Genomic DNA, 57671 nt, shown 5'->3' with positions numbered 1-57671 from the left:
GCGGCTCGGTGCGCGCGCCGACCGTCGACAAGGCGGTGATGCTGACGATCCCCGCCGGCACCACCTCGGGCAAAACGCTGCGCCTCAAGGGCAAGGGTTTTCACCGCAAGGACGGCACCCGCGGCGACCAGCTCGTGACGCTGATGGTCGACGTGCCTGCGCATGATGCCGCGCTGCAAGCCTTTGCCGAACAGTGGGATGGTGCCGGGAACCCGAGGGCGGCGCTGGGCGTCTGAGCCGCGTGACAGACGCTGCCCCCGCCCTAACCCCCGAAGACCGGGCGAAGCATCGCCACGGCGCCCACCACCACCTCGCCAAGCTGAAGCCCGGCCCGGCCACCATCGAGGTGTTCAAGCGCGCCGCGTTCGGTGTGTTCAACGACGGCTTCATCCACGCCGGCAATCTCGCCTATCTTGCCCTGATGACGGTGTTCCCGTTCTTCATCACCGCGGCGGCGCTGCTGTCGCTGCTCGGCCAGAGCGCCGAGACCCAGCGCACGGTGGCCTCGTTCCTCCACGTGCTGCCCCCCGATGTCGCCGACATCCTGCGCAAGCCGATCGCCGACGTGCTGGTGGCGCGGACCGGCAACCTGCTGTGGCTCGGCGGGCTGGTCGGCTTGTGGACGGTGGGCGGCTTCGTCGAGACGATCCGCGACATCTTCCACCGTGCTTATGGCGTCAAATCGACCGCGCCCTTCTGGCGCTCGCGGCTGTCGTCGTCGGGGATGATCATCCTGTCGGTGATCATCGCGCTGATCGCCTTCCTGGTGCAGGGCATCCTCACCGCCGCCGAGCAGTTCATCTACCGGCTGCTGCCCTTCGCCGAGAACGCCGCCGGCTGGGTCGGCCTGTCCCGGATCATCCCCGGGCTGCTGATGTTCGGCGCGCTCTACATGCTGTTCTATTCGGTGACGCCGTCCAAATACCGCTACACCGAGTGCAAGAAATGGCCGGGCGCGTTGTTCACCACCGCCTGGTGGGTGGGGATGACCGCGCTGCTGCCGATCGTGCTCGCGCAGCTCGGCGGCTATGACCTCACCTACGGCAGCCTGGCCGGCGTCGTGGTGATGCTCCTGTTCTTCTATCTGATCGGCCTCGGGCTGGTGTTTGGCGCCCATCTCAACGCGGCACTGGCGGAACCGCCCGAACCGGCGCTACAGGGTGCAGCGACGAGCAAGACGGAGGCGGTGACGGCGTGACGGGGTTGATGGCGGGAAAGCGTGGGCTGATCATGGGCCTGGCCAACGACAAGTCGCTGGCGTGGGGGATTGCCAAGCAATTGTCGGCCGCCGGCGCCGAGCTCGCTTTCTCCTACCAGGGCGAGGCGATGGAGAAGCGCGTGCGCCCGCTCGCCGAGCAGCTCGGCGTCGCCCGGCTGTTCGACTGCGACGTCTCGGACATGGACGCGCTCGACGCGACCTTTGCCACGCTCGCCGCGGAATGGCCGACAATCGACTTCGTGGTCCATGCCATCGGCTTCTCGGACAAGTCGCAGCTGCGTGGTCGCTATTACGATACCACGCTCGACAATTTCCTGATGACGATGAACATCTCGGCCTACAGCCTGGTCGCGGTGGCCAAGCGCGCGCGGACGATGATGCCCGAGGGCGGCTCGATCCTGACCCTGTCCTATTACGGCGCCGAGAAGGTCATCCCGCATTACAATGTCATGGGCGTCGCCAAGGCGGCGCTCGAGACCAGCGTCAAATATCTCGCGGTGGATCTCGGGCCGGAGAACATCCGCATCAACGCCATCTCGGCGGGCCCGATCCAGACGCTGGCGGCGCGCGGGATCGGCGACTTCAACTATATCCTCAAGTGGAACGAGCTCAACTCGCCGCTGCGCCGCACCGTGACGATCGACGACGTCGGCGGCGCCGGATTGTACATGCTCAGCGACCTGTCGAGCGGCGTCACCGGCGAGATCCACCATGTCGACGCCGGCTACAACGTGATCGGCATGAAGGCCGAGGACGCGCCGGACATCGCGCTCGCCTGAGCCGATTACCCAACGCGACAGCTTGACCCCTCCCCTCCGTCGCGAGAGGGAGGCATCATGAGCGTCAATTCCTTCGGCCACGTCTTCCGCTTCACTACCTGGGGCGAGAGCCACGGTCCCGCGATCGGCGCGGTGGTCGACGGCTGTCCGCCGGGGCTCGCGCTCGCCGAAGCGGACATCCAGCCCTGGCTCGACAAGCGCCGTCCCGGCACCTCGCGCTTCACCACCCAGCGGCGCGAGCCCGATCAGGTGCGCATCCTTTCGGGCGTGTTCGAGGGCCGCACCACCGGCACCCCGATCAGCCTGATGATCGAGAATGTCGACCAGCGATCGAAGGATTATTCTGAGGTCGCGCTCGCCTATCGCCCCGGACATGCCGATTACGCCTATGACGCCAAATACGGCTTTCGCGACTATCGCGGCGGCGGGCGGTCATCGGCGCGCGAGACGGCAAGCCGGGTGGCGGCCGGCGCGGTCGCCAGGCTGGTGATCCCGCAGGTGCGGATCCGCGGCTGGGTGGAAGCGATCGGCGGCGATGCGATCGATTACGCCGCGTTCGACGACGCGACGATTGACGCCAATCCCTTCTTCTGCCCCGACCCTGCCGCGGCGGAGCGCTGGGAGGCGCTGGTCGACGGCGCGCGCAAGGCCGGCTCGTCGCTCGGCGCGGTGGTCGCCTGCGAGGCAGTGGGCGTGCCCGCCGGCTGGGGCGCGCCGCTCTATGCCAAGCTCGACGCCGAGCTGGCGCATGCGGTGATGGGCATCAACGCCGTCAAGGGCGTCGAGATCGGTGACGGCTTTGCCGCCGCGGCCCTCACCGGCGAGGCCAATGCCGATGCGATGCGCCCGGGTGACGAGGGCCCCACCTTCCTCGCCAACCACGCCGGCGGCATCGCCGGCGGCATCGCGACCGGCCAGCCGATCCGGCTGCGCGCCGCGTTCAAGCCGACCAGCTCGATCCTCACCGCGGTACCGACGATCGACCGCGACGGCCGGGCCGCCGAGATCGCCACCAAGGGGCGCCACGATCCGTGCGTCGGCATCCGCGGCGTGCCGGTGGTGGAAGCGATGATGGCCTTGGTGCTCGCCGATCAGGCGTTACTCCACCGGGCTCAATGTAGTTAATCGAAGGGAACACCTGCCCCTGCGAGCCGTTGATACGATAACGAAAAGCAGGAGAGAACGATGCGAAAGATCATGACACTTACCGCCGCTGCGCTGTTGTTGCCGACCGCCGCCATTGCGCAAACGACAACTGGTGGGTCGACGTCAGGCACCATGGGTGGCTCGACAGGGACCATGGGTGGTTCCACGTCGGGCACGATGGGCGGCACGACATCGGGCACCATGGGCGGCACCACCGGTGACATGTCGATGGGCCAGACCGGCACCGGCCAGTCGACGACCTCCGGCACCACCGGCGGCACGACCAGCACCACCCGCAGCAAATCGACGCGCAGCACCCATCGCGGCACCACCGGCACGCGCTCGGGCACCGGCACGACGACCATGGGGACGACGTCGACCACCGACTCGACCATGTCGCCGGATTCGATGACCAGCCCCGATGCAACCGGCACGACCACGCCGGGTACGTCCACGGGCACGGGCACGACGAGCAGCTCGGGCGGCTCGACTACCCCGCGCTAAGCTCGTCTCCGACGGGTGAAAGGAAAGGCCGGGCGAGCGATCGTCCGGCCTCTTCTTTTGCGATCGGTAACCGGCGAAGCGACGAGAGTCCCGTCGCACGGAACCGCGGATCACTATCGTGCGGCGGAGGCATCCAGGAAAAATTGGCGCATCGAGGCGGCAGCCTCGTCGGTCAGCGTCACCAGGATCCGATCGCTTTTCACGGTTCGCGTGACGCGCTTGTCATGCTCCAGCATCGACAGCCAGCGCAGGCCGGTGGGCAGGCGTGCCGCCGTCTCGGTGATCAGCTCGATATCCTCGATCTCGCGCCCTTCGCTGCGCGCGACGAACAGGATCATCAGCATGTCCCAGGCGTGTTCGTCGAATAGCGCGTGATCGAAATGGGTGTAGCGTAACCGGCGGAACGCGAGCTGGGACTTGGCCAGTCGGACGAGATCGTCTTCCATCCTTCTTCTCCCTGTTTGATCTCCATAACAGGCCAGACAGTAAAAGGATGCTTGGTTGAACCGGCGGCATGATCTTCATGCCACCGGCAAAGATGATCTAGATTAGTCCGCGAACGGATCGCGGACCAGGATGGTGTCGGCCCGTTCGGGACTGGTCGATACCAGGGTCACCGGGCAGCGGATCAATTCCTCGACACGACGGATATACTTGATTGCCTGGGCCGGCAATTCGGCCCAGCTGCGCGCGCCGGCCGTGGAATCCTGCCAGCCTTCCATCGTTTCGTAGATCGGCTCCACCGCGGCCTGATCGGCGGCGTGCGAGGGAAAATAGTCCAGCGTCTCGCCGCGCAGGCGATAGCCGGTGCAAATCGAGATCGTCTCGAAGCCGTCGAGCACGTCGAGCTTGGTCAGTGCGATGCCGGTGATCCCCGAGACGGCCGCCGACTGGCGCACCAGCACCGCATCAAACCAGCCGCAGCGGCGCTTGCGCCCGGTGACGGTACCGAACTCGTGGCCGCGGGTGCCGAGGCGCTCGCCGATCTCGTCCTCGAGTTCGGTCGGGAACGGCCCCGAGCCGACGCGGGTGGTATAAGCCTTAGCAATGCCGAGCACGAAGCCGACCGCCCCTGGCCCGAGACCCGAACCGCCCGCCGCGCTGCCGGCGATGGTGTTGGACGAGGTGACGAACGGATAGGTGCCGTGATCGACGTCGAGCAGCACGCCCTGCGCGCCTTCGAACAGGATGCGCTTGCCCGCCGCGCGCGCCTCGTTGAGGTCGCGCCACACCGGCTTGGCGAAGGACAGCACGAAATCGGCGATGTCGCGCAGCTCGGCGATCAGCGCGTCGCGATCGATCGGCGGCTGGCCGAAGCCGGCACGCAGCGCGTCATGATGCGCGGTGAGCCGATCGAGCTGGGCATCGAGCTGGTCGAGATGGGCAAGATCGCAGACGCGGATCGCGCGACGACCGACCTTGTCCTCATAGGCCGGGCCGATGCCGCGCCTGGTGGTGCCGATCTTGCCGGCGCCGCTCGCATCCTCGCGCAGGCCGTCGAGATCGCGGTGGAACGGCAGGATCAATGCGCAATTGTCGGCAATGCGCAGCGTCTCCGGGGTCGCCACCACGCCCTGTGCCGCGAGCCGCTCGATCTCGGCCTTGAGCGCCCAGGGGTCGAGCACCACGCCATTTCCGATCACCGACGGCGTGCCACGGACGATTCCTGAGGGCAGCAGCGACAATTTGTAGACGTTCTCGCCCACCACCAGCGTGTGGCCGGCGTTGTGCCCGCCCTGGAAGCGGACCACCATGTCGGCGCGCTCGGCGAGCCAGTCGACGATCTTGCCCTTGCCCTCGTCGCCCCACTGGGCGCCGATCACGGCTACATTGGCCATGGATACAATTCTCCGCCTGCCTGGCGAATCCGCGCGCCCTTCGACAGGGCTCGGCGCGCGGACGGTTCCGATTGTTCGGTGGCGCGCCTAGCCTCGGGGGCCCGGCGCGTCAACCGCTCGCGCTCGCCTGCTCCTGCGCGCGCAGCGGCGCGGCGCCCTCACGCGCCCAGCAGCCGCGCCTCGCCCGCCGCCCAGACGTGCGTGCACAATTGCGCCTCGGGCGTGTCGCCAGCCTCCAGCGCCGCCACCGTCACCCAGCCGGCGGCGCGCATCGCCGCGCCGTCTGCCGGCGCGGTGCCCACTGGCAGGAACAGCCGCCGCCGCTCGGCCGGCGCGGCGGTGGCGACGATCGCATCGGCGAAGATCGAGAAGCCGGTCGCGGCTTCCTCGGCGCCGCCATCGTGCATCACGGTATAGGTGCCGCCGCGGCCGACCTCGCGCGTCGCGCCGGCCACGAACAGCGAGAAGCCGAGCCACGATTGATATTCGAAGCCGTGGCGCTCGGTGGGATCGAGCGTCAGCCCGACCCGGCCACCCACGGCGTTCGCCAGCGCTGCCAGCCCATCCAGGCGGCTGGTGAGCGCGCCGCTGGCATCGAAGCCGCGTAGCCGCGCCAGCGCCGCCTCGAAAGGCCCGGCCGCCTCGATCAGCGGCAGATAGGCCGGCGCCAGCTCCGCCACCGCGCCGGCATCCTTGGCATCGAGCCGGTCGCGCAACGCCTCGACTCGCTCCGCCGGCACCGGGAACGGCCCGGCCGCCAGCGTGTCGACAAGATCCGGCAAGGTGAAATCGATCGAGACACCGCTCGCACCGGCGGCGGCCAGCGCCTCGACCGCGACGCCGACCACTTCCTGCGCCGCCGCGACCGAATCGAGCCCGATCAGCTCGCAGCCGATCTGGCGCCACTCGCGCGCCGGGGCGAGCTGCTCCGCACGCAGCTTGAGCACAGGGCCGGCATAGGACAGCCGCACCGGGCGCGGGTGATGCCCCATCCGCGTCGCGGCGATGCGGGCGATCTGCGCGGTGAGATCGGGGCGGATCGCCAGCGTGCGCTGCGACACCGGATCGACGAAGCGCACCGCATCGATCAGCGCGCCGTCCTTGAGCCGCGAGCCGAGGCTGTCGGCATATTCAACGAGCGGCGGATCGGCGCGCTCATAGCCATGCAGCCGCGCCGCCTCCAGCACCCGCGCCTCGATCGCGGCGGCGGTATCGGCATGGGGCGGCAGACGGTCGCGGAAACCTTCGGGGAGCAATGGGGTCATGCCGGCTCCATAGAGCGCCCCTGCCGCAATGGGGAGAGGGGTAGCGCAGGATGACGAGGGGTGCTCGTTCGCGCCGAGCCAGTCGACGCGCGGGGTGTCCCCTGCCCTTCGACAAGCTCAGGGCGAGCGGCAGGACTGTGTCGCGCTCGGACAAGCATTGAGCCGTTCGTGCTGAGCTTGTCGAAGCACAGTAAGTCTCATGCCCGTCGACAACGCTCGGGGCGAACGGCAGACTGTGTCCCTCGCACACGGCCGCGGCCGCATCCCGTCCCCGGACGAGTCCGGGGACAAGAAGGTTCAGCCAGGCCTCAGAACGACAGGCCCATCGCGGTCTTGACGCCGGGCAGCGCCTTGACCTTGGCGAGCAGCTCCGCGGTTACCGGCTCGTCGACCGAGAGCAGCAGCACCGCCTCGCCGCCGGCCGAGCGGCGGCCGAGATGGAAGGTGCCGATGTTGACCCCTGCCTCGCCGAGCGCGGTGCCGAGCCGGCCGATGAAGCCGGGGGCGTCCTCATTGACGACGTAGAGCATCGGGCCGACCAGATCGGCCTCCACCTTGATGCCGAACAGCTCGACGAGGCGCGGCGCCTGGTCGCCGAACAGGGTTCCCGCCACCGATCGCTCGCCATCGGCGGTCTTCACCGCGACGCGCAACAGCGTGTGGTAATCGCCCTCGCGCTCGGTGCGGATCTCGCGCACCTCCATGCCGCGATCGCGCGCGAGCAGCGGCGCGTTGACCATGTTGACCGTCGCAGTCTGGGTCTGGAGGAAGCCGGCCAGCACGGCGCTGGTGATCGGCTTCTGGTTGAGCTCTGCCGCCGCGCCCTCGGCATGGACCGAGATGCGCGTGATCGCGCCGGTCGCGAGCTGGCCGACCAGGCTGCCGAGCTTCTCGGCGAGCGCCATGTACGGCTTGAGCTTGGGCGCTTCCTCGGCCGACAGCGAGGGCATGTTGAGCGCGTTGGTGACACCGCCCGAGACCAGGAAGTCCGCCATCTGCTCGGCGACCTGAATCGCGACATTGACCTGCGCCTCGGTGGTCGAGGCGCCGAGATGCGGGGTGGAGATGAAGTTCGGGGTGCCGAACAGCGGCGATTCCTTGGCCGGCTCGGTCACGAACACGTCGAGCGCGGCGCCGCCGATATGGCCGGAATCGAGCCCCGCCTTGAGCGCCGCCTCGTCGATCAGCCCGCCGCGTGCGCAATTGACGATGCGTACGCCCTGCTTGGTCTTGGCGAGATTCTCCGCCGACAGGATGTTGCGGGTCTGGTCGGTCAGCGGCGTGTGCAGGGTGATGAAGTCGGCGCGGGCGAGCAGCTCGTCCAGCGTCACCTTCTCGACACCCATCTCCACCGCGCGCTCGGGGGTGAGGAAGGGATCATAGGCGACCACCTTCATCTTAAGGCCACGGGCGCGATCGGCGACGATCGAGCCGATGTTGCCGGCGCCGATCAGGCCGAGCGTCTTGGCCGTCATCTCGACGCCCATGAAGCGGTTCTTTTCCCACTTGCCGGCCTGAGTGGACTTGTCCGCCTCCGGCAGGTCGCGGGCGAGCGCGAACATCAGCGCGATGGCGTGCTCGGCGGTGGTGATCGAATTGCCGAACGGGGTGTTCATCACCACCACGCCCTTGGCCGACGCGGCGGGGATATCGACGTTGTCGACGCCGATGCCGGCGCGGCCGACCACTTTGAGGTTGGTCGCGTGCTCGAGAATCTCCTTGGTGACCTTGGTCGAGGAGCGGATCGCGAGCCCGTCATAGTCGCCGATGATCGCCATCAGCTCTGCCGGGGTCTTGCCGGTGATCTCGTCCACCTCCACCCCGCGCTCGCGGAAGATCTTGGCGGCCTGGGGATCCATCTTGTCGGAAATGAGGACTTTGGGCATGACGAAGTGTCTTTCTGCAATGCGTCATCCTGACGAAAGTCAGGATCTCGTGCGGCAGGCATACGCCCGCGGGACGAGATCCCAGCTTTCGCTGGGACGACGATAATTAGTTGGAGGCCTTGGCGGTGGTATAGGCCCAGTCGAGCCACGGCCCGAGCGCCTCGATGTCCGCGGTGTCGACGGTAGCGCCGCACCAGATCCTGAGACCCGGCGGTGCGTCGCGATAGCCGGCGACGTCATAGGCCGCGCCTTCCGCCTCGAGCAGCGACGCCATCTTCTTGATCAGCGCCTCGTCCGCGCCCTCGACGGTGAGGCACACGCTCGTCGTCGAGCGGTTCGCCTCGTCGGCGGCGAGATTGCCGAGCCACGGCCGCTCGGCGACGATGGTCTGCAGCGCCGCGGCATTGGCATCCGAACGCGCGATCAGGCCATCGAGCCCGCCAAGCGACTTGCCCCATTCCAGCGCGAAAATCGCGTCTTCCACCGCCAGCATCGACGGCGTGTTGATCGTCTCGCCCTTGAATACGCCCTCGGCGAGCTTGCCCTTGGAAACGAGGCGAAACACCTTGGGCAGCGGCCAGGCCGGGGTGTAGCTCTCCAGCCGCTCGACCGCGCGCGGGCCGAGGATGATCACGCCATGCGCGCCCTCGCCGCCCAGCACCTTCTGCCACGAGAAGGTGGCGACATCGATCTTGTCCCACGGCAGGTCATAGGCGAACACGCCCGAGGTTGCGTCGGCGAACGACAGGCCCTCGCGGGTCTCGGGGATCCAGTCGCCGTTCGGCACCCGCACACCGCTCGTGGTGCCGTTCCAGGTGAACAGCACGTCGTTCGACCAGTCTACCGCGCCGAGATCAGGCAGCTGGCCATAGTCGGCGCGCAGCACGGTGGGATCGATCTTGAGCTGCTTGACCGCGTCGGTCACCCAGCCCTCGCCGAAGCTTTCCCAGGCGAGCGTGGTGACGGGCTTGGCCCCGAGCATGGTCCACATCGCCATCTCGAACGCGCCGGTGTCTGAGCCGGGAACGATGCCGATGCGGTGGGTATCAGGCAGGCGGAGGCATTCGCGCATCAGGTCGATGGCATAAGCCAAGCGCTGCTTGCCGATCTTGGAGCGGTGCGAGCGGCCGAGGCTGGCGGTGGCGAGCTTGGCGGCGTCCCAGCCCGGCGGCTTGGCGCAGGGGCCGGAAGAAAAATAGGGCCGTGCCGGTTTGGTGGCAGGCTTCTCGAGCGCACCCGTGGCGGGTGCGAGAACAATATCCGTCAATGTAGTCTCTCCTCACAGAGAGCGCGCGCGGCGTTGGGACCGCGTGGCCCGTCGACGGCGTTAGGGACGTCGGCGCAGACTGGCAACCGCAAATCGGCCGCGGGCGGATCGGCCACGATTCGTCGCAAGCGTGATGCGGATTCATTGCCGGACGACCGCATCCCTCTCTACGACCGGCACAAAGGGGAAGTATGTTGCGTCAGCATGGTCGGCAATTGTGGGTGGCGGCGACGGCGCTGGCGCTGCTGCTCGCCGGCTGCGGCAGCCGCGAGCGCCCCGCCCAGCAGCGGCCGCCGCAGCCGCGCGGCGCGATATCCAAGCCGTCGCCGCATGACACCGCACAATGCCTGGGCGACCTGCACCGCGAGGCGGTCTCCTTCCGTGTCCTGCCCGACAAGGACCTCGGCAATGGCTGCGGCCTCGCCGGTACCGTCCAGCTGGTCGACATCGGCGTGCCGGTGACCAATCTCGGCGCGTTGCGCTGCGGCGAGGCGCGCGCCTTCACCAGCTGGGTGCGCAACGGCGTCGCCCCGGCGGCCTATCAGATCCTCGGCAGCGAGCTTGCCCGGGTGGAGAGCATGGGCAGCTATGCCTGCCGCAACGTGATCGGATCGGCCCGCGCTGCCTCGCGGCGCTCGGGCCATGCGATCGCCAATGCGGTCGACATTGGCGGCGTGACGCTCAAGGACGGGCGGCGGATCAGCATCCTCGCCGACTGGAACTCGCCCGATCCGGCGGTGCGCCAGTTCCTCCAGACGATCCATGGCTCGGCCTGCAAGCGATTCGGCACCGTGCTGTCGCCAGACTATAACGCCGCCCATCACAACCACCTCCACCTCGAGGACGATAACGCGCGTCTCTGCCGCTGACGGCCCCTTTTCGCCGCTCCTGCTTTGCTTTACCGGGCTCGGATGACTGACACACGAGTACCGAACCGCGTCTTCCCGCACGCCAAGCAGGACGCGGAAAGCGCCAAGGGCGCGATCTCCACGCCGCAGACCGAGAACCCCGCCTACCGGCTCGCCTTCCAGGACATGGACTTCCTGCTGCGCGAGGACCTGCGCCCGGTGCGTTTCCAGCTCGAGCTGCTCAAGCCCGAATTGCTGCTCGACGAGGCGCAGATCGCCTCCACCTTCGTGATGTACGGCTCGGCGCGCATCCCCGAGCCCGCCAAGGCGCAGGCGATGCTCGAGATGGCGAGCGACGACACCGCGCGTGCGATCGCCGAGCGGCTGGTCGCCAAGAGCCGCTATTATGACGTCGCGCGCGAGCTCGCCCAGATCGCCAGCCGCGTGCCGCGCGACCAGGCCGGCAAGCGCCAGTTCGTGGTCTGCTCGGGCGGCGGCCCGTCGATCATGGAGGCCGCCAACCGCGGCGCGGCGGACGTCGGCGCCGAATCGGTCGGGCTCAACATCGTGCTGCCGCACGAGCAGGCGCCCAACCCCTATGTGACGCCGTCGCTGAGCTTCCAGTTTCACTATTTCGCGCTGCGCAAGATGCACTTCCTGCTCCGCGCCCGCGCGCTCGCCGCCTTCCCCGGCGGGTTCGGCACCTTCGACGAGCTGTTCGAACTGCTCACCCTGATCCAGACCGGCAAGATCGCGCCCATCCCGGTGCTGCTGTTCGGCCGCGAATTCTGGGACAAGGTGATCAACTTCCAGGCGCTGGTCGACGAGGGCGTGGTCAGCCAGCGCGACCTTGGCATCTTCACCTTCGTCGAAACCGCCGAAGAGGCGTGGGACGTCGTCCGCCTGTTCTACGAGGAGCGCGCCAAGAAGGACGCGGGCCTCTGAGTCCGTCGGCCCTGATCCCCGTCAGCGTCGCGCGGCTACCACCGGCCGTGCGCGCCGACATAGTCGACGAACGCGCGCAGCGGCGCCGGCAGGTAGCGCCGCCCGGGATAATAGAGGTACGGTCCCGAGAACGGCTGCCACCACGGTTCAAGCACCGGCTCCAGCGCGCCGCCGTCGAGATGCGGGCGCAGCCAATCCTCGAACAGGAACACGATGCCGCTGCCGCCGATCGCCGCGGCGATCGCGAGGTCCATCGCACCCCCTGATTGGACGATCAACGGCCCCGCCGGATCGAGCTTGACGATTTCGCCGTCGCGCTCGAACTCCCACGGCCCCATCGTCCCGCTGGAGAAGCGCCCGCGCAGGCAGGCATGGTCGAGCAGGTCGCGCGGATGCTCGGGCCGGCCGCGCCGCGCCAGATAGGCGGGCGCCGCCGCCGCCGCAAAGCGCTGCGTGCGCGGGCCGATCGGTACCGCGATCATGTCCTGCTCCAGCCGCTCGTCATAGCGAATCCCGGCATCGCACCCCGCCGCGAGCACGTCGACGAAACCGTCCTCGGCGATGATCTCCAGCCGGATATCGGGATAGGCAGCAAGGAACCCCGGCACGATCCGCGGCAGCACCAGCCGCGCGGCGCTGACCGGCACGTTGATCCGTAGCGTGCCGGTGGGCGAATCGCGGAAGCCGTTGACCACGTCGAGCGCCGCTTCCACCTCCCCCAGCGCCGGCACCAGCCGGTCGAGCAGCCGCGCGCCCGCCTCGGTCGGCATCACGCTGCGGGTGGTGCGGTTGAGCAGCCGCACGCCGAGCCGCGTCTCCAGCCGCCGCACCGCCTCCGACAGACCCGAGGCGCTGCTGCCCGCGACCCGCGCCGCGTCGCGAAAGCCCCCTGCCCGCGCCACCGCGACAAAAGCTGCAAGGTCGCCGAGATCCGCTGCCATTGTGCGCCTGTCCGTACAGCCTGTGCCGATCTGCGGTTGTTATCGTCCACGGCGGCCGTGTCTACATGCGGATCACCACAGGAGACCCGTCATGACCAGCATCGCCGCCGCCGGCACGTTCGCGCTCGGCACCCGTACCGTCAACCGCCTCGGCTATGGCGCCATGCAGCTCGCCGGCCCCGGCGTGTTCGGCCCGCCCAAGGACCACGCCGCCGCGCTCGCCGTGCTGCGCGCCGCTGTGGAGGCTAACGTCGACCATATCGATACCAGCGATTTTTATGGCCCGCACGTCACCAATCAGCTGATCCGCGAAGCGCTCCACCCCTATCGCGACGATCTCACCATCGTCACCAAGATCGGCGCGCGCCGCGGCGACGATGCCTCATGGATCCCCGCGACGTCGCCGACCGAGCTCACCGCCGCGGTTCACGACAATCTCCGCAACCTCGGCCTCGACGTGCTCGACGTCGTCAACTTGCGCCTGATGGGCGGCGAGGATCATGGCCCTTCGGAGGGATCGATCGCCGACCGGCTGGAGGTAGTCGCCGAGCTGCAGCAACAGGGCCTTATCCGCCACATCGGCCTCAGCAACGCCACCGCGGCCCAGATCGCCGAAGCAAAGGGCATTGCCGAGATCGTCTGCGTGCAGAATCTGTACAATGTCGCGCACCGCGCCGACGATGCGCTGATCGACAAGCTCGCCGCCGACGGCATCGCCTATGTGCCGTTCTTCCCGCTCGGCGGCTTCACCCCGCTGCAATCGACCGCCTTGTCCGATGTCGCCACTTCACTCGGCGCGACGCCGATGCAGGTGGCGCTCGCCTGGCTGCTGCAGCGCGCGCCCAACCTGCTGCTGATCCCGGGGACCTCGTCGGTCGCGCATCTCCACGAAAACCTCGCAGCGGGGTCGCTGGTGCTGCCCGTCGAGGCCATCGCCACGCTTGACGCGATCGGCACCGCCGCCTGAGCCACGGAACCGATGGGTGATCATCTGGGGGCGATCCCTCAGATGCTCGCCCATCGGTCGGCGGTGCGCGCTGTCGGAAGCCGGTGCCGCAGCTTGCCGCAAGCGCGGGGAACCTTCGCCGCCTCGGCGTATTTTCCGGTTAGCGTGCCAGCAACCAATGCGGCGCGCACCCCGAACCGAGGACTGAATGACCCGCATGACATTGAGCCTGTTCGCCGCCTCGCGCGCGATGGGCAAGACCGGCCGGCACGCCGCCGATCTCCCGGACGCTAGCCACGTCGCCGCAGCCGACCATATCGAACGGCGCATGGGCCTCACGCCTGTCGAACTGGCCGCGCTCGACGCCTCGTCCACCCCGCGCGCGATGGCGTCGCCGGCCTGACATCGCCGCGCCGCCAGATTCTCTGGTCTAGGGTCGGCATCGCTCTGCCGTTTCAAGCATTGATCGGCCGATGACGACCACCTCCCCAGCCCCCACCCTCCTCTGGTTTCGCCAGGATCTCCGGCTTGCCGACCAAGCGGCGGTAACCGCCGCTGCCGCCGAGGGCCCGGTGCTCGCGGTCTATGTGCTCGACGATGATGCGCCCGGCGACTGGCGGATCGGCGGCGCGCAACGCTGGTGGCTGCACCATGCGCTGACCAGCCTTGCTGCATCGCTCGATGCGCTGGGCGTGCCGCTGGTGCTGCGCCGTGGCGACACGGTCGCGATCGTCACCGAGCTCGCCGACGCAATCGGTGCCGCGCGGGTCCACTGCCTGGCGCATTACGAACCGTGGTGGCGCGATATCGAGGCACGGCTTGGCGAGCGGCTCGAACTGGTCCGGCACGACGGCTATCTGCTCGCGGATCCAGACACGGTGCGTACCGGCGCCGGCACCGGCTTTCGCGTGTTCGCGCCTTTCTGGAAGACGTTGCAGCTGCGGATGCCGCCGGCGGCCCCGGTCGAGGCGCCGCAGCAGATCACCGGTGTCGCCCACCCGCCGGCCGGCGACGAGCTGGCCGCCTGGGGCCTGCTGCCGATTGCACCCAACTGGTCGGGCGGGTTCGACGAATGGCAGCCCGGCGAGGAAGGCGCCCATGCGGCGCTCGAGGCGTTCGTCGACCATGTCGGCGGCTATGCGCACGATCGCAATCTGCCCTCGGTCGACGGCAGCTCGCGGTTGTCGCCGCACCTCCACATGGGCGAGATTTCGCCCGCGACGGTATGGCATGCGGTGGCGACCAGCCGCGGCGCCGAGCCGTTCCTGCGCGAACTCGCCTGGCGTGATTTCACCTCCAACCTGATCGTGCAATTGCCGCGCTACGCCGACGACAACGGCCGCGCGCGAATGGACGACCTCGGCTGGCGCAGCGGGCCCGAGGCCGATGCGGATTTCGTCGCCTGGACCAAGGGGCAAACCGGCTATCCGATCGTCGACGCCGGCATGCGCCAGCTGTGGCAGCTCGGCTGGATGCACAATCGCGTGCGGATGCTGACCGCGAGCTTCCTGATCAAGCATCTGCTGCTTGACTGGCGGCGCGGCGAGCGCTGGTTCTGGGACTGCCTGATCGATGCCGATTACGGCAACAACAGCGTCAACTGGCAGTGGGTGGCGGGCACCGGCGTCGATTCCGCGCCGTTCAACCGGATCATGGCGCCGCTCGGCCAGTCCGAGAAGTTCGATGCCGCCGGCTATATTCGCCAGTGGGTGCCCGAGCTTGCATCGCTCAGCGACGCGGTCATCCACGATCCGCACGGCGCCGGCGTGGCGCCGGCGGCTTACCCGCCGCCGCTGATCGGCCATCGCGAGGCCCGCGAGCGCGCGCTCGCCGCGCTGCGCCAGGCGGGGCCCCAGGCGGATCCTGCGTGACGATCATCGTCCCCGTGCTCGGCGACCAGCTCAGTGCGTCGCTCGCGTCGTTACGCGACATCGACCGCGCCGAGGCGGTGGTGCTGATGGTCGAGGTGCGCGAGGAGACCGGCTACGTCCGCCACCACAAGAAGAAGATCGCGCTGATCTTCTCGGCGATGCGCCACTTCGCCGCCGAGCTGCGCGCCGACGGCTGGCGCGTCGATTACGTGCCGCTCGACGATCCCGACAACCGCCAGGGCTTTACCGGCGAGGTGCAGCGCGCGGTGGCGCGGCACGGGGCCACCGCCGTGCGCGTCGTCGAAGGCGCCGAATATCGCGTGCGGCAGATGCAGGACGGCTGGGCGGCGGCGACCGGGGTGCCGGTCGAGATCCTCGCCGACGATCGCTTCATCTGCTCGGTGCCCGAGTTCCTCCGCTGGGCGAAGGGGCGGCGCGAGCTCCGGATGGAGTATTTCTACCGCGACATGCGCCGCCGGACCGGGCTGCTGATGACCGCCGACGGCGAGCCCGAGGGCGGCCGCTGGAACTTCGACGCCGACAATCGCGAGACGCCGCCGCGCGGGCTCAACTATCCGGTGCCCGAGCGGTTCGCGCCCGATGCGATCACCGCCGAGGTGCTGGCGCTGGTCGGCCGCGAGTTCGCCGGCCATTTCGGCGATCTCGAGCCGTTCGCCCTGCCCGTCACCCGCACCCAGGCGCTCGCCGCGCTCGCCCATTTCGTCGAAACCGCGCTGCCTGATTTCGGCCGCTACGAAGACGCGATGGTGGCTGGGCAGGAGTATCTCTACCACAGCGTGCTCTCGCTGTGCATCAACCTAGGGCTGCTGACCCCGCTCGAGGTCGCCCGCGCCGCCGCCGACGCTTATGCGCGCGGCCTGGTGCCGATCAATTCGGCCGAGGGATTTGTCCGCCAGATCATCGGCTGGCGCGAATATATGCGCGGCATGTACTGGCGCGACATGCCCGCCTTCGCGACGCGCAACGCGCTTGCCGCGCACCGGCCGCTGCCTGACTTCTACTGGACCGGGGATACAGAGATGCGCTGCCTGCGCGAAAGCGTCGGTCAGACCCGGCGCGAGGCCTATGCCCACCATATCCAGCGGCTGATGGTGCTCGGCAATTTCGCGCTGATTGCAGGCGTGGATCCGAAGGCGATCTCCGACTGGTTCCTGGTGGTCTATTTCGATGCTTATGAATGGGTGGAGATGCCCAATGTCATCGGCATGAGCCAGTTCGCCGACGGCGGCGCCATCGCCAGCAAGCCCTATGCCTCGACCGGTGCGTACATCGACCGGATGAGCGATTATTGCGGGCGCTGCCGCTACAAGGTGAAGCAGCGCACCGGCCCCGACGCCTGCCCGTTCAACGCGCTCTATTGGGACTTTATCGGCCGCCACGAGGATCGGCTGCGCGGCAACACCCGGATGCGCAACATGTACGCGACCTGGAACCGCTTCTCCGACGAGGCCAAGGCCGAGATCCGCGCCAGCGCCGCGGCGTTCCTCGACGGGCTGGAGCCGGCGGCGGAGGGCTGGGCGCGGTAACGGCCGACCCGCTTGCGCGGGCCGGCTCGTGCAAGGTCAGAAGCGGAAGCGGGCGCCAGCCTGGATGGTGCGCGCCTGGACACGGACGCCGACGGGCAAGGCGTTATACGCGCCGAAATAGGAATTGGCGTTGTCGTGCAGCAGGTTGGTGGCGTCGACGCTGAAGGTGATGAACTTGAACGGCGTGAAATTCACCGACGCATCAAGCCGTGAAGTGGCCATCGTGTAGATCGAATAGCCCGGATTTACGTAGTCGATGCTCGTCTTGTAATGTGAACGATAGTTGTAGGCAATGCGTGCGCCGAACACCGGCGTGTCATAGAAGAATTGGACGTTGCCGGAATAGGTCGACGTATAGGGCGCGTCGAACAACCCCTTGGTATCGAGTGTGGTATCGGCATAGGCCAAGTGCAGGGTGGCCTTGGGGATGTAAGTGACGTTGACGTTGAGACCGAAATTTTTGGCGAACCCAGGCATGAAATCAAACAACGTGTTCACCTGCCCTTCCAGCCCGACGATTTTGCCGGGACCGGCGTTGCGGACCTTGCCGACCAGATAGGTACCGTCGGCGGTCAACGGGCTGGGCGGCAGGCTCGGCACGACGTCCTGTTGTTCCGTATAGTACATGAACCCGGTCTGATTCTTGAGGAACGCTCCCAATGAGATCACCCCGCCACGACCGTAATAATATTCAAGCGACGCGTCGTAATTGTTTTCCTGGGTGGGCTTCAAATCCGGGTTGCCGGAATAGACCCGCCCCGTCGTCGCCGCATCGATGATGTTGAGCGACGATCGCATGTCGTAGAATTGGGGCCGGCTGACATTGTGGGTGTACGATCCGCGCAGCTGCAGCTTCGGGGTGAAATGCAGCATGATCGTCGCGCTGGGCAGCAGATCGACATAGTTCACCACGCTGCCGCTCGGCGTATACGTCACCACGCCATTCGACAGTGCGGATTGCGTGCTCTGCGCCACCCCCCAGGTGTTGACAAAACGGAGGCCGATCGTGCCGTCGATCGGGAAGTGCGCGGTCAGGCCATAGTTGATCTGTCCGTAAGCGGCGAACGTCCGCTCCCTTTCGCGAAAGCTTTCTCCCGGATCGGTGGTCGCCGGTTCCGACAGGGTCCAGTCACGCCCGGCGAGATCCGCGCCGTTGGTGATCAGGTAATTCCTCACGGCGCCGAAGTTGTCGTAGAGGCTCTGACCGTCGAAATGATACCATGTGGGTGTCTGGCTGGCACCCGAGATGTCCGGCGTGGTGGTGGCAAGCCCCACCCCGGTCGCGCTGGCGACGGTTTGCAGAGTCGGCGCCGTGCCCGTGTTGAAGAAGAAGGCATCGCGATAGCCGTAATCGCGATACATGGTGTGCTTGGTGAAGCGTGCGCCGAACTGAACCGACCGGATCAGGCCCGTGGCACTCGTCTGCACCGTCAGGTCAAGGTTCGACGAAAACTGCGTGTCGTCATTCGCCCCACGCTGATCGTGAATCTGGTAAAGCTTGTAATTCGCGGGATTGGCCAGGTCGACGCCGGGGAAACTGACGAACGGCCCGCCGCCCGGTACGTTCGGCGAGTTGAAATCAACCTGTACCGGCGGGTTGCCGGCAAAGCGGAACTGGTCCTGGACAAAGTAGGAGTCTAGGTTGGACCAGTTATATTGCGCGCCGAAATTGATCTGAACTCCATCGTTGTGCCAATGGGTCTCGAAGTTGGTGGTGTAGGTATCGCTCTTCGTCTTGGTGAAGATGTTGAGCGGCCCGCCGTTGACGCCACCCGTCCCGGCATTGTTCAACGTCACCGACCTGACGGTGCCATCCGCGTTGGCGACCAGATCGCTGTAGGTGCCGGAGCCGTCATTGGTTTGCACGCGAAAGTTGTCGCGACTGTCGGTTTCGCGCACGCCGAGATAGGATCCCTCCACCACGAAATCGAGATGGTCACTGGCCTTCCACTGCCATGACGCGTTGAGCGACGGCCGCTTGATCTTGCCCGATTCCACCCCGTAGTTGACGGCATATGGAATGACTGTGTTCTGGAGCGCCGTCGGCACCGAATTGCGTGCCGTGCCCGGCAGGATCGGCATCGGCGATTCGCTGACGACGTAATTTTCGAAATAATTGTTCTGCGTGTAGGATCCATTGACCAGGAAGCCCATCTCGCCGATCGGCGTGTCGAAGCGATCGGCAACCAGCAGGCTGGCATAGGGGCTTTTGGTGTTGCCGAGGTCGGCAAAGCTTTCGCGGAAGCTGCCCGCCAGCGTCAGCCCCTTCTTGAGGTCGAGCGGGCGCCGCAGCTCGACGTTGACTGTTCCGGCGATGCCACCTTCGACCTGGTCGGCGCTGCGCGTCTTGTATACCTGCACCGATTTCAGCAGTTCGGCCGGGATGTCGGCCAGGTTGAGCGAGCGCGAACCCGCGCCGGCAGCCTCATAGCCATTGACGGTGGTCTGGACATCACTCAGCCCACGGATGGTGACACCGCTGCCTTCGCCATGAGACCGGTCGATCTGTACGCCGGTGATGCGTGCGAGCGCTTCGGGAACGTTGTTGTCGGGCAATTTGCCGGCATCTTCCGCATCGACGGAATCGACAATCTGCTTCGAAGTACGCTTGCGATCCCGCGCCTTCTTCAAGCTGGCACGCAGGCCGACGACAATGATGTCATTCCCTTCGGCACCCTTGTAGGTCGCGGTCGTCGTGCCCGCTTTGGCAGCCTGCCTGATCGCCTTGGCCCGGCGTTTGGCCGCAGAGCGCTCCGCCTTGGTGAGGGGGCGAGCGGCATCGGTGTTCGTCTGTGCAACTCCTTCGGCAGGCGCCGTCACTGCTGCGTGAGCCGAACTCGCCGCAATCATCATCGCCGCAAATCCGCATGTAAGTTTCAAGCTAACCCGTGCCGTCATCATGATTCACCCCCCTGGTGATTGCTGCGTCGCTATAAAATTACTCATACAAAATACGGTATACGTTTTGCAGGGCGGCAGGTCGGCTTGTCAAGTATCGTCATTGGCGGTTTGCACACCGGCAACAAAGCGGCGAAATTCGCTCGCAGCATGTTGGGATGGCTTGATAAAAGCAGCGAGGATGCCGCCGACAGGCATCGCCCCAACGTTTCAAAAACGCGGCACGCGTGAGCGGCGCGCACCGCCGGGATGCATCGGCGGCTCCCTCAGCTGCCGCGGAGTCGCAGCAGCACGGCGCCATGAGCGGGGACCGCGACGCCCGTCTGATCAGCAGGCAGATCAACCGACCGCCAGACGTCGCGCCGCACGCCGATACGGGCGAGCCCGGCGTCCTCTGGTCGCACCGCCACTCGCGCCGTCTGTTCGCCCCGGTTGAACACCGCGAGCGCAACGCTGCCGTCGGCGAGCGGCTTGGCCCAGATCATGGCATCGCCCGCGCTGCGCACCGCATGGCCCTGGATGCCGCGTGCATCCTGGTCGATCGCGATCACGCCGCGGTTCTCGAGCAACGCGCGCGTCGCCGCATCGGTCTGGCGCAAGTCGTGGCCCATCATCAGCGGCGCCGCCGACATCGCCCACAGCGTCATATGGGTGGTATATTCGTCGATGCTCATGCCGCCGTTGCCGAGTTCGAGCATGTCGGGATCGTTCCAGCCACCGGGCCCGGCGTGGCCGAACCGCGGGTTACGATCGAAGCCGATCTCGGCCATCGTCTTGTAGGTGTCGGTGATGTCGCCGGTGGTGCGCCACAGATGGCCGCCGACCGAACGCCCCCAGGCAGCAACGTCGAACCGGCCGTATTCGCACAAGGAATAGATGATCGGCCGCCCGGTGGCGCGCAGCGCCGCTCCCATCTCATGGTAGCTGCGCTGCACCGTGTCGGCATCGGCATAGAACCATTCGCCCGAACACAGATCGTATTTGAGATAGTCGACGCCCCAGGCGGCAAACGTCCGGGCGTCCTGCGCGACATGGCCATAGCTGCCCTGATAGCCGGCGCAGGTGCGTGGCCCCGGCGAGCTGTAGATCCCGAGCTTGAGCCCGCGGGCATGAACATAGGCAGCGAGCGCCTTCATGTCGGGGAATTTGGCGTTGGGCTGGAGCACGCCGGCGGCGTCGCGCTGGCCCTGCCAGCCGTCGTCGATGTTGACGTAGCGATAGCCGGCATCGCGCAGGCCGGTGGCGACCATGGCATCAGCCATCGCGCGCACGGTGGCGTCGTCGATGCGGTCGGCGAACTTGTTCCAGCTGCTCCAGCCCATCGGCGGCGTCGCCGCCTGGCCGTCGGGCGCGAGCGCGCCCATCGGCGGCAGCGCGACGAAACGGAAGGCGCGCGCGCGTTGCTCGGCGGCGGTGCCGCGGCGGCCGTGCTCGGCAATAACCGATTCCCAGATCTGCCCGCGCAGCACCACGCCCTTGGCACCAAGCGTCGCGCTCCAGGTGCGGGTGGGATGGTCGCGATCGTTGATGTTGCGCGCGCTGAAGCGCAGCGTGTTGCCGTCGACCCGCGCGCCGATCATCTCGACCGGGCCGTACCAGAGCGTGGTGACCCGCCCGGTGACAGCGGCGCCGTGGCTCTCCACCTCCATCATCGTCACCCCCGGATTGGGCGGTGACGAGTCGAACACCCACACGCCATCGAAGACGGTGCGGGCGGCGGCGGGGGTGGCGACGACGGCCGCCCACCAGCAGGCAAGGATCACGGTCAACAGGCGCATGACGAACTCCTGGATGGTACTTGCTATCGGCAGGCCGGCGCCGGCGCGGCGTCGGCCGGGCGGATCGTCACCGGCCGGGGCCGCGGGCCGAGTGCCTCCCATTCCTGCACCGCGACCCCGGCATGGTCGGCGCCGGCACCCGAGGCGTCGAACACCGCACGCAGGCAGCGCGTCGTCACCGGCGCGAAACTCGCCGCCTGAAAGCTGCCGATTGCGGTGCCGAAGCCCTGGGGCGCACTGACCGGTTTCCACCCGCCGTCCCAATAGTCGAGGTGCCATCGCGCCGGCGGCGCCACGCCGATCGCCGATCCCGCCGGCTGGTCCGCCCAGAACCAGATCCGCGCGCCATTGAGCGTCACCGGCCGGTCCCAGCGATACTCGATCCACTGCTGCGGCGGGTTGTGCGGGGTCCAGCTGCCCCACATGTCCGGCGGCAGCGGCGCCGCCTTGACGATGCCGTCGTTGAGCGACGTCGCCCAATATTGCACCGGCACCGGGTCGTTGGACACCGCGACGCTCGCCGCACGGGCAAGGTTGCGTGACGGCGGCGGGGCCGGCTGCGGGCGCCGGGTGGGGATCACCAGGCGGATCGCGGCGGGGGTGACGCTGTCGTCGAACGTCATCTTGTCGAGCGCGACGCTGCGACGGAAATGGCCGCCACCCACCGCATCGGCGGTGTGATAGGCGAGGTACCATTGTCCCTTGAACTCGACCGCGCCCGAGTGGGAGGTGGTAGACGACACCGGCTTCAATACCACGCCACGATAGGTCCACGGCCCCATCGGCGATGGCGCGGTGCCATAGGCGATGCAGGCGTGATAGACGGCGGGGGTGCAATCCGACCGCGGCCCCGCCTTGTTGCCGGCATAGAGCATGTAATAGCTGCCGTTGCGCTTCATGATCCACGGCGCCTCGAAGAAGCCGGTCAGCCCCTCGATCGCGACTTCCGGCCCCATGGGCGTGACCATGTCGCGCGCGAGCTCCATCCCGCGCAATTGCCCGAAGGTGCCCCAATAGATGTACGCCCGGCCATCGTCGTCGATCATCACCGTCGGATCGATGTTCTGGATCGCATTGGCGACCGGCACCCGCTGCGAGATGATCGGCCCGGCGGGATGTGCGTCGCGCCACGGGCCGGTGGGGCTGTCCGCCACCGCGACACCGATCGCAAAGCCGTCTTTGGCGTCGGTGTTCTTCTCCAGCACCGGCGCGTACATGTAGAACCGCCCATCCCGGCCGGGCACGATCTGGCCGGCATAGGCGCGGCCCGGCGCCGCCCAGGCGAAGACGGCTTCGGGCCGCGCGATCGCAGGATAATGCAGCCAGTCGCCCGATGCCGGATCGCGGGTGGCGAGCAGCTGCCACTCGTTCATGATGAAGTCGTTGACGTCCGGCCCTGCCTCGTCACGCCCGGCCAGGATCCACAGCGTGTCGCCGATCACTACCGGGGCGGGATCGGTGGAGTAGTAGCGGCCATCGGCAAGGATCGGATTGCCCGCCGCGTGGATGCGCTCGGCCGCCGGCTGCGACTGGGCGGTGGCGTGCACCGGCAGCAGCGACATGGCCACCGCCGCCAGACTGAAGCGCTTCAAATGCATCCGCTCACCCCCTTTGCGTGGCGCACGACCTATAGATCAGCAAAGATCAAATAATATACCGTATAATTTAAGGTTGACGGTGTTGCCGGCGCTGGGCAGGTTCCCGGCAGCATCGGGGGGACATGATGAGCGGGCGATTTTCACTGCGGTTCCGTCAGGCATCCGTGCTGCTGTTGCTCGGGGCCTCGCCGCTGCCGGCGCTTGCTCAGGCCGCTACACCGCCAAGCATCACCGAGCGCTATGCGCGTGCCGACCGTTACCTCCGCGACAACATGGACAAGCTGATCGCCGATCGCGATCCCGGCGCGACCTTCGTCGCCGGCGGCCGCGGCGTCTTGTTCATCCGCAAGACGCCCGCCGAACGGACCATCTTCTTTCTCGATCCCGCGACCGGCAGCCGCCGACCGATCGCCACCTACACGATGATCGCGCCGCTGCTCGCTGCGGCAACGGCAAAGCCGGTCGATCCCCAACACATCGGGCTTGATCGTCCGGACTATGATCCCGCGACGGCCGTGTTTAGCTTCGCCGCACTCGGCAAGCGCTGGACGCTCGACGCCGGCGGCACGCTTGCCGAAGCCAAGACCGGCGAAGAGGATGGTACCGGTTCGCTGTCCCCCGATGGTCGTTTTCGTATTCTCGCCCGCGCCTTCAATCTGGTCGCCGTGGAGGTGAAGACCGGCCGCGAAGTGGCGCTGACCACCGATGGCACGCGCGAGCAGCCCTATGGCCGCGGCATCGCGCCGCTGCCCGAGATCCTCAAGCAGGGCACCGAGGTGCCGGTGATGCCGGTGTCGGTGCGCTGGTCGCCCGACAGCCGGCGGATCATCACCTGGCGGCTCGACACCCGCGGCGTGCATCCGCTGACGGTGACGCAGGAAAACCCGCCGGGCGATTTCTACCCGCGCAGCTTCTCCTACATTTACCCGCTCGCCGGCGCTGCCACCCTGCCCCAGGCGACGCGGCTCGCGATCGACGTCGAGCAGGCGCTGCGCCGGCGCAAGGCGACGCTGGTGCCGCTGCAGGTGCCGAGCGAGTCGCTGCTCTATCCGGCCGACCCCGACATGGAATGGATCGCCGGCAAGCCGCGGATGAGCTGGACCGAGCGCGGCTACAAGCAGGTCGTGGTCTACGCCGCCGATCCCGACACCGGCGCCGCGCACGTCGTCGCGCGTGAGGCGGTGAAGCCGGTGGTCACGGTCACGGCGAGCGCGCTGATCCCGGCGCCGCAACTCGGCGGCGAGCTGTCGATCTCCGAGCGCAGCGGCTGGGCGCAGCTCTATCTGGTCCGCCCCGACGATCCTAATGGTGGCATACCGCTGACCCGCGGCAGCTGGGAAGTGCTCTCCGTCGACCATGTCTCCGAGGATGGCCGGACGCTGCTGATCACCGGTGTCGGCCGGGAGCGTGATCGCAATCCTTATTACAGCGCGCTCTACCGGGTGACGCTGGACGGGTCGCAGCCGGTGCTGCTGACGCCCGAGCCGCTCGAGCACGAGACCCAGGTGTCCGACGACGGCCGCTGGATCATCGATCGGATGTCGAGCCCGACGGTGCCGACCCGCACCGTGATCCGTGCCGCGAGCGATGGCCGCATCGTCACCGAGCTCGCGCACGCCGACCCATCGGCGCTGATGGCGACGGGTTTCACCCCGCCCGAACCGTTCCAGGGCGTCGCCGACGACGGCAAGACCCCGCTCTACGGCATGATCCTGCGCCCGGCGCACTTCGATCCGAGCAAGCGTTATCCCGTGATCGACAACGTCTACACCGGTCCCACCACCACCGACGTACCCACCAGCTGGGATGGCGCGGTGATGGCAGCCGGCAACAGCGTCGCCCAGATCGGCGCGATCGTGGTGATGATCGATGGCCGCGGCACCTCGCGCCGGGGCCAGGCGTTCCGCCTGCCGGCGTACCAGAACCTCGGCGAGGTCGGGCTCGACGATCACATCGCGATGATCCGGCAGATGGCGGCGCGCTACCCCTATATGGATGCGACCCGCGTCGGCGTGTTCGGCGGCTCGGCCGGCGGCTATGACGCCGCGCGCTTCATCCTGCGCCGGCCCGGCTTCTTCAAGGTCGCGGTGGCGTCGTCGGGCAATCACGACCTGCGGCTCGACAAGGCGTGGTGGCCCGAGGTGTCGATGGGCTTTGCCGACCAGGCGACCTGGGCGCGCAATTCGAACATGGCGGTCGCCGCCAATCTCCAGGGCAAGTTGCTGCTGATCCACGGCGATATCGACGACAATGTTCCCGTCACCGAAAGCTTCCGCCTCGCCCAAGCGCTGATCCAGGCCAAGCGCGACGTCGACATCGTGGTGCTGCCCAACACCACCCATGCGGTCTACCAGCCGTTCTTCTGGCGCAAGCTGCGCGATTATTTCACCCGCAACCTGCTCGACGAGGCACCGCCGGCGCTGCTGCCGCTCTCGCCCTCCCCCACCGCGCCCGCCGAACCGCCGCGCGACGCGCCGCCCGCTACCGCGGCCACCGCCGCGGTAACCGCCACTCCCGCCAAGTGAGCCCGACCATGACCCGTTTCCTCGCCCCCGCGGCGCTGCTGCTCGCCGGCACCATGCTGACCATGCCCGTGCGCGCGCAGGAGCAGCCGCCCGCGAAGAAGGTCTATCCCCCGATCCAGCAGACGCCGCTGCGTACCAGGACGTTCGACCTCGCGCTGCGTAGCGACACCCAGACGCTGTCGCGGCTGTCGCCGCTCGGCGATGCCGGCTTCGATTTCACGCCCGGCGCACGCGAGCCCGAACGGGCGGGCGACGGCTATGTCCATATCGGCGACATCAACCTGCGGCTGCGTACCGCCGGCAGCGCCTGGACCGACTTCGCCTCCGCGCACCAGCGTGCGCCGATCCGCCGGCTACCCGCGGCCGGCCCCGTGCTCGCGGCGGCGGACATCACCGCTTCGCTCGGCGCGGGCAGCCCGATCAGGATCGAGCGGCGCTGGGTCAACGACCATGGCGTGCTCGCCTTGCGCTTCACCCTCACCAACACGACCGGCCAACCGGTCGAGATCGGCGGCCTCGGCATGCCGATGGTGTTCGACAACATCATTGCCGATCGCGACCTCGAACAGGCGCATGCGCAGGCAAGCTTCGTCGATCCGTACATCGGCCGCGACGCCGGCTATCTCCAGGTCGCGCGGCTCAACGGCAAGGGACCGGCGCTGCTGGTGCTGCCCGAGAAGAACACGCCGCTCGAAGCCTATCGCCCGATCATGGAGGCGCGCGCCGGGCGCCGGGGGGCTGCGCCCGACGGCGACATCTTCACCGACAAGTCGCCGCGGGGACAGACGTCGGAAGGCTTCTACGACTGGACCGTCGCCAGCAAGGGCTTCGCCGACAAGGAATGGGCCAAGGCTGGCGAGCAATGGAACACGCCGACCAGCTTCACCCTGGCGCCAGGCGCGAGCCGCACCATCGGCGTGCGCTTCGTGACGTCGCCGTCGATCGCGCGGATCGAGGACACGCTGGTCGCCAACAAGCGCCCGGTCGCGGTCGGCATCCCCGGCTATGTGGTGCCGACCGACCAGGACGCCTCGCTGTTCCTCAAGACCCCGAGCGCGATCGCCAAGGTGGAAAGCCTTCCCGCCGGCGCGCTGACCGCGACCAAGGTCGCCGGCGCCACGGGCTGGTCGCGCTATGCGGTACGCGCGAGCGGCTGGGGCCGCGCCAGCCTCGCGATCACCTATGCCGACGGCAGCGTCCAGACGGTGAGCTATTTCATCACCAAGCCGCTCGATCAGACGATGGCCGATCTCGGCCGGTTCGCGACCACGCAGCAATGGTATGAGGACAAGAAGGACCCGTTCGGGCGCAACCCGGCGATCCTCACCTTTGATCGCGAGGCGAACAAGATCGTCACCCAGGATCCCCGCGTGTGGATCTCGGGGATGAGCGACGAGGGCGGCGGCGGCAGCTGGGTCGCGGCGATGGTCAAGCAGCTCGACAACCCCGACGCGGCCGAGCTCGCCAAGCTCCAGCGGCTGGTCGACGAGACGGTGGAGGGCCAGCTCCAGGTGCCCGACGGCGAGCATGCCGGCGCGGTGCGCAAGAGCATCTTCTATTACGATCCAGCCGCGCATCCGAATTACTATGATCCCAGCGTCAACTGGAAGAGCTGGACCTCCTGGTCGAAGAAGGACGCCGGCGACCTCGGCCGTGCCTACAATTACCCCCATGTCGCGATCGGCCACTGGGTGCTGTACCGGGTCGCACGCAACCACCCGGGGATGGTCACCGCGCACCCGTGGCGCTGGTATCTCGACCATGCCTATCAGACCACCGTGGCGATGATGCGCGACGCGCCTTATTACACGCAGTTCGGGCTGATGGAGGGCGACGTGTTCGTCGACATCCTCAAGGATCTGAAGCGCGAGGGGCTCACCGCGCAGGCGACCGAGATGGAACGGCTGATGAAGGGGCGCGCCGATCACTGGCGCACCCTCACCTATCCGTTCGGCAGCGAGATGGCCTGGGATTCGACGGGCCAGCCCGAGGTCTATGCCTGGATGCGCTATTTCGGCTACCAGCCGCAGGCCGACGAGACGAAGCAGGTGATCCTCGCCTACGATCCCGCGATCCCGAGCTGGGGCTATAACGGCAATGCGCGCCGTTATTGGGACTTCCTCTACGGCGGCAAATATCCGCGCATCGAGCGCCAGATCCACCATTACGGCTCGACGCTCAACGCGGTGCCGCTGTTCGACGCCTATCGCGCCAACCCCGCCGAGCTGCGCACGCTGCGCATCGCTTATGGCGGGATGATGGGCGGCGTCACCAACATCGACCAGCAGGGCTTCTCGTCCGCCGCCTTTCATTCGGCGCCGGACATGATGAGATGGGATCCGTACAGCGGCGACTATGGCATGGGCTTCTATGGCCATGCCGTCGCCAGCGCGACCTATCTCGTCAACGACACGACCTTCGGCTGGCTCGGCTTCGGCGGCAATGTCGCGCAAGCAGGCGGCACGATCAGCATCGCCCCCAGGGACGGCGCCCGCAGCCGGCTGTTCATCGCCCCGGCGGGCCTGTGGATCACGCTGGAGGCCGGCAAGATCGCCACCGCCAGCTACGCCCCCGCCACCGGCGCGGTGACGCTGACGCTCGATCCCGCCACTGCGACCACGCCGGCCGCGCGCCTGTTCGTGGAGGCGACGACCGGCGGCCGGCCCTATGCGCCGTCGACCGCCACCCTGGAGCGCGGCGGCTATACCGTGCCGCTCGCGACCACCGCGACGCAGGTGACGCTTACCGCGCGCTGACCGCGGCGCTGGAGCCCGGCCGTCCCTGCACGGGAACGGCCGGCGCCGCATCAATGCGCGGCGAAATAGCTGGTAAGATCGTAGATATAGTCGCGGCCGCGATACAAAGCGTCGGCAGAAATTCGCTCGTTCAGCCCGTGGGTGCCTGCGGTCGCCGGGTCGTTCCACAGCCCGGGGATGCCATAGGTCGGGATGCCGATCTTGCTGAGATAGGTGGCGTCGGTTGCCCCGGCGGACTGGGTGGGGATGACCGGCACGCCCGGGAAGTGCTTGGCGCCGATCGTCGCGATCGGCTTCATAATTGCCGGGTCGAGCGTCGGCACCGCGGTCACCGGACGTTCCTGGATGTTGCTGCGGAGGATCTTGACCTCGGGGTCGGCGATCACCTGCTCGAGCGCCGCCCTGGTCTGGTCCGCGGTCTCGCCGGGCGCGATACGGCAGTTGATCGAGGCGGTGGCGCGCTGCGGCAGCGCATTGGCGGCATGCCCGCCGGACAGCAGGGTGGCGACGCAGGTGGTGCGCAGCAGCGGGTTGAGGCCGAGATCGGCGCCCACCAGCTTGGCCGCCTCGGCATCGTCGGGCCGCTTGCCGAGCCGGACCATCGCGGCGCCGACCGCGTCATGGCGCATCGCGCCGGCCTGGACGAGATAGGCCTGCGACACCGGGTTGAGGTGCACCGGGAATTGCAGCGTGCTCACCTTGGTGAGCGCCGCGGCGAGCCGGTAGATGGCGTTGTCCGGCTGCGGCGCCGAGCTGTGGCCACCGCGGTTGGTGACTTCGAGCACGAAGTTGCGCGGGCTTTTCTGGGAGATCTGGACGCCGAGCGTCTCGGGGCCGCCGCCCGGCGCGGTGCGGCCGCCGCCGCCCTCGTTGAAGGCAAAGCCCGCCTTCATCAGCTCGGGGCGGTTGTCGACCAGCCAGCCCGCGCCGTTCAGCACCCGCTCGTTGCTCCCCTCCTCGCCGCAGGTCAGTGCCAGCTTGACGGTTCGCCTGGGCTTGAAGCCGCTCTGCTTCCAGCGGGTCAGCGTATCGGCGAAGATCGCCGCCTGCGCCTTGTCGTCGCTGGCGCCGCGGCCGTAGAAATAGCCGCCCTCCTCAACCAGCGTGAACGGATCGCGCACCCAATCCTCGCGGTTCGCCTCGACCACGTCGATATGCGCGAGCAGCAGCATGGCGGGCTCGTTCGCGTCCGATCCCGCCCAGTTCACCACCAGACCACCATCGCGCGGGCGCTCGGGCGGAGTGTAGAGCGTCAGCTCGCGATCGCTGAACCCGGCGTGGCGCAACCGATTGCCGATCTGCGTCGCCGCCTTGGTGCAGTCGCCCACCGACGAGGTCGTGTTGGTCTCGACCAGTTCCTTGTAGAGATCGTGGAAGGCGACGCGGTCCGGCCGGGATGGCGGTTGCTGCGCGGCGACTGCGAGCGGCTGGGCGAGGACGGCGGTGGTCGCCATCAGGGTGAGCATGGTTCGCGTCATGGCTGTGTGTTCCTGTTGCAAGCGATCGGGACAAGCGGGATGATCGTCAAAAGCCCTTGTGCATGTTGATGCCGACGGTGCGCGGGCGCGAGCTGACATAATAGTCCGGCGCGCCGGTGGCGGAGGCGACGCGGTTGAGGCCATATTCGTTGAACACGTTGTTCACGAACAGCGAGATGGCCAGATCGCCCGGCGCCTGCACCCCGACGCGGGCGTTGAAGATGCTGAAATTGCCGATCTCGCGATAGAAGGCGTTGGTCGGGCGCAGCTCGGTGTTCATCGGGCCGGTATAGGTCCAATCGAACCGCGCCAGCCCGGTCAGCGTAGCGGTGACCGGGGGGCTATATTCGATACCGGCGGACGCCGTCGTCCGCGGAACATAGGGGAGGATGTCGCCGGACAGGCCGGGCGCGGTGACGAAGCCGGTGGAATCAACTTGGTCGGAGGTCAGCCGCGCCTTGTTGTAGTTGAAGCTCGCGTTGAGGCTGAGGTAGCGCACCGGCCGTGCGCTGCCCTCCAGCTCGACGCCTTCGACGCGGACGCCGGCAAGATTGTAGATGAAGCTGAAATTGCCGCCGCCCTGCTGCAGCGTCGATACCGAGGTCTGCACCTGGTTCCAGTCGGTGCGGTAGATGGCGAGGTTCAGCGTCGCCTTGCGATCGAGCCACGAGGTCTTGGTGCCGAGCTCGTAATTCCACAGCGAGTCTGGCCGGTAGACCAGATATTGCGCCGGGAGGTTGGGGATGTTGTTGGCGCCGCCCGGGCGGAAGCCCTGCGCGGCATTGGCATAGACCAGGATGTTGCGGGTGGCGCGCAGGTCCGCGTTGAACTTCTTCACCCATCCCTTGGCGTTGGCGCTCGTCTCCTGATAGGCGCGCGGCTCCTGCCCGTTGGTGAAGTTATAGCCGAAATATTCGCCGCCGACCGTCTTGGTATAGTCGTAGTGGCGCAGCCCGACGGTGAGGGTGAGCGGCGAGAGCAGCCGGTAGCCGACCTCGCCGAAAAAGGCGGTCTGCTTGACGCTGGTCAGCACGTCGCGGCCTCCGAGATTGTCGACCGGATCGCGCTGGCCGCCCGTGTCGGGATCACCGGCGAAGGGCAGCGTGTCGACGCGGTCGAACCGGTTCTCATGGAACAAGCCGACCGTGTAGCGCAGCGCACCGTCGCCGTTCGAGCCAAGCCGCGCTTCCTGGATGAAGTTGCGCGCATAGCGTGGCTGATAGGCGCCGAACGGCGCCTTGGAGCGCGCGTAGGTCTGGTACACCGCGCGCTGGGCGGCGGTGCAGGTGGTGGTGGGCACGCCGAGCGCGACGCTGGTGTACAAGGGGCACCATTTGGCGCCGGAGACGACGCTGGCGAAGGCGGCGTTGTTGTCGTTGGTGCTCTCGACGTCCCAGCGATACCAGGAGGCACTGGTGGTCAGCGTCGCGAAGCCGAGATTGAAGCGGCCGACGCCGTTGTAGAGCTGCAGCTTGTCATGCCACGGCTGGAAGATCTGGAAGTCCGCCAGGAAGGGCCCCAGCACCGAGCTATATTGCGAGGTGCCGTCGATATCCTGCTTCTGGTAGATCGCGGTGGCGGTGATCGACACCGCATCGCTCGGGGTGAAGCCTAGCATCGCGCGGCCGCCCTTCTGGGTGGCGCGGTTGGCGTTCTTTCGGTCGAGCACGGTATAATCGATATAGCCGCCCTGCCGCTCGCTATAGCCAACCACGCGCAGCGCGAGCTTGTCGGCGATGATCGGCACGTTGAGCGCGCCCTTGGCGAAGAAGCCGACGGCGCCGTTCTGGGTGTCGCTCGCCTGGAATTCCACCGCGCCTTCATATTTGGTGGGGTCGGGCTGGTTGAACAACACCCGCAGCGTGCCGCCCATCGACCCCGAACCGTAGAGCGTGCCTTGCGGTCCGCGCAGCACCTCGACGCGTTCGACATCGAACAGGTTGAGGTTGGGCGTGTTGCCCGCGGGATCGGAGGTGGTGCCTGAAGGGCCGATCAGCGGCGTCTCGCCATAGTAGAGGCCCACCGTGTTCTCGCCGGCACCCTGGATGCCGCGGATCGACACGCGGGTGCGGCCGGAATCGCTTTCGGTGAGCTGCAGGCCCGGCACTTGGCGGATGATGTCCGCGATTGTCGTCGCGCCGAGCTTCTGCAACTGCTCCGCGCCGATCGCCGAGATCGCGATCGGCGTGGTCTGCACCGTCGACGACCGCCGCAGCGCGGTCACGACGATGTCGTCGGGTGACGAGGCCGGCGCCGGATTGTCGACGGTCGGCTGGGCATCGTCCGGGGCGGTCTGCGCCAGCAACGGAGACGGCATCAAGGCAAGGGCCACTGTTGCCAGCAGCCTGGATCGCACGTCAAATCGCATTGGTCCCCCGTTACCCGTTTCACCGACGCCGCCTCCGCAGAAGCGGCGCGCCAAAGAAGCGGTATATATCCTACCATCTCAATAGGAATTTGAGTTTAGTACGGCGAAGCCCAGCCATGTTGCCGAATGTTACCCAACGAGGGGCAGGCGTCCGGGCCGCAGTGCGCCGCCGCTGCGAATGTCGTTGGCGTTCACCTGCTGCTGCGCACCCCTGCGCGATCGTCGCCAGCGGTTGACCAGCGATACGCCACGCCCGGCCGCAGAACGCTGCCGGCGCGATCGTTGCCGGTGGGGCCATCGACGCGATGATGCGTTCCTCCCCTGCACAGACCGCCAGTTCGGCAGTATGATCAGCATGCCCACAGCAAGACGGAGATTGCGATGTCGCTCATGATCAATGGGACAGCGGTATCGGTGCCGCCCGATCCGCGGGTGTCGCTGCTCGATCTGCTGCGCGAAACGCTGCATCTGTCGGGCACCAAGAAGGGGTGCAACCAGGGTGCCTGCGGCGCCTGCACCGTCCTCGTCGATGGCGAGCGCATCCTCTCCTGCCTCGCGCTCGCGGTGCAATATGACGGCCGCGCGATCACCACGGTCGAGAGCCTCGCCGGCGCGGATGGGCTCCATCCGCTGCAGGCGGCGTTCATCGAGCATGACGGCTTCCAGTGCGGCTATTGCACGCCGGGGCAGATCTGCTCGGCGATCGGCATGGCTGCGGAGGCGAAGCGCGGCGTGCCGAGCCATGTCAGCGCCGATCTCACCGCCGATGTCGCGCTCACCCGCGAGGAGGTGCAGGAGCGGATGAGCGGCAATCTGTGCCGCTGCGGCGCACACAACGGGATCATCGATGCGATCAACGCGAGCGTGGCGGCGGAGATGGCGGCATGACCCCCTTCGATTACACGCGCGCCGGCAATGTCGCGGAAGCGGTGCGGCTCGGTGGCACCGACGGCGTTGCGGCGTATCTCGGCGGCGGCACCAACTTGGTCGATCTAATGCGCGAGACGGTGGCGCGGCCCGAGCGGCTGGTCGACGTCACCGGCCTGTCGGACACCATCGAGGAGACGGCTGAGGGCGGGCTGCTGATCGGCGCCGCGGTGCGCAACACCGCGCTCGCCGAGCATCGCGCGGTACGCAGCCGCTATCCCCTGCTGTCGCGCGCGATTTTGGCCGGCGCTTCGGCGCAAATCCGCAACATGGCGACCGTTGGCGGCAACCTTCTCCAGCGCACCCGCTGCACCTACTTCTACGACACAGATGGTGCCCGCTGCAACAAGCGGGCGCCGGGCTCGGGCTGCGATGCGCGCGACGGGTTCAACCGCATCCACGCGGTGCTCGGCGCGTCGCCGGCCTGCGTCGCGACCCATCCGTCCGACATGTGCGTCGCGCTGACCGCGCTCGATGCGGTGGTGCATGTGGAGGGACACGATGGCGCCCGGACGCTGCCGTTCGGCGCGCTGCACCGCCTGCCCGGCGATCAGCCGGAGCTGGACACGGTGCTGGCGCCCGGCGAGCTGATCACCGCGATCGAGCTGCCGCCGCTACCGTTTGCAACGAATTCGGCCTATCGCAAGGTTCGTGATCGCGCGAGCTACGCCTTTGCGCTGATCTCGGTCGCCGCTGCGGTGGAGATGAACGGCGATCGCATCAAGGAGGTGCGCATCGCGCTGGGCGGCGTCGCGCACAAGCCGTGGCGCGCCGCCAAGGCTGAGGCGGCGCTGCGGGGCGGCCCTGCCACCGAACAGGCGTTTCTCGACGCGGCAGCGGCCGAGTTCGCCGATGCCACGCCGCTGCGCGACAATGCCTTCAAGCCCAGGCTGGCGGCGCGCACGCTTGCTGCGGTGCTTGGTGAACTGACCAAGGGAGAGGCGGCATGAGCATCGTCGACACGGCCAAGCAGGCGGCGCAAGGACTGGTCCAGGGCGCGATGGCCAAATTGGTGCCGCTCGCGCCTGACAGCTGGATCCCCGGCGGGGTTCCCGATCCGCTGATCACCCACAAGCACGGGCTGATCGGCACGCCGGTGTCGCGGCTCGACGGACCGCTCAAGGTCAAGGGCGCGGCGCGCTTTTCGGCCGAGTTCCGGTTCGACGACATGGCCTATGCCGCGCTCGCTTATGCGACGATCCCGCGCGGGCGGATTACGGCGATCGACAGCGCGGCGGCCGAGGCGGCGCCGGGCGTCGTGCTGGTGATGACGCACCTTAACGCACCACGGATGAACAAGCCGGGCGTGTTCGGCTCGTCGCCGACCGCGGTCGGCCCGTCCGACCTGCCGATCCTGCAGGATGACCGGATCCACTGGAACGGCCAGCCGATCGCGGCGGTGCTCGCCGAGACGCAGGAGCAGGCCGATCACGCCGCCTCGCTGCTCCGTTTCACCTATGACGCGGAGCCCTCGACCACCACGCTCGCCGGCGCCAAGGCGAATGGCATCGAGCAGGGGCTGTTCATGGGCCAACCGCTGCTCAACGAGATCGGCGACGCCGAGGCCGCGCTCGCCAATGCTGCGCACAAGGTGGATCATCTCTACCGAACGCCGCGCCACAACCACAATCCGATCGAGCCGCACGCCGCCACCATCGCCTGGGTCGATGGCGAATTGATAATTCACGACGCCAGCCAGATGGTCACGGCGCAGGCGCAGACGATCGGCGAGGTGTTCGATCTCAAGCCTGGCCAGGTTCACCTCACATCGCCCTATGTCGGCGGCGGGTTCGGCAGCAAGGGACTGTGGGACCACCAGATTATCGGCGCCGCGGCGGCGAAGCTCGCCGGACGGCCGGTGCGTATCACCCTGTCGCGCGAGGGCGTCTATCGCATCGTCGGCGGTCGGACGCTTACCGAACAGCGGGTCGCGATCGGCGCCTCAGCGGACGGCCGCTTCGAGGCGCTGATCCACACCGGTCTGTCGGTAATGTCGCCGCACAACAACATGCCCGAGCCGTTCATCCTGGGCACCCGTGCCGGTTATGCATCTCCCGCCATTAAGCTGCAGGTGCAGGTGGCGACGATGAACATGCTCGCCAACACCTTCATGCGCGCGCCAGGCGAGGCGGTCGGCACCTTCGCGCTGGAGTCGGCGATCGACGAACTGGCGGCAGAACTGGGCATCGACCCGATCGAGCTGCGCCTGCTCAACGAGCCGGACAAGGACCCGACTTCCGGCCTGCCCTTCTCGTCGCGCCACATCGACGAGGCATGGCGCAGCGGCGCGGCGCGGTTCGGCTGGGCCGAGCGCAGTGCCACGCCGGGCAGCCGTCAAGAAGGCGAATGGCGGATCGGGCTCGGCTGCGCGACCGGCACTTATCCCTATTACCGCATGCCCGGTGCCCAGGCGCGGATCACCCTTGCCCAGGACGGCGCAGGCGTGCGCGCGACGGTGGAGGTCGCCGCCGCCGAGATGGGCATGGGCACGTCGACCACCACGGCGATCGTCGCGGCGGAACGGCTCGGGCTGTCGCTCGACCAGGTCGAGGTCGGGTACGGCGATTCCCTGATCCCGGGGGCGATCATGGCCGGCGGCTCGCAGCAGACCGCCGCGATCGGCGCCGCCGTGATCGCGGCGCACAATGCGCTGGTCGCCGAGCTGCTCAAGCTTGCGGGCAACGATTCACCGCTCGCCGGCCTGTCGCCAGCCGAGGTCGGCAGCGAGGATGGCGGCCTCGCCAAGCTCGACGAGCCGGCGCGGCGCGAAAGCTATGCCTCGATCCTCGGCCGCGCCCAGCGCGGCAGCGTCACCGTCACTGAGGCGGCCTCGCCGCCGCTCGAGCTGATGCACTGGTCGATGCACTCGCACAGCGCCTTGTTCTGCGAGGTGCGCGTCAATACGGTGACCGGCGAAACGCGGGTCAGCCGCTTTCTCGGCTCGTTCGATTGCGGCCGCATCCTCAATCCCAAGACGGCGCGCAGCCAGTTCCGCGGCGGCATCATCATGGGGCTCGGCATGGCGCTGATGGAGGAGACGCAGTTCGACGAGCGCAACGGGCGGATCATGAACCCAAGCCTTGCCGAATATCACGTTCCCGTGCACCTCGATGTGCCCGACATCGATGTGATGTGGACGGACATCGCCGATCCGCACACGCCGATGGGCGCGCACGGCATCGGCGAGATCGGCATCACCGGCGTCGCCGCGGCGGTGGCCAATGCGATCTACAACGCAACCGGTACGCGGGTGCGCGATCTGCCGATCACCCTCGACAAGCTGATCTGACTGGAGCCGGGGCGCCACGAGCCTCACTAACCCTGCCGTGATCGCCCGCCGGCTCGACAAGCTGGCGGCGATCGCGGAGACTGCCGCTCAGGTGGCGCGGCGGGCGTCGCCATCCGGGGGGATCATCATGAAGTCAGCCGCGCTCATCAGCCTGGTCATCGCCGCGGCGCCGGCCTTGGCGCAGACCCCGCCACCGACGCCGTCACAGATCCTCGTCTCTGCTAGCGGCACCGCGCGGACGCCGCCCGACATGGTGACGGTGGGGTTCACGCTGCGGGGCGAAGGCACGACGTCTGACGAGGCGGCGGCAAAATTGCGCGACGCCGCCAAGGCGATAACCGCCGGGGTGAACAGCCTGCTGCACGACGCGGGGGATTACCGAACCGCCAACCTCGGAATTACCCAGGTCCGCTCCAGGGACTGCGATGCCAACAACTATGGCCAGCAGCGGCTATCGACCGGTCCGTGCGCGATCATAGGCTATATTGCCTTGCTGCCGGTCTCGATCGACACCCCGCGCGTCAAGGACGCCGGCACGTTGATCAGCGTGATCGGGCGCCTGGGCGGGCAGGATGCCGCCGTGCAGCGGTTTTGGCTGAAGGACGAGACGGCGGCGCGCACTCGCGCGACCCAGGCGGCCTTGACCGATGCGCATGCTCAAGCCGCGCTGATCGCGGCAGGCGCCGGCGGTAAGCTCGGCCCACTGATGCGGGTCCAGGACGCCGACTATCGTGAGATCAGCCTGGACATGGCCGCGGCGCCACGATCGGTCGATCCGCTGGGAGCGCCCCCACCACCGCCGCCGCCTCAGGCGCCGGTCCGGATCGATCTTGCCCCCGACACGATCCGGACGACGGTGCGCCTGATGGCCGCCTATGGCATCGATCACTGACGCGCCGCCGGGGTGCGCGGCGTGCAACGCGCCGAGCCGCGATCAGCCCTGCCTCCCACCGAGCTCGACGCTTTGAGCGGCAATCACGGCGGCATCGGAGTCGATGGCATGGAGGTAGGCCGTTCGCTCTGGGCTGTGTTGCTTGAACTTGTGCAGCCCTCTTGCCTGGTCGCTGGTAAGTTGGATTGGCACATAGCCTCGCTCGACCAGGCATTTGTCGATCACGGCTTGCAGCTGATCCTTGACGTCCAGGGAAACCATGGCGGTATACTTGGCGCCAAAGGTGTTGGTTCGCCGCGCGATGTCATCGGCCGAGCGAAGCTTGGTGACCGCGTCGACGATGTTCATTGCATTGCTACTACCGATCTGGATGACAGTATCGAGTAACTGCGCGGCGCTGAGCGCGTCGAGTTGCTTGAGACGCTCGGGCCCGATGTATGCGGTCACATAACGCGAAGTTTCGCTGCATTCGGCCGCGTCGCGCGCGAAATCGGCAAGCGGTACGCCGGCCTTGCCCCACGAAAGACGGTCGGGCCGCTTCGCCGACGCCGGGGGGCACCACAGCAACGTGCCGACAAGTACACAATTGAGCATCAGCCGCATGGTGCCACCTCCACCAGGTGCCTCGATCATAGCGACCATCAAGGCCACAGCAAGCCGCAGGTCAGGTATATCAACGCGCCTCCGGCCACAGCTGTGCCATCAAGCGATACCTTCCGCAGACGGACTAACCCCGTCCCAGCTATAGGAGCCCGCTTCGCGCCGCGGCTGGCAGCGGCTACCATCGCGCCATGCTCTACCTTGTCATTAAAAGCCTGATCTCGGGTGCGCTGATCGCCATCGCATCGACGCTGGCGCGGCGCTATCCCGGGTTCGGCGCGCTGGTCGCGTCTTTGCCGCTGGTATCGGTGCTTGGCATGATGTGGCTGTGGCACGACAGGCCCGATGCCGGGAACATGGCCGCTCATGCCAGCGCCACCTTCTGGTACGTGCTGCCATCGCTGCCGATGTTCCCGGTCATGGCCGCGATGCTGCGGCACGGCTTCGGGTTCTGGGTGGCGCTGCTAGCCGGCTGTTGCCTGACTGTGGCGCTGTACGGCGCGATGACGTCGATCGGGCCACGCTTCGGCCTTCACCTTTAACCTGTCTGGCTGCCGACCATGCTATCTGCAGGATCGCTTGACGCCCACGCAAAGTCCGCAGCACGGCTGCTGTCGCCAGGTGCCAACACAAGGCGTATTAAGTAGTATAAATCTTGACAAGCGGCGCGACATATTGTCGCTGGCGGCAACGATAACGGTTGGAGAGGCCGAACAATGAGGCTGGCAACGGCGGCCGCCGCAGCGCTGCGGATGGCGTCGCTCATCGCCGCGACCACGAGCGCAGCCGTGGTCGCGGAGCAGCCGAGCACCGCTCAGGCGGTGCCGCCCGGTGCGCCGGAGACGCCCTATGTCGATCCGGACAAGGCCTATTTGTTCGCGCACATGACAAAGGCGCATTATGGCGTGCTTTATTACTCGGTCAGCCTTGATGGGCTGCATTGGCACCGGCTCAACGGCGGCCGTCCGGTGTCGGCCGATTACCACGGCCATGCCTCGATCGCGCGTGGCGCCGATGGCCGCTATTTCCTTGTCGGCAACAAGAGCGACGACGATCCGCTCATCCGCTTCTGGACCTCGACCGACCTGATCCGCTGGATGCCCTATGGCACCTACCGGCCGGACCTCACCGTCGTGCCGGGCTACCCCCACGCGCTGCCGCGGATCGGCGCGCCCAAGCTGTTCTTCGACAAGCGGTCGGGCCAGTTCATGCTCAGCTGGCACACCCCGAGCGTACCGGGGTCGGCCACGGATCCCGAAGCCTATTGGACCAGCCAGCGCACGCTCTACGCGCTGTCCAAGGATCTCAGGACGTTCACCGCGCCACCGAAACGTCTGTTCAGCTGGGACATGGCGACGATCGACACCGTGGTCCGCCCGGACGACACCGGCACCGGCTATTGCGCGATCATCAAGGACGAGCGCTATCCGTCCGCGCAATGGACCACCGGCAAGACGATCAGGATCAGCTGCGCGCCAACGCTGCTCGGTCCGTATCCCTTGCCCGGTCCGCCGCTCAGCCCCAATTTCCGTGAGGCGCCGACGCTGATCCGCGCACCCGACGACCAGAACTGGCTGCTTTACTACGAGCAATATGCCGGGACGAGCTATGGCCTCTCCAAGGCGCCGCGGCTGAGCGGCCCCTGGTACCAGGTATCCGGCAACACCGGCGTGCCCGAATGGGATCGCTATACGATGCCGCCCGACCTGCGCCACGGCTCGATGATCGAGATCAGCCGCCGGCAGTATGAGGCGCTGGTGACCGCCTTTCCCGATGGCGAGGCCACCGGCGCCGCGGAGGTGCCGCATGCGCGCTAACCGGCCACTGGCCCTGCTGCTGGGCGCCGCGATCGTGTCATGCTCTGCCGTCATGGCGGCTGGGCCGACGGCGCCGGCGGCGAGCTTCCACAATCCGTTGCTGCCGTCAGGTGCGGACCCGTGGATCGTTCGCGATGGCGACGTCTACTATCACATGCACACCACCGGCGATGGGCTCGAGATCTGGAAGACCCGCGACGTCACCGATCTTGCCCACGCCGAGCACCATGTCGTCTGGCGACCGCATCCTCCGGCGGCAAATGGCACGTCGATCTGGGCGCCCGAGCTGCATCGCATCGAGGGCCGGTGGTACATCTACTACACCGCCGCCGAGACGGGCCATGACGACGACGCCCATCGCGGCATCTTCGTCCTCGAAAATGCCGCCGCGGATCCCACCACCAGCACGTGGATCGATCGCGGCCGGCTGGCAACCGCGCACCACGGCATCGACGGCACCACCTTCGCCTATCGGGGGCAGCGCTATTTCGTCTACTCGCCCTATGTCGGCGACGAAAGCGACCTCGCGATCGTCGCGATGAGCGATCCGGTGACGCTGGTCGGGCCTGAGACGATCATCGCCCGCCCCGACCGGGAGTGGGAGAAACAGGGCGGACGGCAGATCCTGGAAGGCCCCGAGTTCCTGCTCGGCCCCAAGGGCGACTTGTTCCTGTCCTATTCGGCCAGCGCCTGCTGGTCGGACGGCTACGCCCTTGGCCTTCTGCATGCCGCGCCGGGCAGCGACCCGCTCGACGCCGCCATTTGGGTAAAACGCGCGACACCGGTGCTCGCGACATCCGAGGCGGCACAGGTGTTCGCGCCTGGCCACAATGCCTTCTTCACCACGCCGTCGGGCAAGACCTGGATCGTCTACCATGCCAATGCGCGATCGGGCATGAAATGCTCGTCGCAGCGATCCCCCCGGATCCAGCCGGTTGGGTGGAGCCGCGACGGCATGCCGCTGATCGGACCACCCATTGCCGCCACCGTCGCCTTGCCCAAGCCGCACTAGGGCAGCAGCAACGGCACGGCCAAGATAGAACATGAACGTCAGGGTTTAGGAGAGAAACAATGTCGCCCACCTCCATCGCCGCGCTGCTCGGCGCGGCCAGCATGGCCCTGACCGCGGCCAGCCCCGCGCTCGCCGCCACCGCGCAGCGGTCGAGCTTTGGCACCCTGCCTGATGGCCGTGCCGTCCCGGCCGTCACCCTCACCAACGGCCATGGCGTGTCGGCAACGGTGATCGCCTATGGGGCGTCGCTCCAGTCGTTGATGCTGCCCGACCGTAGCGGCAAGGCCGCCGACATTGTCGTCGGCTACGATCACCTCGCCGACTTCCTCGCCAAGCCGCAATATTTCGGCGCCACCGTCGGTCGCGTTGCCAACCGCATCGCCAAAGGGCGCTTCACCCTTGACGGCAAAGCCTATCAGACCCCGGTCAACGACGGCGCCAACGCGCTCCACGGCGGCACCAAGGGCTTCGACAAGGTGCTGTGGGACGTCACCGACGTGACGAACGGCGCCACCGCCTCGGTGACCCTGCGCTACGTCAGTCCTGACGGCGACATGGGCTATCCGGGCACGCTCACCACTTATGCGACCTACAGCCTAGACGAGCGCGGCGAGCTCACCATCGACTATCGCGCCATCACCGACCGCGCCACCGTCGTCAACATCTCCAATCATACCTATTGGAACCTCGCCGGTACCGGCAGCGCCAATGGCGCGATGGGTCATGTCGTCACCATCCCCGCCGACCGCTACACGCCGACCGACGCCGGCTCGATTCCGACCGGCACGCTCGCGCCGGTGGCAAGCACGGTGTTCGACTTTCGCCAGCCGCACGCCATCGCCGAGCGGGTGCGCGACGCCCACGACCAGCAGATCGCCTTTGCGCGCGGCTATGACCATAATTGGGTGATCGGCGCCAAGGTGACGGCGGATACGCATTTGATGGCCAAGGTCACCGATCCCGGTTCGGGCCGCGGCTTCGAATTGTGGTCTAACCAGCCAGGGCTGCAATTCTACTCGGGCAACTTCTTCGACGCCACCAGCCGCGGCAAGAATGCCCAGGTGCTGCGGATGGGCGACGCGATCGTCATGGAGCCGCAGCTGTTCCCCGATGCGCCCAATCAGCCGGACTTCCCCTCGGCACGGCTCGAGCCCGGCCAGACCTATCACAACGTCATCGTCTACAAATTCACTGCCAACTGACCACCGGGAGAGGCCATCATGACATCCGTTCTGGCAAGACTGCTCGCCACCGCCGCCCTCGTTGGCGGGCTCGCCATCACGCCTGCCGAGGCCCGCACCCGCTGGAGCGAGGCGCAGGCCAACGCCTGGTATGCCCGCCAGCCATGGCTGGTCGGCGCCAATTTCACCCCCGCTTCCGCGATCAACCAGATGGAGATGTGGCAGGCCGCAACCTGGGATCCCAAGCGCATCGACTATGAGCTCGGCCTCGCCCAGGGCATCGGCATGAACACCATGCGCGTGTTCCTCCACGACCAGCTGTGGCAGCAGGACCCAGAGGGCTTCAAGCACCGCATCGACGAGTTCCTGCGCATCGCCCACGCGCATGGTATCCGACCGCTGTTCGTGCTGTTCGACAGCTGCTGGGATCCCGATCCCAAGCTCGGGCCGCAGCATCCGCCGATTCCCGGCGTCCACAATTCGGGATGGGTGCAGGGCCCGGGCCTCCCCGGCCTGCGCGATCGTAGCCGCTATCCGGCGTATAAGGCCTATGTCCAGGGGGTGATCGGCGCGTTCAAGGACGACGGGCGCATCCTTGGCTGGGATGTGTGGAACGAGCCCGACAATCCCGCGGATCAATATCAGGGCCAGGAGGGCAAGGAGCCGCTGGTGCGCGCGATGCTCGCCCAGGCGTTCGACTGGGCGCGCGATGCCGATCCCTCGCAGCCGCTGACCAGCGGCGTCTGGTGGCACGACGACTGGGCAAGCGCATCCAAGCTGACCCCGATGGAGAAGCTCCAGCTCGGCCAGTCCGACATCATCTCGTTCCACGATTACAGCTGGCCCGAGACGTTCGCCCGCCGCGCACAGCAGCTCACCGTCTACGGCCGGCCGATCATCTGCACCGAATATATGGCGCGCGGCAACGGATCGACTTTCGATACAATCCTGCCGATCGGTAAGCGGCTCAACATCGCGATGATCAACTGGGGCTTCGTTGACGGCAAGACGCAGACGCGCCTGCCGTGGGACAGCTGGAAAAAGCCCTACACGATGGATGAGCCGACGGTGTGGTTCCACGAGATCTTCCGCGCCGACGGCACACCCTATCGTATCGCCGAGACGGACCTCATTCGCCGCCTCGCCGCGGCGCCAAAGGGGATCGTGCCGAGCGAGGTAACCGCGCCTCCCGCTGCGCGGGCCCGCGCGCGGCGGTAGCCATCACGAGAGGCGCCGGCTGATGCTGGCGCCTCCCGTCGGTGCTGCGGCCCCGCAACGCCAGCAGCGCGGTGAACAGAGCCGTGATGAATGCCTGCAAGGGCGCGATCGGCCATACTTGTCGCGACAGCGGGATGCTGCAACATAAGGTCACGCTCGCCGGCGATGACAGCTAGCGCTCAAGAGGATGCTTCGAATGGCGACACATGGCGGGACGGAGGGCTCGATGGTGCGCCATGAACTCGGCCGCAACTTGACCTATGGGTTGCAGGAGGTGCTGGGCCGCGCGATCATCGTCGGCGACTATCGCGAGAAGCCCTTCCCCACCGAGGCCGAGATCGTCAAGCAGCACGGTGTCAGCCGCTCGGTGACGCGCGAGGCGGTGAAGATGCTCGGGGCCAAGGGACTGCTCGGCGCGCGGCCCAAGCAGGGCACCTTCGTCCGCCCCGAGGAAGCCTGGAACCTGTTCGACACCGACGTGCTGCGCTGGCTGCTCGAGCGCCAATCGTCGATCATCCTGTTGCGCCGCTTCAACGAATTGCGCATCGGCGTGGAACCGCAGGCCGCCGCTCTCGCCGCGGCGCGCGCCACCCCCGAGCAACGCGAGGCGATCGCCGCCGGCCTGCACCGCATGCGCGAGGCCGAACGCGGCGTCGACGAGCCGCTCGATGCCGACATCGCCTTCCACGTCGCGGTGCTCCGCGCCTCGAACAACCCCTTCTTCATTCAATTCCGCGACATGGTCTCCACTGCTCTTCGCACCTCGATCCGCTTTACCAACCGCATCGCCGGCCGCACCGCCAGCGTCGGCGATCATGCCCTGGTCCACGACGCCATCGTCGCCGGCGATGGCGATGGCGCGAGCCGCGCGATGCGGGCGCTGATCGACGACGTGCTGGTCCTCATCGAACAGGTCGTCGCCGCCGAGACTGCGTAGCGACCGAGAACGGCGAAGACCGCCGCCCGCTCACTCGTAGCGCAGCGCCCGCCACGGCTCGCTGCGTGCCAACCGCCAAGCCTGCCCGAGAATGGTCGCTACGGCGATGATCGTGGTGAGAAGGATGGCGCCGATGAACAAGGCGGGCGACAGCGCAACGCGATCGGCGAAACCGGCCAGCCAGCGGCGCATCGCCAGATAGGCGAGCGGCACCGCGATGACGTTGCCGAGCAGCACGGGTTGGAGAAACTGGCCGATCAATAGCCGCAGCAGCTCGCCGGTCGACGCGCCGAGCACCTTGCGGATGCCGATCTCCTTCACCCGCCGCGCGGTGTCGAACGCGGCGAGGCCATAGAGCCCGATGCAGCCGATCACCACCGCGAGCAATGCGCCGATCATGAACAGTCGCGATCGCTGTTCATCGTCGCGGTAATAGGCCTCGTACATCTGCCGCTCGACCGGCAGCGCCGCGAACGGCACCGCGGGGGCGATGGGGCGCCATGCCCGCTCCATCGCATCGAGCAGCCGCTCGCCGTCGCCACGATGGCGCACCGCAAGCACCGGGATGGCGAGGTCGCTATCGCGTTCGTAATAGGCCTGGGGCTCCGCCGGATCACGCGGCGATTTGAAGCGCAGGTCGTCGATCACGCCGGCGACGATCACGGTGCGATCGGCACCGTCGCGCAGGGTGCGGCCGACCACGGCCTGCGGATCGGCGAAGCCGAGCAGGCGCACGGCGGTACGGTTGAGCACCACCGTCTTGGGTCGCTGGGCAGTGCGCGTGGCGTCGTCGCCGGGATGAAGCCGCGCATCGAGGAAGCGCCCGGCGAGCAGGCGCGCGCCATAGGTGGGAAAGAAGCCGGGGCCGACATCGCCGCGCACGATCATCGGATCGGGGCCGGTGGCGCCGTTGCGGTGCATCGGGCCGATCCAGAAGCTGCCCCCGGTCGGCGCGACCGCCGCGCGGGTCATCGCGACGACACCCGGCATCCGCGCCACGGCGGAGGCGAACGCCTCGCGCTGGCTGTTGTCGAGCGTGTTGTCGGCAAAGCTCTGGACGGTGACGAGCCCGGCGCGGTCGAAGCCGAGATCGGCCTCCCGAAGGTGGCGGATCTGTGCAACCAGCACCGCGGTGCCGATCATCAACGCGGTCGCGATGCCGAACTGCACCACCACCATCAGCCGGCGCAGCACCGCTCCCGCGCGCTGCCCACCGGGCGCCCGCACCGAGGCGAGCACCGCGGCCGGCTGGAACCGTGACAAGGCGAAGGCCGGGTAGAGCCCCGCGATCAAGCCGACCGCGACGATCAGCAATGCCAATGCCGGCAGGATAGATTCCTCACCGGCGTATGACACGGCGAGCGCGGTGCCGCCGGCAACATTGACCAGCGGCAGCGCCAGCTCGGCCAACACCAGGCCGATCAGGCCGGCAACCGCGGTCGTCGCCAGCGCCTCGCCGACGAACTGGCCGATCAGCGCGCTGCGGGTGGCCCCGACCACCTTGCGCAGCGCGACCTCGCGTGCGCGCAAGCTGGCGCGCGCCGTCGCGAGATTGACGTAATTGACGATCCCGACCAGCAGCGCGAGGAGGCCGACCAGCCCCAAGGTGGCGACCACCACGCGATCGTGCGGATTGGCAAGATGCAGGCTGGCGAGCGGCACCAGCGATTGGTGCAGCACATCGGGCGGCATGCTGGCGAAGCCCGGGTCAGGATGGCGGCGCGTCAGCGCCGCGAAGTTGGCGACGTGGCGCGCCGCGGCTGCGGCATCCGGGAAGCGGACGAAGGTGGTCAACATGCCCTCGACGCGCGTCGATGCGGGATCGATCGGCGGCAATCTGATGAAGATCGCATTGTTGTAGACGCTGGCAGGCGGCTCGGCGATGACGCCGCCGACGCGGAACGGCCTCGGCTTGCCGGCGATGATCAGGGTCAGCGTTCGCCCGATCGCCGCCCCTTTGCCGAAATAGGTGTCCGCCACCCGCTTGGTCACCACGACGCCGTCGGGCTTTGCCATCGCCGCCGCCGGATTGCCGGCCACTGCCTGGAACGGAAACAGCGCGAAAAAGGCGGGATCGACCTGCGCGACATGCTCGACGACGACACTGGTGCCGTCCTGCACGGGCATGTCGACCGTCAGCATCCGCGCGCCATCGGCGTCGGTCCAATCGGCCTTGATCTGTCCGAGCGCCGCCGGCGACGAGGGGATCGACACCTCGGGCGACGCGGGAAACTGCATCGTTCGCTTGACGACCCAGATCCGGTCCCATCCGGGCAGATGCCGATCGTAGCTAGTCTCAAAGCGGACGAAGAGCAGCAACACCAGGAACACCGCGATCCCGAGCGCGAGCCCGCCGATGTTGAGGATCGCGTAAAGCCGGTGGCGGGTCAGCGAGCGATACAGGGTCAGCCAGGCCGAAGACATGGCGACGCCCTATTCGTGGCGCAGCGCGCGGGCGGGCTCGGCGCGGGCAACCCGCCAGGCCTGGCCGAACACCGTTGCGGCGGCGATCAGCATCGCGACCAACGTGGCGCCGACGAAGAACAGCGGCGACAGCGCGATCCGGTCGTCAAAGCCGGCGAGCCAGCGCCGCATCGCGACATAGGCGAGCGGCCAGGCGAGCAGGTTGGCGAGCAGCACCGGCCGCATGAACTGCCCGATCAGCAGCCGCAGCACCTCCGCGGTAGAGGCGCCGATCGTCTTGCGGATGCCGATCTCCTTCACACGCCGTGCGGTGTCGAACGCCGCAAGGCCATAAAGGCCGATGCAACCGATCACCACCGCCAGCACCGCGCCGATCGTGAACAAGCGGGATCGCTGCGCATCCGCCTTGTAATAGCGTTCGAACAGATTGTCCTCGACCGAGCGCGCCTCGAAGGGAACGCCGGGGACGACCCGCTTCCAGGCAGCCTCCATCGCGGTCGCCATCGCCTTGGGATCGTGCCCGGCATAGCGCACCGCCGCATAAGGCGAGATGATGTCGATCGTGTTGTAGGTATAGGCCACCGGATCGACCGGATCGCGCGGGCTACGGAAGCGAACGTCATCGACCACGCCGATGATCGTCGACGGCAGCAGACCATCGCTGATCGTCTGCCCCAGCGCCGCTGCCGGCGAGGCGAAGCCGAGCGCGGTCACCGCGGTGCGGTTGATCACGACATTAGGGCCGGTACGCTTTCGCTGCTCGGGCGTCAGCAGCCCACGGTCGTCGGCATGCGCGGCGTCGAACAGCCGCCCGGCGATCAGTCGAGCGCCATAGACGCGGAAATAATCGCGCCCGGTGCCGACCTCCATCACCGAGGTCTTCTGGTCGGGGGTGCCGGGGCGACTGTACCCTGAGAAATTGGTGGTGCTCTGATCACCCGGCGCATTGTTGGCGATCGTTACCCCGGTGACATCCGGCAGCGCCGCCATCGCGCGCAGGATCGACGCCCGTTGCGGCGCGTCGATCCCGCCCGCCATCATCGAGCGGACGATCATCAGCCCCTCGCGACGGAAGCCCAGATCGGCGGCGCGCAGATGCGCAGTCTGGCTGAGCATCGTCGCGGTGCCGATCGCAAAGGCGATCGCGATCGCAAACTGGGTGATCACCAGCAGGCTGCGCAGCCGCGCGCCGGCGCGGCCGCCGCCCGGTGCACGTGTCGAGGCAAGCACCGCCGCCGGGCGGAAGCCCGACAGCACGAAGGCGGGATAGAGGCCGGCGACCAGCGCGATCCCCACCACCAAGCCGACCAGCGGCAGGACGATGCCGTCCGCGCCGAGATAATGGATCGCCAGCGTGGTGCCGCCGAGCGTGTTGATGAAGGGCAGCGCGATCTCCGCCAGCGCCAGCCCGATCAGCGCCGCCACCGCCACCGTCGCCAGCGCCTCGCCGAGGAACTGGCGGATCAGCGCCCGCCGTGTGCCACCGAGCACCTTGCGCATGGCAACTTCGCGCGCGCGCAGGCCGGCACGCGCGGTCGCCAGGTTCACATAGTTGACGATCGCGATCAGCAGCGTCAGCAGCCCGACGAGCCCCAGCGTGGTGACGATCGCGCGATCGCCCGGGCTGTAAAGATGCATCGCGGTCAGCGCCCGCAGCGATTGGAAATACTCGCCCTTCTTGATGTTGTCGCCGGCATAGGCGTGGCGATCGAGGAAGCTTGGCAGTTGCGCCTCGAACGCGCTCGCCGCGGCGGCGTCCGGAAAGCGAAGCAGCGTCGTCAGCGAGGTGCTGCCCCAATGATCCCACCATTCGTTGCCGAACCGCGCCTGGCTGGTCTGCGCGAACAGCTCGTCCTTGAAGGTGACGTTGTCCGGCATGTCGCGCAGCACCGCGCCGACCCGATAGGGATAGACCTTGCCGTCGATCGACAGCTGCAGCGTCTGCCCGATCGCCGACTGGCTGCCGAAATATTTGCGCGCCGCGGCCTGGGTGACGACCAGGCCGTTGGGGTCGGCGAGGGTCGCACGCGGATCGCCCTCGATCGCCGGAAAGCGCATCAGGTCGAAGAAGTTCTTGTCGACCGTGCCGAGTTCCTCGGCGGTCGCCTGCGCACCCTGCCGGACGATCGCGTTCGCGGCCATGTAGCGCGCGCCGACCAGTTGCGGGTAATCGGCGCGCAGCAGGCTCAGCTCGTTGCCCATCGTGTAGGGGTTGGTCGAGGCCGGATAGCCCGGCATCACATAGCGTTCCTGCACCACCCACAAGCGGTCTTGCCCGGGCAGGACGCGGTCGAAGCCGGTCTCGAACTGCACGAACAGGAACAGGACGAGAAAGGTCGCGATACCCAGCGCAAGCCCGCCGATGTTGAGCGCGGCGAACAGGCGGTGGTGCGACAACGATCGATACAGCGAGGTCAGCATGTCACGCGGCCCGCAGTGCGGATGAAAGGATGCGGCCGTCGAGCATGTGCACCGTGCGCTTGGCGATGTCGGCGTGCGAGGGCGAGTGCGTGACCATCACGATCGTCGCGCCCTCGGCATTGAGCTGGCCGAGGATGTCCATCACCTGCGCCCCATTTTCGGTATCGAGGTTGCCGGTCGGCTCGTCGGCGAGGATCAGCCGCGGTTCGCCGACGATCGCGCGGGCGATCGCCGCGCGCTGCTGCTGCCCGCCCGACAGCTGGTGGGGATGATGACGCTGGCGGTGCGCGATGCCGACGCGGTCCATCGCCGCGGCGACCCGCTCCTTCTTCTCGCGCGCCGGCATCGCGCGATAGGCGAGCCCCAGCGCGACATTCTCGGCGATCGTCAGCTCGTCGATCAGGTTGAAGCTCTGGAACACGAAGCCGAGCCGGTCGCGGCGCAGCCTGGCGAGATCCGACTCCGGTGCCCGCGCGATATCGGCGCCTTCGAACATGTAGCGCCCGCCGCTCGGCCGATCGATGGTGCCGATGATATTGAGCAAGGTCGATTTGCCGCAGCCCGACGGCCCCATGATCGCGACGAATTCGCCTGCCTCGACGGCGAGTTCGATACCGCCGAGCGCCGTGGTCTCGATCTCGTCGGAAGCATAGGTGCGGCTGACGTCCTGGAGCTGGATCATGGGCTTGTCCTATCGGAGGAGGAGGGTCTGGAACGGCGCGTAGGTGGTGAGCGCGGTGGTCACGATCCGCTCGCCGGGAGCGAGGCCGGAGACGATCTCGACCTGATCGGGATTGCGCCGCGCGGTGACGATCGCGCGCCGCACCGCCTTGGCATCACCGTCAAGCACGAACGCGGTGGTGCCGCCGGCGTCGAGCCAGCCGCCGGACGGCGCGACGATCGCCGGGCGGTCCGCGCCGAGCACGAGCCGGACGTCGAGCGTCTGGCCGCGGTTGAGCCCCGCCGGCGGGTTGCCGCGAAAGCCGAGCTCGACGCGGAAGCGGCCCTCGGTCACCTGCGGCAGCACCTTCAGCACCGTCATCGGATAGCTGCGCCCGTCGAGATCGGCGATCGCGGCAAGGCCGGTGCGGACCCGGCCGAGGTAGAATTGATCGACGTCGGCGGTCAGCTTCCACTGACCCTCGGAATCGATCTGGCCGACCGGATCCCCGCTCTTGAGCATCTGGCCGGGCTGCAACGTAAAGGCGGTGAGCCGGCCGCCGACCGGCGCGCGCAGCACCAGCGCCGACAGGCTGGCGCGGACCATCGCCAGGCTTTCGCGCAGCTGTTGCGCCGTGGCGGCGATGCCGGACGATTGATCGGCGAGCGTCACGCCCGCCTCACTGGTGCCGCGCACCAGCGCCGCGACACGGTCGCGCTGATACACCACATCGTCGCGTACCGGATCGATCGCGGCACGCGTGATGATGCCCTTGTCGAACAGCACCTGCTTCTGCGCCAACAGGGTCTGCGCCTTGGACAGCGCGTTGCGGGCATCGGCGAGATCGCGCGCACCGTCCTGCCGGGTGTTCTGGACGGACAACCGCTGGCCGCTGATCGCACTCAGCTGGCCGGCGATATCGGCAGAGCGGCTGGCGACCTCGAGCTCGAGCGAGGGGTTGGACAGGCGCGCGATCGGCGCGCCGGCGGCGACCATCGCGCCATCGGTGGCGGTCAGTGCGGCGACCTGGCCGCCGGAGATCGCGGTAACGAACACGGTGCGCAGCGGCGCCACCTCCGCCCGCAGCGGCACGAAGTCGCGGAACGGCGCGCGAGTCACCACCCCGGTGCGAACCGCCGCGGCCTCTACCGTCAGCGCGTTGGCCCCCGGCATCAGCCACCAGCCGAGCAGCGCGACGAGCAGGACGGTGGCGCCAACCGCCACACGCACGATCAGCCGCCGCCGCTTGGCGTGCGGGCGCTCGATGCGCCGGTCCATCGCGGCGCCGGTACCGGCAGGGGTCGTCTGCGTCATGCGGACACTGTACCCCACCAAGCCGCACCGACCTAAGTCACTGAAGCAATGAAGCTTTGTCGCTAGCAAGCGGCATTCGTCCGGCCGGACTGTACGGACTGTCCGTTTCCGAACACTATCCCGGCCTATGTCAACCGAATCACCCCGCATCCTCGTCATCGATGACGATGCGGACATCGCCAAGGCGGCGCGACTACTGCTCGAACGCCACGCCATGACGGTGGCCACCGCCGCCGACCCGGCGGCGGCCTGGATCGCGCTGGCGGCGACGCCCGCCGACGTCATCCTGCTCGACCTCAACTTCGCGCGCGGGCGGACCAGCGGCGAGGAGGGCTTCGCGATGCTCGACCGGCTGATCGCCGCAGACCGCCATGCGGTGGTGATCGTCGTCACCGGGCACAGCGGCATCGCTGTCGCGGTGCAGGCGATGCGCAGCGGCGCGACCGATTTCGTGATCAAGCCCTGGCACAACGAGCGCCTGCTCGCCACGGTCGAGCGCGGCATCGCCTTGCGCCGCGCCAAGCTCGATGCCGCCACTGCCCCGCCGGTCGCCGACGCAGTGTTGCTCGGGGACAGCGTCGCGATGGCACGCGTCCGCGACCTGGTCGCGCGGATCGCGCCGTCCGAGGCACCGGTGCTCGTCGCCGGGCCGAGCGGCACCGGCAAGAGCCTGGTCGCGCGGCTGATCCATGAGGGATCGGCGCATGCCGACGGCCCGTTGGTGACGCTCGACGCCGGAACGGCCGATGCGACGACGATCGCCGCGCGGATCGCCGCGGCCGTGGGCGGGTCGCTGGTCATCGACCATGTCGATCGCCTGCCTCGCGCGCTGCACGGCGAGTTGGCGCAACAGATCGAGGGGCTGCGCGTCATCGCCACCACCCGGCTCGACCGGGCGGGCTTGCGGGCCAGCGTCGGTGAGGATCTGCTCTACCGCCTCAACACGATCGAGATCGATTTGCCGCCGCTCGCCGCGCGCGACGGCGACGCCTTGCTGCTGGCGCGGCACTTCCTCGCGGTGTTCGCGCATCGCCACGGCAAACCGCCACGGCCGCTTGCGGAGGACGCCGTCGCTGCGATGGCGCTGGGCGACTGGGCCGACAATATCCGCGGACTGCGCCAGGCCGCCGAACGCGCAGTGCTGCTCGGCGGCGAGATCGCCGCAGCCGCGCCCGGCGCCGCACCGCCACCGCCGCCGTCCGAGCTGTCGCTGGCCCGCAACGAGGAGGCGCTGGTCACCGCGGCGCTGCAGCGCCATGCGTTCAACGTCAGCCGCGCCGCCGCCGAGCTCGGCCTGACCCGCGCGGCGCTGTACCGGCGGATGGCGCGCTATGGGCTCTAGCCGCGCTCGCCCGATCGCCCATGCACTCCTCCTCGCCCTAGCCGGCGGGGTCGTCGCCCTGGCGGCGGCGCACGGGTTGTTCGCGACCGCGCTGCTGGCGGCGCTGGTTGCGATCTGGACCGCCGCCATCGATCTGGTCGATCGTGGCCCGCCGGTGCCGGCGCCACCGCCCGCGCCGCCACCCGTCGTCCCCGACGATGAGGAGCGCCGGCGCCTGACCGCCTATCTCGACCTCTCGCCGGCGCCGCTGGTCGCGCTCGACGCCGGGCGGCTGCGCGTCGTCAACCGCGCCGCGCGTCGGTTGCTCGGCGCGAGCGATCTGGTGCCCGCGCCACCGTCGGCACTGCTCGCCGCGCTCGCGGATACCCGTCCCGGCCGCACCACCACGATCGACCTCGAGGATGCCGGCGATCCGCGCAGCTTCGCGCTCGCCACCGGCGATCTCGCGCTGGGGGGGCGGATGATGCGGATTGGCGCGCTGATTGACATCGATGCCGAGCTGAAGGCGGCGGAGGCGAGCGCGTTGCGCGATCTCGTCCAGGTGCTGAGCCACGAGATCGTCAACGCGCTCACCCCGATCGCCTCGCTGGCTGACACCGCGGTGGCGATGCTCGACGATCCGCAGCCGGCGCTGCCACGGATCCGCGAGGCGATCGAGACGGTCGCGCGGCGCGCAGCGAGCCTCCACCGCTTCGGCGACAGCTACCGATCACTCGCCCGGCTGCCGCCCCCCACCTTGCAGCGGCTCGCAGTTGCGCAACTCACCGGCGACCTCGCGCTGCTGTTCGCGACCCGCTGGCCTGCCATCGAGATGAGCATCGACACCGAGCAGGCGCCGACGCATCTGCTGGCCGATCCGGACCAGCTGACCGCGGCCTGCTGGGCGGTGCTGCAGAATGCCGCGGAGGCCCTGAGCGACACCGGTGATCCCCGCATTGCGCTGTCGGTTACCGCGCAGGTCGGTCGCACGCTGATCACCCTCGGCGACAACGGCCCCGGCATCGCCGCGACCGACGAACACGACGTTTTCCGCCCGTTCTTCACCACCAAGGCCGAGGGCACCGGCGTCGGCTTGTCGCTCGCCCGCCAGATCCTGCGCGCGCATGGCGGCAATCTGGTGCTGGCGACATCGCGCCCCGGTCTCACCGTGTTCGAGGCGACCCTGCCGACGGGCTGATCGCCGGCGCGGACAGGCGGCGAGTGCGTCGGGCGACGCGCGGAGCCCCCTAAGCGTCGCCGCGTGCCGACATCGGCAGCCTAGAAGCGAAGGCCGACGCCGGCGACCACCTGGTGACGGTCGGCATCCAGCTTGCCATCGGTGGCTTCAAAGCCGTTATAGTTGGTGTAGACATATTCGAGCTTGCCATAGACGTTCTGCGACAGGCCCATCTCCACACCGGCACCGAGATGGAATCCATCCCGCGTCAGTTTTTCGCGGAGATCATTCTCCGGCGCATTCAGGTCACGGTCCGTCAGCGTCGTGCTGCCGTTCGAATAACCGGCCTTGGCATAGAGCAGACCGTTGGCGCTGATCATGTGGCCGACGCGGACGCCTGCCGTGATGTTGCGGCCGGCCTTGATGCAGAAGCGCTCGGCCGTCGTATAGCTGACGCAATCCTTGACCGACGAGCCGTCGATGCCCGCGTAGGCGCCAATGGTGCCGAACCCGCCGACCATCACGTCATAGCCGACTTCGCCGCCGTAGCTCACCCCGCTCTTGCCCGCGCTGTCCTTGTAGGTGACGGTGTCGTCGAACAGTTCGAGGGTGGTGACCGGGCGATCCCAGCCGACACGAACTTCGACGCGCGCGCCGACCGGCGCCGCAGCCGGCGCTTCTTGAGCGAGGGCGGGCGTCGCGGCAAGCAACGCGACGAGCGACACAGCGATGATCTTCATTCTATCCCCGGAAAAACTGACCCCAGGCTTGGGGTTGCTGGCGGATAGGATGGCAAGTCTTACGAGCAGGTTTACGTTGCTAATTGATACTGACCTCGGCAGCGGAAAAGACCGCCGGCCTTACCGCTGCTCAGTGCGACTAAAGCTGCTGTCGCACGCAAAGAAGCCGGCAATGCGCGCATTCAAGGCATGAGTAGCCGGGGAAGTAGCCGGCGTAACGCTGCTCGGCTGACGCCCGCCGTCATGCCAGGCTGAACTCGCCCGAGACGCCGTCCGCCTCGGCCGAGGGGGCAATCCACACCCGGAAGCGCCCAGGTTCGACGGTTCGCTGGAGATCGCGCCCGACGAACAGCAGATCTTCGCGGCGCAGCGTGAACGAGACCTGCCGCCGCTCGCCCGGCTTGAGGCTGATCGTGCGGAACGCCTTCAGCTCGCGTACCGGCCTGGTCACGCTCGCCGCGACATCGTGGACGTAGAGCTGCACCACCTCCTGCGCCGCCCGACGGCCGCTGTTGCTCACCGTCGCGCCGAGGGTGATCGTACCGCCGGCGGCGAGTTGCCCGCCGCCGAGGTCGAGATCGGCATAACCGATCGCGCCATAGGTCAGCCCATGGCCGAACGGAAACAGCGCCTCGTTGGCGAACTCGCGATAGTGCGCCTTATAGGGCTGCAGCGGCCCCGGCGGGTTCGGGCGTCCACTGCTCTTGTGATCGTAATGATAGGGTTCCTGCCCCGTCGCCCGGGGAAAGGACACCGGCAACCGCGCCGATGGCGCCACGCGCCCGAACAGGATGTCGGCGATCGCCGGGCCGTCCTGCGAGCCGAGGAACCAGGTGACGAGGATCGCCGGTGCCGCGAGCACCGCCCCCGCCAGCGCCAGCGCCCGGCCGTTGCGGAGCAGCACCACCAGCGGCTTGCCAGTCGCCGCGACCGCCTCGGCGAGCGCCACCTGCGCCGGCGACACGACGATAGCGGCGCGCGACTGCGCCTCGCCGGACATGCTCTCGCTCTCGCCGATCGCGAGCACCACCACATCGGCGCCGCGCGCCGCCGCCATCGCCGCCTCGATCCCGCCGGCTAGCGGCATGTCCACGCCCGATCCTGCGGTAACGCTGAGCAGCGTCGGGTCGGCCATTGCCGCGCGCACGCCGGTGGCGAGGTCGACCGCCTCCACATCGGTGCCATAGACGTTCCACGGCCCGATCAGATCGTGCTGCCCCGCTGCGAACGGCCCGATCAGCGCGATCCGCTTGCCGGTTCGCGGCAGCGGCAGCAGGTCGCCCTCGTTCTTGAGCATCACGATCGATTTGCCGCCGGCCTCGCGGGCGAGCGCCAGCGTGTCGCGGGTCCGCACCCGCGTCTTCTCGCGGCGTGGATCGATCCGGCGGAACGGATCGTCAAACAACCCCAGCTTCGCCTTGAGCGCCAGGACGCGGCGCACCGCCTGGTCGAGCCGCGCCATCGGCACCTCGCCCGCGGCGACCAGCCCGGGTAGATGCGCCATGTAGAAGCCGCTCTGCATGCTCATGTCGACCCCGGCCATGAAGGCGAGCTTGGTCGCCTCGCGGGCATCGGCGGCAAAGCCGTGGGCGATCAGTTCCTCGTCGCCGGTGTAATCGGAGACGACCAGCCCGCCGAACCCCCATTCGCGCCGCAGCACCTCGGTCAGCAGCCAGTCGTTGGCGGTGGCGGGCACGCCGGCGATCTCGTTGAACGACGCCATCACAGTGGGCGCGCCGGCGCCGAACGCCGCCTGGAACGGCGGGAAATACACCTCGCGGAGCGTCCGCTCGGAGATGTCGACGCTGTTGTAATCGAGCCCCGCCTCGGCGGCGCCATAAGCGGCGAAGTGCTTGGCGCAGGCGGCGACCGCATCCGGCGCAGCGAGGCCGCGCTCGCCCTGGAAGCCGCGCACCCGCGCGTCCGCCATGATCCTGCCGAGCAGCACGTCCTCGCCCGCGCCCTCGACCCCGCGCCCCCAGCGGGCATCGCGGGCGATGTCGACCATCGGCGCAAACGTCCAGTCGATCCCCGACGCGGCAGCCTCGGCGCCGGCAGCGCGCGCGGTGCGGCGGGCGAGATCGGGATCGAAGCTCGCCGCCTCGGCGAGCGGCACGGGAAAGACGGTACGATAGCCGTGGATGATGTCGGCGGCGAACAGCAGCGGCAGCTTGAGCCGCGATTCGCGCACCGCGACGGTCTGCATCCGCTTGGCCATCGCCGCGCCATTGCCATTGAACACGCCCGTCAGCCGCCCGGCGCGAACCTCGGCCAGCTGGCTGTCGAAGCTCGCAGCGGCGCCGGCCGGGTTGAGCGAGGTCGCGGCGCCGCCTGTCCAGGCGGCGGCCATCAGCGTCAGCTGCCCGGCCTTCTCCTCGACCGTCATCCGCCCGACCAGCGCGTCCACGGCCGCCGGCATTGCAGGCGCTCCGTCATCCTGGCGCATCAGCGCGCGCGCCGGGCTTGCTGCCCAGGCAACCATCGCACCGGCGCCCAACAGCGCCGCGCGCCGGGAAATCATGACCATGGTCGTCCCTCTCTCCTGCCCGCTCCGGCCGCCGTGCTCAACCACGAGTTCAGCTCAGATAGCGGGTGTCTTGTAACAGACTATTGGATCATGTAACCGATTACATCAACAACAAGGTGCCGGCTGCTGTCGCGCACCGCCGGGGAGATGGTTGCATACCGATGGCTCACGCCACGATCCGTGATGTCGCGCGCGAGGCGGCCGTATCGGTCGCCTCGGTGTCGCGAGCGCTGAACGGCCACAGCAACATCCGCCCGCAATTGCGCGCGCGCATCGAGGGGGTCGCGACCCGGCTCGGCTATGTGCCGCACGCCGGTGCGCGCAACCTCAGCCTGGCCAGGTCGGGCGCGATCGGCGTGGTGCTGCCCGATCTTCATGGCGAATTCTTTTCCGAGCTGCTGCGCGGCATGGACCGCGAGGCCTCGGCGCGCGGGCTGCACCTGATGCTGATGGTCATGCACGGCGAGGCGCAGCGCGGGATCACGGCGCTGAACACGATGCGCGGCCGGGTGGACGGACTGCTGGTGATGGCGCCGCACGTCTCGGCGGACGACCTGCTCGCGCACATGCCGGTCGGCATGCCGACCGTCCTGGTCAATTGCGCGCCGCACGCCGCGCCACGGGCCGAGCTGAGGATCGACAATGCCGCAGGTATGGCGGCGCTGGTCGATCACCTCGCCGTACAGGGGCGCCGCCGGCTCGTCCACATCGCCGGCCCGGCGAGCAATCGCGACGCGCAGGAGCGCCGGCGCGGCGTCGAGGCGGCGTGCACGCGCGTCGGTCTTGCCTTGCGCATCCTGCCTGGCGACT

The 57671-nt window shown here is 67.9% G+C and carries 45 protein-coding genes (2 of these 45 cut by a window edge); 27 read left to right on the top strand and 18 right to left on the bottom strand.

All coding sequences use genetic code 11. The features are described 5' to 3' along the window. From AC07M8_RS15545 to AC07M8_RS15525, 5 genes are all read left to right on the top strand, one after another. Positions 1-236: the 3' portion of a DnaJ C-terminal domain-containing protein gene (locus AC07M8_RS15545; protein ID WP_495175230.1), read on the top strand. 694 nt of this gene lie to the left of the window's left edge; 236 of the gene's 930 nt are visible here — the last part of the coding sequence; its start codon lies beyond the left edge, outside the window; the stop codon is at positions 234-236. A gap of 5 nt (positions 237-241) precedes the next feature. After that, on the top strand, positions 242-1198 hold the full coding sequence (locus AC07M8_RS15540; RefSeq protein ID WP_267394254.1) for a YihY/virulence factor BrkB family protein: 957 nt from the start codon (positions 242-244) through the stop codon (positions 1196-1198). Continuing rightward, on the top strand, positions 1195-1998 hold the full coding sequence (fabI, locus tag AC07M8_RS15535; protein ID WP_495175229.1) for an enoyl-ACP reductase FabI: 804 nt from the start codon (positions 1195-1197) through the stop codon (positions 1996-1998). The genes AC07M8_RS15540 and fabI overlap by 4 nt, the downstream gene beginning before the upstream one ends. A 57-nt stretch (positions 1999-2055) precedes the next feature. Beyond that, positions 2056-3123, top strand: coding sequence for a chorismate synthase (aroC, locus tag AC07M8_RS15530; protein ID WP_495175228.1), 1068 nt, complete (start codon positions 2056-2058; stop codon positions 3121-3123). 174 nt (positions 3124-3297) lie between these two features. Next, a complete protein-coding gene (locus tag AC07M8_RS15525; RefSeq protein ID WP_495175227.1) occupies positions 3298-3648 on the top strand; it encodes a hypothetical protein in 351 nt (116 codons plus the stop codon). A gap of 113 nt (positions 3649-3761) precedes the next feature. Here the strand turns inward: AC07M8_RS15525 and AC07M8_RS15520 are convergent, their stop codons facing one another. From AC07M8_RS15520 to AC07M8_RS15500, 5 genes are all read right to left on the bottom strand, one after another. Then, a complete protein-coding gene (locus AC07M8_RS15520; protein ID WP_495175226.1) occupies positions 3762-4094 on the bottom strand; it encodes a hypothetical protein in 333 nt (110 codons plus the stop codon). Between the two features lie 102 nt (positions 4095-4196). Continuing rightward, positions 4197-5486 (bottom strand): adenylosuccinate synthase, encoded by a 1290-nt coding sequence (locus AC07M8_RS15515; RefSeq protein ID WP_495175225.1) that lies wholly within the window; start codon positions 5484-5486, stop codon positions 4197-4199. A 158-nt stretch (positions 5487-5644) separates the two neighbouring features. Next, entirely contained in the window at positions 5645-6751 is a 1107-nt protein-coding gene (locus AC07M8_RS15510; protein WP_495175224.1) for an ATP phosphoribosyltransferase regulatory subunit, read from the bottom strand. 308 nt (positions 6752-7059) lie between these two features. Beyond that, entirely contained in the window at positions 7060-8637 is a 1578-nt protein-coding gene (gene serA, locus AC07M8_RS15505) for a phosphoglycerate dehydrogenase (protein WP_495175223.1), read from the bottom strand. 106 nt (positions 8638-8743) lie between these two features. Then, positions 8744-9904, bottom strand: a complete 1161-nt coding sequence (locus AC07M8_RS15500) for a phosphoserine transaminase (protein ID WP_495175222.1) — start codon at positions 9902-9904, stop codon at positions 8744-8746. A gap of 191 nt (positions 9905-10095) precedes the next feature. On the opposite strand from AC07M8_RS15500, the gene AC07M8_RS15495 reads away from it, so the two are divergent. Then, positions 10096-10773 (top strand): extensin family protein, encoded by a 678-nt coding sequence (locus AC07M8_RS15495; RefSeq protein WP_495175221.1) that lies wholly within the window; start codon positions 10096-10098, stop codon positions 10771-10773. A 42-nt stretch (positions 10774-10815) separates the two neighbouring features. Then, positions 10816-11697 carry an LOG family protein gene (locus AC07M8_RS15490; protein ID WP_495175220.1) on the top strand — a complete coding sequence of 294 codons (882 nt, stop codon included), beginning with the start codon at positions 10816-10818 and terminating at the stop codon, positions 11695-11697. A 35-nt stretch (positions 11698-11732) separates the two neighbouring features. Here AC07M8_RS15490 and AC07M8_RS15485 read toward each other — a convergent pair whose 3' ends face one another. After that, positions 11733-12638: a LysR family transcriptional regulator gene (locus tag AC07M8_RS15485; RefSeq protein ID WP_495175219.1), complete on the bottom strand. Its 906-nt coding sequence runs from the start codon at positions 12636-12638 to the stop codon at positions 11733-11735. A 91-nt stretch (positions 12639-12729) separates the two neighbouring features. On the opposite strand from AC07M8_RS15485, the gene AC07M8_RS15480 reads away from it, so the two are divergent. The 4 genes from AC07M8_RS15480 to AC07M8_RS15465 all read left to right on the top strand — a co-directional run bounded on the left by AC07M8_RS15480 (position 12730) and on the right by AC07M8_RS15465 (position 17002). Beyond that, positions 12730-13605 carry an aldo/keto reductase family oxidoreductase gene (locus AC07M8_RS15480; protein WP_495175218.1) on the top strand — a complete coding sequence of 292 codons (876 nt, stop codon included), beginning with the start codon at positions 12730-12732 and terminating at the stop codon, positions 13603-13605. 187 nt (positions 13606-13792) lie between these two features. Beyond that, on the top strand, positions 13793-13987 hold the full coding sequence (locus AC07M8_RS15475) for a hypothetical protein (protein ID WP_495175217.1): 195 nt from the start codon (positions 13793-13795) through the stop codon (positions 13985-13987). Positions 13988-14057: 70 nt separating this feature from the next. Next, positions 14058-15455 carry a cryptochrome/photolyase family protein gene (locus AC07M8_RS15470; protein ID WP_495175216.1) on the top strand — a complete coding sequence of 466 codons (1398 nt, stop codon included), beginning with the start codon at positions 14058-14060 and terminating at the stop codon, positions 15453-15455. Further along, entirely contained in the window at positions 15452-17002 is a 1551-nt protein-coding gene (locus AC07M8_RS15465; protein WP_495175215.1) for a cryptochrome/photolyase family protein, read from the top strand. The genes AC07M8_RS15470 and AC07M8_RS15465 overlap by 4 nt, the downstream gene beginning before the upstream one ends. A 36-nt stretch (positions 17003-17038) precedes the next feature. Here the strand turns inward: AC07M8_RS15465 and AC07M8_RS15460 are convergent, their stop codons facing one another. Then, the gene (locus AC07M8_RS15460; RefSeq protein ID WP_495175214.1) at positions 17039-19903 is read right to left on the bottom strand and encodes a TonB-dependent receptor; all 2865 of its coding nucleotides are present in this window, start codon (positions 19901-19903) and stop codon (positions 17039-17041) included. Positions 19904-19921: 18 nt separating this feature from the next. On the opposite strand from AC07M8_RS15460, the gene AC07M8_RS15455 reads away from it, so the two are divergent. After that, positions 19922-20131: a hypothetical protein gene (locus tag AC07M8_RS15455; RefSeq protein ID WP_495175213.1), complete on the top strand. Its 210-nt coding sequence runs from the start codon at positions 19922-19924 to the stop codon at positions 20129-20131. Between the two features lie 35 nt (positions 20132-20166). Here AC07M8_RS15455 and AC07M8_RS15450 read toward each other — a convergent pair whose 3' ends face one another. Together AC07M8_RS15450 and AC07M8_RS15445 are read right to left on the bottom strand one after the other, a co-directional pair. Further along, on the bottom strand, positions 20167-21678 hold the full coding sequence (locus tag AC07M8_RS15450; RefSeq protein WP_495175212.1) for a glycoside hydrolase family 27 protein: 1512 nt from the start codon (positions 21676-21678) through the stop codon (positions 20167-20169). 23 nt (positions 21679-21701) lie between these two features. Then, positions 21702-23276 (bottom strand): family 43 glycosylhydrolase, encoded by a 1575-nt coding sequence (locus tag AC07M8_RS15445; protein ID WP_495175211.1) that lies wholly within the window; start codon positions 23274-23276, stop codon positions 21702-21704. A 164-nt stretch (positions 23277-23440) separates the two neighbouring features. On the opposite strand from AC07M8_RS15445, the gene AC07M8_RS15440 reads away from it, so the two are divergent. Together AC07M8_RS15440 and AC07M8_RS15435 are read left to right on the top strand one after the other, a co-directional pair. Further along, entirely contained in the window at positions 23441-25801 is a 2361-nt protein-coding gene (locus tag AC07M8_RS15440) for a S9 family peptidase (RefSeq protein ID WP_495175210.1), read from the top strand. 8 nt (positions 25802-25809) lie between these two features. Further along, a complete protein-coding gene (locus AC07M8_RS15435; RefSeq protein WP_495175209.1) occupies positions 25810-28557 on the top strand; it encodes a DUF5695 domain-containing protein in 2748 nt (915 codons plus the stop codon). 50 nt (positions 28558-28607) lie between these two features. Here AC07M8_RS15435 and AC07M8_RS15430 read toward each other — a convergent pair whose 3' ends face one another. Both AC07M8_RS15430 and AC07M8_RS15425 read right to left on the bottom strand, forming a co-directional pair. Further along, complete coding sequence (locus AC07M8_RS15430; protein WP_495175208.1) at positions 28608-30035, bottom strand: M20/M25/M40 family metallo-hydrolase; 1428 nt, start codon at positions 30033-30035, stop codon at positions 28608-28610. 46 nt (positions 30036-30081) lie between these two features. Further along, positions 30082-32352, bottom strand: coding sequence for a TonB-dependent receptor (locus AC07M8_RS15425; protein WP_495175207.1), 2271 nt, complete (start codon positions 32350-32352; stop codon positions 30082-30084). Positions 32353-32784: 432 nt separating this feature from the next. On the opposite strand from AC07M8_RS15425, the gene AC07M8_RS15420 reads away from it, so the two are divergent. The 4 genes from AC07M8_RS15420 to AC07M8_RS15405 are packed head-to-tail and all read left to right on the top strand — an operon-like array spanning position 32785 to position 37511. Then, positions 32785-33291: a 2Fe-2S iron-sulfur cluster-binding protein gene (locus AC07M8_RS15420; RefSeq protein WP_495175206.1), complete on the top strand. Its 507-nt coding sequence runs from the start codon at positions 32785-32787 to the stop codon at positions 33289-33291. Beyond that, a complete protein-coding gene (locus AC07M8_RS15415) occupies positions 33288-34280 on the top strand; it encodes an FAD binding domain-containing protein (protein ID WP_495175205.1) in 993 nt (330 codons plus the stop codon). The genes AC07M8_RS15420 and AC07M8_RS15415 overlap by 4 nt, the downstream gene beginning before the upstream one ends. Next, a complete protein-coding gene (locus AC07M8_RS15410) occupies positions 34277-36619 on the top strand; it encodes a xanthine dehydrogenase family protein molybdopterin-binding subunit (protein WP_495175204.1) in 2343 nt (780 codons plus the stop codon). Before AC07M8_RS15415 ends, AC07M8_RS15410 begins: the two co-directional genes overlap by 4 nt. Before the next feature lie 37 nt (positions 36620-36656). Continuing rightward, the gene (locus AC07M8_RS15405; RefSeq protein WP_495175203.1) at positions 36657-37511 is read left to right on the top strand and encodes an SIMPL domain-containing protein; all 855 of its coding nucleotides are present in this window, start codon (positions 36657-36659) and stop codon (positions 37509-37511) included. A gap of 42 nt (positions 37512-37553) precedes the next feature. Here the strand turns inward: AC07M8_RS15405 and AC07M8_RS15400 are convergent, their stop codons facing one another. Continuing rightward, the gene (locus AC07M8_RS15400) at positions 37554-38114 is read right to left on the bottom strand and encodes a hypothetical protein (protein WP_495175202.1); all 561 of its coding nucleotides are present in this window, start codon (positions 38112-38114) and stop codon (positions 37554-37556) included. A 188-nt stretch (positions 38115-38302) separates the two neighbouring features. Here AC07M8_RS15400 and AC07M8_RS15395 point away from each other — a divergent pair, with 188 nt between their 5' ends. The 6 genes from AC07M8_RS15395 (at position 38303) to AC07M8_RS15370 (ending at position 44276) form a co-directional block, all read left to right on the top strand. Beyond that, a complete protein-coding gene (locus tag AC07M8_RS15395; protein ID WP_495175201.1) occupies positions 38303-38653 on the top strand; it encodes a DUF3147 family protein in 351 nt (116 codons plus the stop codon). Positions 38654-38863: 210 nt separating this feature from the next. Next, on the top strand, positions 38864-39928 hold the full coding sequence (locus tag AC07M8_RS15390; protein WP_495175200.1) for a glycoside hydrolase family protein: 1065 nt from the start codon (positions 38864-38866) through the stop codon (positions 39926-39928). Continuing rightward, positions 39918-40940 (top strand): glycoside hydrolase family 43 protein, encoded by a 1023-nt coding sequence (locus AC07M8_RS15385; RefSeq protein WP_495175199.1) that lies wholly within the window; start codon positions 39918-39920, stop codon positions 40938-40940. The genes AC07M8_RS15390 and AC07M8_RS15385 overlap by 11 nt, the downstream gene beginning before the upstream one ends. Positions 40941-40999: 59 nt before the next feature. Then, a complete protein-coding gene (locus AC07M8_RS15380; protein ID WP_495175198.1) occupies positions 41000-42142 on the top strand; it encodes an aldose epimerase family protein in 1143 nt (380 codons plus the stop codon). Between the two features lie 18 nt (positions 42143-42160). Continuing rightward, positions 42161-43339, top strand: coding sequence for an endo-1,4-beta-xylanase (locus tag AC07M8_RS15375; RefSeq protein WP_495175197.1), 1179 nt, complete (start codon positions 42161-42163; stop codon positions 43337-43339). A 196-nt stretch (positions 43340-43535) separates the two neighbouring features. Then, complete coding sequence (locus tag AC07M8_RS15370) at positions 43536-44276, top strand: FadR/GntR family transcriptional regulator (RefSeq protein WP_495175196.1); 741 nt, start codon at positions 43536-43538, stop codon at positions 44274-44276. 30 nt (positions 44277-44306) lie between these two features. On the opposite strand, the gene AC07M8_RS15365 is transcribed toward AC07M8_RS15370, so the two are convergent. The 4 genes from AC07M8_RS15365 to AC07M8_RS15350 are packed head-to-tail and all read right to left on the bottom strand — an operon-like array spanning position 44307 to position 51096. Then, positions 44307-46700, bottom strand: coding sequence for an ABC transporter permease (locus tag AC07M8_RS15365; RefSeq protein WP_495175195.1), 2394 nt, complete (start codon positions 46698-46700; stop codon positions 44307-44309). Between the two features lie 9 nt (positions 46701-46709). Then, complete coding sequence (locus AC07M8_RS15360; RefSeq protein WP_495175194.1) at positions 46710-49121, bottom strand: ABC transporter permease; 2412 nt, start codon at positions 49119-49121, stop codon at positions 46710-46712. A gap of 1 nt (position 49122) precedes the next feature. After that, on the bottom strand, positions 49123-49803 hold the full coding sequence (locus tag AC07M8_RS15355) for an ABC transporter ATP-binding protein (protein WP_495175193.1): 681 nt from the start codon (positions 49801-49803) through the stop codon (positions 49123-49125). A 9-nt stretch (positions 49804-49812) separates the two neighbouring features. Continuing rightward, positions 49813-51096: an efflux RND transporter periplasmic adaptor subunit gene (locus AC07M8_RS15350; RefSeq protein WP_495175192.1), complete on the bottom strand. Its 1284-nt coding sequence runs from the start codon at positions 51094-51096 to the stop codon at positions 49813-49815. Between the two features lie 127 nt (positions 51097-51223). Between AC07M8_RS15350 and AC07M8_RS15345 the strand changes: the two genes are divergently transcribed. Together AC07M8_RS15345 and AC07M8_RS15340 are read left to right on the top strand one after the other, a co-directional pair. Next, entirely contained in the window at positions 51224-52438 is a 1215-nt protein-coding gene (locus AC07M8_RS15345) for a sigma-54-dependent transcriptional regulator (RefSeq protein ID WP_495175191.1), read from the top strand. Beyond that, positions 52428-53615, top strand: a complete 1188-nt coding sequence (locus tag AC07M8_RS15340; RefSeq protein ID WP_495175190.1) for a sensor histidine kinase — start codon at positions 52428-52430, stop codon at positions 53613-53615. The genes AC07M8_RS15345 and AC07M8_RS15340 overlap by 11 nt, the downstream gene beginning before the upstream one ends. Positions 53616-53695: 80 nt before the next feature. Here AC07M8_RS15340 and AC07M8_RS15335 read toward each other — a convergent pair whose 3' ends face one another. Both AC07M8_RS15335 and AC07M8_RS15330 read right to left on the bottom strand, forming a co-directional pair. Then, positions 53696-54334, bottom strand: coding sequence for an outer membrane protein (locus tag AC07M8_RS15335; protein ID WP_495175189.1), 639 nt, complete (start codon positions 54332-54334; stop codon positions 53696-53698). Between the two features lie 241 nt (positions 54335-54575). Continuing rightward, complete coding sequence (locus tag AC07M8_RS15330; protein WP_495175188.1) at positions 54576-56861, bottom strand: glycoside hydrolase family 3 N-terminal domain-containing protein; 2286 nt, start codon at positions 56859-56861, stop codon at positions 54576-54578. A 161-nt stretch (positions 56862-57022) separates the two neighbouring features. Between AC07M8_RS15330 and AC07M8_RS15325 the strand changes: the two genes are divergently transcribed. Beyond that, positions 57023-57671 carry the 5' portion of a LacI family DNA-binding transcriptional regulator gene (locus AC07M8_RS15325; RefSeq protein ID WP_495175187.1) on the top strand. 416 nt of this gene lie beyond the right edge of the window, so 649 of the gene's 1065 nt are visible here — the first part of the coding sequence; it begins with the start codon at positions 57023-57025; the stop codon falls past the right edge of the window.

This window comes from Sphingomonas sp. GW821-FHT09E03 (genome assembly GCF_059416225.1).
Note: the sequence above shows the minus strand (reverse complement) of the source record. Positions and strands in the feature narration are given on the sequence as shown.

Bases quoted from the DNA above. Each gene is read 5' to 3' on its own strand.
- AC07M8_RS15460 (WP_495175214.1), bottom strand. From the start codon at position 19,903: ATGATGACGGCACGGGTTAGCTTGAAACTTACATGCGGATTTGCGGCG.
- AC07M8_RS15430 (WP_495175208.1), bottom strand. From the start codon at position 30,035: ATGACGCGAACCATGCTCACCCTGATGGCGACCACCGCCGTCCTCGCC.
- AC07M8_RS15395 (WP_495175201.1), top strand. From the start codon at position 38,303: ATGCTCTACCTTGTCATTAAAAGCCTGATCTCGGGTGCGCTGATCGCC.
- AC07M8_RS15380 (WP_495175198.1), top strand. From the start codon at position 41,000: ATGTCGCCCACCTCCATCGCCGCGCTGCTCGGCGCGGCCAGCATGGCC.
- AC07M8_RS15475 (WP_495175217.1), top strand. From the start codon at position 13,793: ATGACCCGCATGACATTGAGCCTGTTCGCCGCCTCGCGCGCGATGGGC.
- AC07M8_RS15370 (WP_495175196.1), top strand. From the start codon at position 43,536: ATGGCGACACATGGCGGGACGGAGGGCTCGATGGTGCGCCATGAACTC.
- AC07M8_RS15330 (WP_495175188.1), bottom strand. From the start codon at position 56,861: ATGGTCATGATTTCCCGGCGCGCGGCGCTGTTGGGCGCCGGTGCGATG.
- AC07M8_RS15390 (WP_495175200.1), top strand. From the start codon at position 38,864: ATGGCGTCGCTCATCGCCGCGACCACGAGCGCAGCCGTGGTCGCGGAG.
- AC07M8_RS15480 (WP_495175218.1), top strand. From the start codon at position 12,730: ATGACCAGCATCGCCGCCGCCGGCACGTTCGCGCTCGGCACCCGTACC.
- AC07M8_RS15420 (WP_495175206.1), top strand. From the start codon at position 32,785: ATGTCGCTCATGATCAATGGGACAGCGGTATCGGTGCCGCCCGATCCG.
- AC07M8_RS15425 (WP_495175207.1), bottom strand. From the start codon at position 32,352: ATGCCGTCTCCGTTGCTGGCGCAGACCGCCCCGGACGATGCCCAGCCG.
- AC07M8_RS15400 (WP_495175202.1), bottom strand. From the start codon at position 38,114: ATGCGGCTGATGCTCAATTGTGTACTTGTCGGCACGTTGCTGTGGTGC.
- AC07M8_RS15520 (WP_495175226.1), bottom strand. From the start codon at position 4,094: ATGGAAGACGATCTCGTCCGACTGGCCAAGTCCCAGCTCGCGTTCCGC.
- AC07M8_RS15385 (WP_495175199.1), top strand. From the start codon at position 39,918: ATGCGCGCTAACCGGCCACTGGCCCTGCTGCTGGGCGCCGCGATCGTG.
- AC07M8_RS15355 (WP_495175193.1), bottom strand. From the start codon at position 49,803: ATGATCCAGCTCCAGGACGTCAGCCGCACCTATGCTTCCGACGAGATC.
- AC07M8_RS15335 (WP_495175189.1), bottom strand. From the start codon at position 54,334: ATGAAGATCATCGCTGTGTCGCTCGTCGCGTTGCTTGCCGCGACGCCC.
- AC07M8_RS15495 (WP_495175221.1), top strand. From the start codon at position 10,096: ATGTTGCGTCAGCATGGTCGGCAATTGTGGGTGGCGGCGACGGCGCTG.
- AC07M8_RS15410 (WP_495175204.1), top strand. From the start codon at position 34,277: ATGAGCATCGTCGACACGGCCAAGCAGGCGGCGCAAGGACTGGTCCAG.
- AC07M8_RS15485 (WP_495175219.1), bottom strand. From the start codon at position 12,638: ATGGCAGCGGATCTCGGCGACCTTGCAGCTTTTGTCGCGGTGGCGCGG.
- AC07M8_RS15360 (WP_495175194.1), bottom strand. From the start codon at position 49,121: ATGCTGACCTCGCTGTATCGATCGTTGTCGCACCACCGCCTGTTCGCC.
- AC07M8_RS15515 (WP_495175225.1), bottom strand. From the start codon at position 5,486: ATGGCCAATGTAGCCGTGATCGGCGCCCAGTGGGGCGACGAGGGCAAG.
- AC07M8_RS15490 (WP_495175220.1), top strand. From the start codon at position 10,816: ATGACTGACACACGAGTACCGAACCGCGTCTTCCCGCACGCCAAGCAG.
- AC07M8_RS15435 (WP_495175209.1), top strand. From the start codon at position 25,810: ATGACCCGTTTCCTCGCCCCCGCGGCGCTGCTGCTCGCCGGCACCATG.
- AC07M8_RS15445 (WP_495175211.1), bottom strand. From the start codon at position 23,276: ATGCATTTGAAGCGCTTCAGTCTGGCGGCGGTGGCCATGTCGCTGCTG.
- serA (WP_495175223.1), bottom strand. From the start codon at position 8,637: ATGCCCAAAGTCCTCATTTCCGACAAGATGGATCCCCAGGCCGCCAAG.
- AC07M8_RS15525 (WP_495175227.1), top strand. From the start codon at position 3,298: ATGGGTGGTTCCACGTCGGGCACGATGGGCGGCACGACATCGGGCACC.
- AC07M8_RS15450 (WP_495175212.1), bottom strand. From the start codon at position 21,678: ATGCGCCTGTTGACCGTGATCCTTGCCTGCTGGTGGGCGGCCGTCGTC.
- AC07M8_RS15365 (WP_495175195.1), bottom strand. From the start codon at position 46,700: ATGTCTTCGGCCTGGCTGACCCTGTATCGCTCGCTGACCCGCCACCGG.
- AC07M8_RS15470 (WP_495175216.1), top strand. From the start codon at position 14,058: ATGACGACCACCTCCCCAGCCCCCACCCTCCTCTGGTTTCGCCAGGAT.
- AC07M8_RS15415 (WP_495175205.1), top strand. From the start codon at position 33,288: ATGACCCCCTTCGATTACACGCGCGCCGGCAATGTCGCGGAAGCGGTG.
- aroC (WP_495175228.1), top strand. From the start codon at position 2,056: ATGAGCGTCAATTCCTTCGGCCACGTCTTCCGCTTCACTACCTGGGGC.
- AC07M8_RS15375 (WP_495175197.1), top strand. From the start codon at position 42,161: ATGACATCCGTTCTGGCAAGACTGCTCGCCACCGCCGCCCTCGTTGGC.
- AC07M8_RS15510 (WP_495175224.1), bottom strand. From the start codon at position 6,751: ATGACCCCATTGCTCCCCGAAGGTTTCCGCGACCGTCTGCCGCCCCAT.
- AC07M8_RS15350 (WP_495175192.1), bottom strand. From the start codon at position 51,096: ATGACGCAGACGACCCCTGCCGGTACCGGCGCCGCGATGGACCGGCGC.
- AC07M8_RS15340 (WP_495175190.1), top strand. From the start codon at position 52,428: ATGGGCTCTAGCCGCGCTCGCCCGATCGCCCATGCACTCCTCCTCGCC.
- AC07M8_RS15345 (WP_495175191.1), top strand. From the start codon at position 51,224: ATGTCAACCGAATCACCCCGCATCCTCGTCATCGATGACGATGCGGAC.